This is a genomic window from Pseudomonas salomonii, from assembly GCF_900107155.1.
GTDB classification, from domain to species: domain Bacteria; phylum Pseudomonadota; class Gammaproteobacteria; order Pseudomonadales; family Pseudomonadaceae; genus Aquipseudomonas; species Aquipseudomonas salomonii.
In genome coordinates, this window is the sequence record NZ_FNOX01000008.1 from 152,389 (window position 1) to 208,237 (window position 55,849).

Here is a 55,849-nt window from a genome sequence, read left to right on the forward strand (position 1 = left end):
AAGTTTCGATTTTCCACTTGGCGGTGCATGTTCGCAGTGATTATCAGGGAATGCAGATCGCATTGCCTACGGAAAATTTCCCTATTGAAAAGACCTCGCAAGGGCTGGCAGAGCGGTTGTTGGCCCTGGCGAGGTTGATCAAACCCAAGGCCGTCGCAAAAAGTCCTCGCGGTCCTAAGGTCGCAAAACCTAAGGAGTGGCTGGAAGGTAAGGCTGCACGGGTCCATGTCTCAACAGCTCGGGTGCTCAAGGCTGCCAAGTCGGATAAACAGACTTAAACACTGCTTTAAATGAGTTCTTAAACGCAGACCTTGAAAGGCATGGCTGTAAGAGCGGAACCATAGGCCGCCGTTACCTAAATAACGGATATGTACTCCGACAAACCACCCAATAAAACTCTGCTGTGATCTAGAGATCCGCAGCTACCCCCTCATCACCCGCATACATCCACCGCAACAACGAATGCCGCCCGCTGATCCCCAGCTTGATCGCCGCCCGCTTGAGGTAGCTTTCAACAGTGTTGACCTTCAACGCCAACTGCTCCGCCAACTGCGGTGCGGTCCGCCCGGCCAGCAAGCCCACGCACACTTCCAGCTCACGGTTGGACAAGGTCAACCCCGATTGCACCAGACGCTCTTCAATACGCCGACGCAAGGTTTCAAGCCCCTGATTTTCCGCCACCACAGGCGACCCGTCCTGGCGACACGGCTGGATCGCAGTGATGTGCTTCTCGACCATGGGCAGAAGCAGCGTAGAAAAATCCTGCAGCATGCTGCGTTCCTGCGGCGAAAAACTTTCCGATTGATGCGAGCGATACACCGACAGCACATAACGCACATCGTCCTTGCGGCGCGTAAGGTGCAATTGGGCGGCGAGTTGTTCTTGGCCCAGCACCGCCGCCGAGTCGGTGTAGACCGGGCTGATCCGGCGCCGGGTGTGCCCTTCGGCGCTGACCTGCAGTTGGGTGATATGGGTGGCGTCCACTGCCAGTTGGGTCAGGATCAAGTCATGCAGCATGCGCGGGAAATGGCGGCTGCCGGTGCTGGCGATGACTTTGCCTATATGGGGAAACAGGTGTGAGTTCATCAGTTCGTCCATGAATGTCGAGTGCGGGTATTCATCCTTATAACGGCGGGGCTTAACAAGGTAATCGAAGTGAATAACCTGCAGTGATAATGCACCCGCCAAGCACCTATGCTAGTACAGCCTGGGAAAAGCAGGGGGATCCAATCGGCAAAAAAACCAGATTAAAACGCACAACGGCGGTCGGACCAGTCCGACCACCGTCTGTGGGAAAGGATTACCTCAAACCTAGGCCTTATTTCACGGCGTGTTCTTCCACCACGGCGCGGCCCGGTGCCGCACGCGTGCATTTGGCCAGGGCCTGGTGGATATCGGCCAACAGGTCGGCGATGTCTTCAAGCCCGACCGACAAGCGTACCAGGCCTTCGCTGATACCGTGCTGCGCGCGTTCTTCGGGGGTGTAGGTGGAGTGGGTCATGCTCGCCGGGTGCTGGGCGAGCGATTCGGCGTCACCCAGGCTGACGGCGCGAGTGAACAGGTTGAGGGCATTCATGAAGCGCCGGCCGGTGTCGATGCCGCCCTTGAGTTCAAACGCGATCATGCCGCCGGACTGCTTCATCTGCCGCGCCGCCAGGGCGTATTGAGGGAAAGAGCGCAGGCCCGGGTAAGTCACCCACTGCACCGCAGGGTGGGCCTGCAAGGCTTCGGCCACCGCCTGGGCGTTGCTGCAATGGCGGTCCATGCGCAGGGCCAGGGTCTTGAGGCCGCGCATCAGCAAGGATGCGTCCTGCGGCGACATCACCGCGCCGGTCAGATCCTTGAGGCCTTGCAGGCGAATACGTTGCGCCAGGGCCTGGTTGCTCACGGCAATACCGGCGGTGATATCGCCATGGCCGCTGAGGTACTTGGTGGCCGAGTGCACCACCACATCGGCTCCCAGTTCCAGCGGCCGTTGCAGGTAGGGCGTGCAGTAGGTGTTGTCGACCACCACGGTGATATTCGGTTGCTGGTGCGCCAGCTCGGCCACGGCGGCGATGTCCACCAGGCGCAGGTTGGGGTTGGCCGGGGTTTCGCAGTAGACCATGCGAGTAGCGGGGGACAATGCCGCGCGCAGGGCGGCCAGGTCGGTGAGGTCGACGTGTCGCACCCGGATGCCGAACTCGGCAAGGCCATGGTGCAGCAGGGCAAAGGTGCAGCCGTACAGGGTCTGGCTGACGATCACTTCGTCGCCCGGACGCAGCAAGGTCCAGAACGTCGCCGCAATTGCACCCATGCCGGAGCTGAAAGCCACGGCGGCTGCGCCGTTTTCCAGAGCGGCCATGCGTGATTCCAGCAGTGCCAGGGTCGGGTTGGAAATGCGTGTGTAGAAGTGGCCGCCGGCGTCCCCGGCAAAACAGGCAGCGCCATATTCGGCAGTCGGGAACGCGAAGGTGGCCGATAAATAGATCGGCGGTACGAGGGCGCCGTGATGGTCCTTGGGGTCGTAACCGTGGTGGATGGCGCGGGTCGAAAAACCGAATGTAGTGTGTTTATTGTTCATGTCGCACGCTCCTTATTTCCTACAATGCTATGCTCATAACCACAGTTGAACATTGCAAAAAGCCCAGGAAAATCGCGGATTACGGGGCGAATCATCGACAAAAACAACAAATAGAGGCACGTTATGCCCGTGAGTCTGGACCGCACCGACAAAGCCCTTTTAAACGCCTTGCAAGGCAATGCCCGCTTGACCGTGGCCGAGCTTGCCGACCGCGTGGCCCTGACCACTTCGCCGTGCTGGCGACGGGTGCGCAACCTGGAGGAGAGCGGGGTGATCAGCGGCTACCAGGCGATTCTGTCGCCCAAGGCGCTGGGCTATGGCGTCACGGCGTTTGTCAGCATCATGATGGAAAGCCACACCCAGGAAATCGCCCGGGCGTTCGAGCAACGGCTGCTGGAAATTCCCGAGGTCGTCGCGTGCCACAACGTGTCGGGGCGCTATGACTTTTTGCTCGAGGTGGTGGCCAAAGACCTGGAGTCGTTCGGCGAGTTTGCGCGCGAGGTGTTGCAGACGTTGCCCTGCGTTAAAGAAATCTACTCGAGTTTTTCCTATAAGTCGGTGCGGCCTTTGCGGGTGATTCCGTTACCGGGCTGAAGCGGTCTCAAGCACGCCCTCAGTCGACTTTCATATACCCACGTGGCGTGCTGCCGGTCATGCTTTTGAAAAAGGCGATCAACGCGCTGTCACTGGCAAAGCCCAACTCGAACGCGCAGTAGCCGAGGTTACGCCCGATGGCCAGCAGTTCAATTGCGCGCATCAAGCGCCATTGCTGACGCCATTGCTGATAACCAAGGCCGGTTTCCCGCAGGAATATCCGGCCGATGGTCTTGGTGCTGGCGCCTATCTGTTGCTCCAGGGCTTGCAGGGTCGGCGGTAACCTTTGCAGATCCGCGAGCAAGGGCGCCAGGCGTTTGTCATGGGGCAAGGGCAGGAGCATCGGTTGTGCGGTGGCCGCCTGGATTTCATCCAGGCACAGCGCGAGCAAATGCGCGTAGCGGCCCGTTTGCCAATCGGTATCGAAGGGCGCCATCGCTATGGGTTCCAGCACTGCACGCAGCAACGGGCTGACCTCGATCACCCCGACCTGCGGGGGCAATTGATCGGCCAGTGCCGGGCTCAGATACACCGAGCGATAGTCCACGGTTTTGTGCATCACCGCGCGATGCGGCACGCCGCACGGGATCCACGCGGCGCGCGAAGGCGGCAGCAGGCACAGTTGGTTGTCGAGGGTGATACGGGTGCACCCTCGGCGGGTGAACAGCAGCTGCCCGCGCTGGTGGCGGTGCAGGCCGGAGTCGTGATCACCGAGCAGGGCGGCGATGCCGATGACCGGCGCTGCCAGGTGGTCGGGATCGAAAGGGGCGTCGGCGGTGAGCCAGGCCATAGGTTGTCCGATTTGATGGGTAAATTGTCAAAGTCTGGATAATACCCCACTCCGTAGTTCTTACACTTCTTGCGCTGTTTCAAGCAAAGGAGTTGGGGAATGAAGATTAGAATTTTTTTGCCACTGACGGTGGCGTTACTGATGTTCCCGCAACTGGCCCAAACGCTTTACAGCCCAGCGCTGGGAGATATCGGCCGGGCCTTTGCGGTGGGGCCGGAGCGGGCTGGGCAGACCTTGTCGGTGTACTTCCTGGCGTTCGCTTTTGGTGTGGTGGTGTGGGGCCGACTGTGTGATCGTTGGGGACGGCGGCCGGTGATGCTGGCCGGATTGGCCCTGTATGTGGCGGCCACGGTACTGGCCCTGGGCATGACCAGCTTCAACGGTTTGCTGCTGGCCCAGGCGTTGGCGGCGTTTGGCGCGGCGGTCGGCTCGGTAGTGACGCAGACCGTGCTGCGTGACCGTTTCCAGGGCGTGCAATTGGCCCAGGTATTTTCGCTGATGGGCATTGCCCTGGCCGCCAGCCCGGCCGTGGGTTTGTTCACGGGCGCCAGCCTGGTGCAGTCCTTCGGTTATCGCGGGGTGCTCAGTGGCTTGTTGCTGCTCTCGCTGATCTTGTGGGCAGTGTGCTTATGGGCGTTGCCGGAGACACGTCCAGCCTCGCTGCCGACCGCCGCGCTTGGCGAGACGTTGCGGTTGCTGCTCAGGGATGCGGGGGTTTGGCGATCGGTGGGGTTGGTGGCGGCGTTCAATATTGCGCTGTTCAGCTATTACAGCGTGGGGCCATTCATCTTTTCGCGGCTGGGTTTGTCTGCCGCCGACTTCGGCTACAGCGGCGTGTGGCTGGCGCTGGGCTCGGGGTTTGGTGCGTGGCTGAACAAACGGCTGCTCAAGCGTGGAATAAATGGCGAGCAATTAGTACTGATCGCCGCCGGTGTCGCGGTGCTGGGCGGCTTGCTGGTCGTGCTGCTGCAACACAGCTGGCTGTTTGTCTGGCCGATGCTGCTGGTGGTGCTGGCGTTCGGCATGGCCATTCCCAATGTGCTGGGGGCCGCGCTGGTGGCTTATCAGGATCGCCTGGGCACGGCCGCCGCGCTGTTTGGCTTGTTGTACTACCTGGTGATCGGCGCCGGGTTGACCCTGGTCGCCTGGGCCCAGGACCTGGGTTGGAGCCTGTTGGTCTGTGGTTTGGCGGCGCTGTGGCTGGCAGCGCCGCGCGGGCTCAGAAGTTGACCGAAGCGCTCAGGCGCGCGGTCAAGGGCGCGCCCTGGAACAGGTAATCATCGCCCATGTATTCGCCTGCATCGCGCCAGTAGCGTTTGTCGAACAGGTTGTCGACGCTGAGGCGGAACACGGTTTCATAGCCGTCGATTTTGGTGGTGTAGCGACTGCCGACATTCACCACGGCGTAGTCGCCCACTTGCACATTGCCGGTGCGGTCGGCGTACTTCCTGGCGCTGTATTGCACGCCGCCCAGCACGGCCAGCCCATTCATCCACGGCAGGGCGTAATCGGCATACAGGCTGGCGCGCAGTTTGGGTACGTTGATGGCCTGGTGGCCTTCGTAGTCCGGCGTGCCGCTGTTGGTCACGCGGGCGCGAATCGCCGCCACGCTGGTGGCAATCTGCAGGCGGTCGGTGGCCCAGCCGTTGGCGGAGAGTTCCAGGCCGGTGTTTTTTTGTTCGCCTTGCTGGACGTAGGTGAAGTTACCGGCACCATCCGGCTTGGAATACTGGTAGGCCTGGCGGGTCTGGAACACGGCGGCGGCGAAGCTGATGCGGCGCCAGTCGTATTTCACGCCGGCTTCGATTTGCCGGGACACGGTTGGGGCCAGGGTTTCGCTTTCGTTCTGCGCAAACCACGGTGCCGTGCCGCCCAATGACAAACCCTTGCTGTAGCTGGTGTACAGCGAGATATTTTCCACGGGTTTATAGATCAACGAAGCTTGAGGCAGGAATACGTATTGCTGGGTGTGGCGCGCCTGGTTGCCTTGGTCATCGAACGCTTTTTCATCCAGACGCACTTCGCGCCCGCCAATGATGGTTTGCCATTGCTCGTTGAAGCGGATGCGGTCGGTGACGAACAGGCCGTACTGGCGGCTGTCGAGGTTGCGGTGGCTGGGGTTCAGCGGCTTGTCGGCAGGCTCGAAGGTCGGTGCGTCCTGGTTGATATTGCCGCTGCCGATGTATTCGTTGACGGCCTTGCGCTTGTCGATCACCCGGCGAAACGCGCTGGTGCCGACAGTCAGTTCATGGCCCAGCCCGGCAGTGTCGAACAGCCCGGTCATTGCAGCTTGCACTTCATCATCACGGCGCGTGTCGTCGGGGCTTCGGTAATCGTAAATGTCGTAGTTGCCGTCCGGCGTGAAGGAGTTGCCTACGCCGGTCGTGGCGCCTCCCCAGGCAAACGCGCTGTAATCATCAATCACCACTTTGCTGTGGGCGGCACTGAGGCTGGCTTTCCACTGATCACTGAAACGGTATTCAAACTTGCCATTGAGGTTCAGCGAATCGATGCCCACCTGATGGGAACCACTCTGGTGCCCCAGCAACTTCTTCGGTGACGCGTCATGGGGCACTTCAGTGCCGCCCAGCAGTTGATAACCCGGCACGGAGCGCTGTTGCTTGTTCTGGTATTCCGCGTCCAGTTGCAGCACCGCGTCGGGGCTGATGTTCCAGTCGAAGGCCAGGGACACAAAATCGCGCTGGCCATCGGCGTGCTCGACATACGAATTGAGGTCTTCGTGGGCAACGTTGGCGCGCATGCCGAACTGTTGCTCGCTGCCAAACCAGCCCCCCACATCGGTGGCGACATAACCACTGCCACGGTCGTCAGTGGACACGGTGACCGAACGCACATCCTCCGGGCGCTTGGTCACGTAATTGATCACGCCGCCGGGTTCGGAAATGCCGCTTTGCAAACCCGCCAGGCCCTTGAGCACCTCGACCTGCTGCTTGTTTTCGAGGGCGACGTTCTGCTCGCCGGTGATGGTGCGCCCGTTGATCTTGTAGCTGCTCGCTGCGTTCAGCGAGAAGCCGCGCACCACGAAGTTTTCGTAGTAACCGATGGGCGCATAACTGTCGCCAACCGAGGCGTCGTTGCGCAGCACTTCGCTGAGCAGGCGCGCTTGCTGGTCTTTGATCAGTTCGGCGTTGATCACGGTGATTGACGCCGGAGTGTCCAGCAACGGCGCTTCGTTGAAGCCGCCGACCGAGGCGCTGTTGGTGCGATAGCCGGATTCGTCCTGGCCCTGGACGTTTACCGCCGGTAGTTCGATTTCAGCGGCCATGCTGTTGCCCAGGCTGCCGCTGAGTAACAGGCCGAGGGCGAAACGTGAGGTAACGACGGGACGAAAACGCACAACCATGGGGGTAGGGCCTTAATGCGCGGGGCGGGGGGCGCATAAGCTAGGGGGATGTGCCGGGATTTACAAGCTATTGAGAAGGGTTGTGTTGGGTTGTTTTGTGTAAAGCCGACCTGAGTGGTTGAATCAAGAGCCAGATCAATTGCAAAGCAAAAGCCTATCTACCTGATGCAACACGCTCCCACAGTTGATCGCATGCAGCTTTGAAAATGAAGTCGCCTGTTGCTGTTGCTCTGGCCCTTACATCCTTTTCGCTGACGAAGTCGGCGGCCCCCCAGGTCAGTACCAAAAACACACGTCAACCCAAGCGCCTGAGCGTCTCACTGGGCAGCTCCCGAAACAACGCCCGATAACTCTGCGAAAACCGCCCCAAATGCCAGAACGACCAGTTCATCGCCACCTCAGCCACCGTGGCCCGAGTCGAGCTCAACAACTCACGGCGCGCCCCGTTCAACCGGCGCAAGCGCAACCACTGCGCCGGGCTCATCCCCGTGTAAGTCTTGAAGCCTTGCTGCAATTGACGCAACGGCACACCGGCAATCTGCGCCAGTTCCAGCAGGTTGACGGTTTCATCCGGCGCATCCGCCGCCCATTCGCCGATGCGCGCCATCAACAGGCGCTCGTCGCTGCGCCGCTGCAACGAGCTGCGGTCCAGGCACACACAGGCGTTGTCGAGAATAAACAGGCAGTCATCAAGCAGTTGCTGGGTGAGAGCATCACGGCCGATAGGGTCCGTCAGCGCGGACAGCCGCGTCAGCGTGCCACTGAGCCAACGGCTGAACAGCGCGTTCTGCCGGCAGGTCAGCGGCGCCATGAACAACCCCTCGAGTTTCGCCACATCCAAACCATGGCGCTGCACAAACTGCGGGCCGAATACCACCGCCACTTCGCGGTAGTTTTCCGGGGTGATCCAGGTGTTGCGGCTTTCGCCATTGAGCATGTACAGCGCGTTGTCGCTGCCATCGAAACAGAACGCCAGCGAGCCGGGAGGCGCGTTGAAATGCTGTTCGACGCGCGTGTTCATGCACTCTTCGTAGACCTCGACGCCGTGCAGGTCGAGGTAGCGGATCTGCCCGGCAAAATGCCCCGGGGACATCTGCTGGTACTGCTGCACCCAACCGGGTGTCGCACTGCATTGAGTGGCCACATCACCGGTGGTGAAGGCCTGTACGCGCAAAGCTGTTGCCTGTGTCATGGGTAACCTGGGCGCACTCTATTGGTGCGTTGTGGTTGGTGCAAAGTGGATAGATGCCATTTGAAGGCTGGCCCAAGATAGACCTCAATGCGCCGGGTGTACAAGTCGGCGCAGCATCCAACCCATGACGAGGTCCTTATGAACGCCCCCTTCGATCAGCTGTCCGCCTGGCTGAAAGAACACAAGATTACCGAAGTCGAATGCGTGATCAGTGATTTGACTGGCATCGCACGCGGCAAGATTGCGCCCACCAACAAGTTCCTGCATGAGCGAGGCATGCGCCTGCCGGAAAGTGTGCTGTTGCAAACGGTGACCGGGGACTTTGTCGACGACGATATCTACTACGACCTGCTCGACCCTGCCGACATCGATATGATCTGCCGCCCGGTGTCCAACGCCACTTATGTAATACCGTGGGCCATCGAGCCCACCGCGATTGTGATCCACGACACCTTCGACAAGCAGGGCAACCCTATCGAGTTGTCGCCGCGCAACGTGCTGAAAAAAGTCTTGCAGCTGTACACCGACAAAGGCTGGCAGCCGATTGTCGCGCCGGAAATGGAGTTCTACCTGACCCAGCGCTGCGAAGACCCGGACCTGCCGCTGAAAACCCCGGTGGGCCGTTCGGGCCGTGCAGAAACCGGGCGCCAGTCGTTTTCCATCGACGCCGCCAACGAATTCGACCCGCTGTTCGAAGACGTCTATGACTGGTGTGAACTGCAGGGTCTGGACCTCGACACACTGATCCACGAGGACGGCCCGGCGCAGATGGAAATCAACTTCCGCCATGGCGATGCCCTCGACCTGGCCGACCAGATCACCGTGTTCAAGCGCACCCTGCGTGAAGCCGCGCTCAAGCACAATGTGGCGGCGACCTTTATGGCCAAGCCAGTGGCGGACGAACCGGGCAGCGCCATGCACCTGCACCAGAGTGTGGTGGATATTGCCACGGGCAAGCCGGTGTTCGTCGACGCCGACGGCAAGATGAGCCAACTGTTTTTGCATCACATCGGTGGCCTGCAAACGTACATCCCCAAGCTGCTGCCGATGTTTGCGCCGAACGTGAACTCGTTCCGCCGCTTTTTGCCGGACACCTCGGCGCCGGTCAACGTGGAGTGGGGCGAAGAAAACCGCACCGTCGGCCTGCGTGTGCCGACCTCCAGCGCCGACGCGATGCGCGTGGAAAACCGCCTGCCGGGCGCGGATGCCAACCCCTACCTGGCGATTGCTGCGAGCTTGCTGTGCGGCTACCTGGGCATGATCGAGCAGATTGAACCGAGCGCGCCGGTGGAAGGCCGTGCCTATGAACGCCGCAACCTGCGCCTGCCGTTCACCCTCGAAGATGCCCTGGCGCGCATGGAGGACTGCGACACGGTCAAGCAGTACCTGGGCGACAAGTTCGTGCGTGGCTACGTGGCGGTCAAACGCGCCGAGCACGAAAATTTCAAGCGGGTGATCAGTTCCTGGGAGCGTGAGTTCCTGCTGTTGAGCGTCTAAAAAACCAATAAAGGGGTGTCGATATGCGTCTTGTGAAAAAGCTTCTCCCGCTGGCTCTTGTCGCGGCGTTCAGCAGCAGCGGCCAGGCCGCCCAGACCGTCAGCGTCTATAACTGGACCGACTATATCGGCGAGACCACCTTGGCCGATTTCCAGGCCAAGACCGGGATCAAGGTGATCTATGACGTGTTCGACTCCAACGAAACCCTGGAAGGCAAGTTGCTCGCCGGGCGCACCGGCTATGACGTGGTGGTGCCGTCCAACCACTTCCTGGCGCGCCAGGTAAAAGCCGGCGCGTTCTTGAAACTCGACCGCTCGCAGCTGCCCAACTTCAAGAATCTCGACCCCAAACTGCTCAAGCTGCTGGAGAAAAACGACCCCGGCAACGCGCATTCGGTGCCGTACCTGTGGGGCACCAATGGCATCGGCTACAACGTCGACAAGGTCAAGCAGGTGCTGGGCATCGACCACATCGACTCATGGGCGGTGCTGTTTGAGCCGGAGAACATCAAGAAGCTCAACCAGTGCGGCGTAGCCTTCCTGGATTCGGCGGATGAGCTGTTCCCGGCGATCCTCAACTACATGGGCAAAGACCCGCGCAGCGAAAACCCGGAGGACTACAAACAGGCCGAAGCCAAGCTGCTGACGCTGCGCCCGTACATCACCTATTTCCATTCTTCCAAGTACATCTCGGACCTGGCCAACGGCGATATCTGCGTGGCCTTCGGCTATTCAGGCGACGTATTTCAAGCCGCCAACCGCGCCAGGGAAGCCAGGAACGGCGTGAATATCGCCTACTCGATTCCCAAGGAAGGCTCCAACCTGTGGTTCGACCTGCTGGCGATTCCAGCCGATGCCGGCAACCCGAAAGAGGCCCACGCCTTTATCAATTATTTGCTCGATCCTGAGGTGATCGCCAAGGTCAGTGCCGCGGTCGGTTATGCCAACGCCAACCCGGCGGCCAAGCCCTTTATGGCGCCGGAGCTGGTGAACAACCCTGAGGTGTACCCGCCCCAGGAAGTGCTCGACAAACTCTATATTTCCACCACGCCGACCCCGGCGACCATGCGCCTGATGACCCGCGCCTGGAGCAAAGTGAAGACCAACAAATGATCCAGTCCAATGACCACGCCCGGTCCTACTACCGGGCTTCGGCCAACGCCATGCCGGAGCGCCCGTCGCTGAGCGCCGACCTGAGCGCTGATGTGTGCGTGATCGGCGGCGGGTTTACCGGCGTCAACACCGCGATCGAACTGGCCCAGCGTGGGCTCTCGGTGATCCTGCTGGAAGCCCGGCGCATCGGTTGGGGCGCCAGTGGGCGCAATGGCGGGCAATTGATTCGTGGTATCGGCCATGACGTGTCGGGCTTCGCCAAGTATGTGGGCGAGGAGGGCGTGCGTTACCTGGAGCGCGCCGGGATCGACTCGGTGGCGCTGGTGGGCGAGCGCATTGCCCGGCACAGCATTGACTGCGATTTGCGTTGGGGCTTTTGCGAACTGGCCAACACCCCGGCGCAGTTTGCCGCGTTCAAGGGCGAGCAGGCGGGCCTGGCAGCGCTGGGTTATGCCCCTGAAACCCGTCTGGTCGGCCCGCACGACATGGCGCAGGTGGTGGGCTCCAGCGTCTACGCTGGCGGCCTGGTGGACATGGGCTCCGGGCACTTGCACCCGTTGAACCTGGTGCTGGGCGAGGCGCAGGTGGCCGAGTCGCTGGGGGTGAAGATTTTCGAACAGACCCCAGTGCTGGAGCTTGTGCACGGCGATACGGTGCAGGTGCGTTGCGCTGGCGGCACGGTGCGCGCGGCTAATCTGGTACTGGCCTGTAACGCGCATTTGGAGGAACTGGAACCGCGCCTGAGCGGCAAGGTGCTGCCGGCGGGCAGCTACATCATCGCCACCGAGCCGCTGTCGGTCGAACGGGCCCAGCAATTGATCCCGCAAAACCTCGCCCTGTGCGACCAGAAAGTCGGGCTCGATTACTACCGGCTCTCGGCTGACCGGCGCCTGCTGTTCGGCGGCGCCTGCCATTACTCGGGGCGTGACCCTGCGGATATTGCCGCGTATATGCAGCCCAAGTTGCTCAAGGTATTCCCGCAGTTGGCATGCACCGCCATCGAGTTCCAATGGGGCGGCAAGATCGGCATCACCGCCAACCGCTTTCCCCAGGTCGGGCGCCTCAAGCAGTACCCGAATGTGTTCTACGCCCAGGGCTATTCCGGGCATGGCCTGAACGTGACCCATTGGTGCGCGCGCCTGCTCGCCGAAGGCATTCACGCCGGCGCAAGCCACGGCCTGGATATCTTCAGCCAAGTGCCGCACATGACCTTCCCCGGCGGCAAGGCCTTGCGCTCACCGCTGCTGGCGTTGGGGATGCTGTGGTATCGGTTGCGGGAAATGCGCTGACCGCCAGCCGCGTTTAACCGGATGAGCCTGAGGGGAAAAGATTGAGGCAAGGGCATGAGTGGCTGACATTGGATCGAGTATGGCCGGGGCGATGAGGCCACCCGTTGCGCTGGCCTTTACAGGGTTTGCGTCAGCACCTTCCTGAACGTTTCCACCAGCGGCCGCAAATTAACCCGGTGCCACGCCGCCCATAATGGTGTGGTGTAACTCAGCCAAGGCAACTCGCGCAACACCACCCCGGGCGGCGCATTGCGGCTCAACCCCTTTTGCACCATCGCCACACCCAACCCCGAGGCGACGAGGCCGAGGGCGGTAAACGGCTCACTGGCTTCCATGGGAATCTGCGGCGTGAACCCGGCACGTATGCACGCCGCCACAAAGTCGTCCGCCGGGTTGGCGCCAGGTTTGCGTTGCACGCCGATCCACTCCTGATCAGCCAGATGCTCGGGTAGCAATTCGCTGTGGTGCGCCAATGCATGCTGCTCCGGCAACGCCAGCAGCATCGGGTCGTCCAGCACCTGCAGCGCCGTCAGGTCCGGGTCATCGGTGGCCGGTGGCTCGCCGACCAGGGCAATGTCGAGGCTGCGTTGACGCAAGCCTTCGAGCTGTTCCAGCGACGGCAAGTTGTACAGCTTGATATGCACGGTGGGCCGGTCATCGCGCAATACGCGCAACGCATTGGGCAGCACGCCGGCATGCATGGCGTTTTCGATGTAGCCGATGCACAAACCACCTTCTTCGCCGCGTCCCAGGCGCTTGCCCAGGGATTCCAGGCGATTGGCGTGGGTCAACAGCGCCTTGGTTTCCGCCAGAAACGTCTGGCCATCGCGCGTCAGGCGGATGCGCTGCTGGCTGCGTTCGAACAGGGTCAGGCCCAGGCGCTCTTCCAGCTGGGCGATCTGCCGGCTCAGCGGCGACTGCGAGATATGCAGGCGCTCGGCGGCACGGCCGACGTGTTCTTCTTCAGCGACCACTTCGAAGTAGCGCAGTTGGCGAAGATCAATCATGTGTAAGACCTTGCAGGACTCAAGTTGGTCGCAGTATGTCTTGGACGGTCCGATCTCTGCAATCTAGGATCTGCTCAACGGTCACAGCGACCCACAACCGATTGAGGATCCACCATGAGCTTGAAAGACAAACTGCCCGGCCCGCTGGGCTTTGGCACTGCACCGCTGGGCAATATGTTCCGCGCAATTGCTGAAGACGAAGCCCAGGCCACCGTCGAGGCCGCCTGGAACCATGGCGTGCGTTACTTCGACACCGCTCCCTTCTACGGCTCGGGCCTGTCGGAAATCCGCCTGGGCCAGGCGCTGTCGCAGTACAACCGCGATGACTTCGTGCTCAGCACCAAAGTGGGCCGGGTGATTCTCGATGAAGTCGAAGAAAGCGCCCGCGACCTCGGCGAAAAAAGCGGCGTGTTCGAACACGGCCGTCCCAACAAGATGCTCAACGATTACAGCGCCGACGCCACCTTGCGGTCCATCGAAGACAGCCTGAAGCGCCTGCAAACCGATCGCCTGGACATCGTGTGGATTCACGATATCGCCCAGGATTTCTACGGCGACCAATGGCTGGACTACTTCAACCAGGCGCGCACCGGTGCCTTCAAAGTGCTGACCCGCTTGCGCGAAGAAGGCGTGATCAAGGCCTGGGGCCTGGGCGTCAATCGCGTTGAACCCTGCGAGCTGACCCTGGACCTCAGCGACGCCCAGCCCGATGGCTTCCTGCTGGCCGGCCGCTACACTTTGCTGGACCACGAACGTGCCTTGCAGCGTTTGATGGACGCAGCCTTGGCGCAGAATGTCGAGATTGTCGTCGGCGGGCCTTACAGCTCCGGCATTCTGGCCGGTGGCGCGCACTTCGAATACCAGCAGGCGAGCCCCGCGATCATCGATAAAGTCGAGCAGATCAAGGCGATTGCCCAGGCGTTCGGGGTCAGCGTAAAAGCCGCAGCCCTGCAATTTTCCCTGGCGCATCCGGCCGTGGCGGCGGTGATTCCGGGTGCCAGTCGTCCGGGGCGGATTGCCGAAGACGTTGCGGCGTTGTCAGAGAAGATCCCGGCAGCCTTCTGGCAGGCGCTGCGCGATGCCCGGTTGATTTCGGCCCGTGCGCCTCTGCCGCTCTAACTTCAGGAGTACCACCGATGAACATTGATGTAAGCGGCAAAGTAGCCATCGTCAGCGGCAGCACCGCCGGTATTGGCCTGGGCATCAGCCAGGCGCTGGCAGCCTGTGGCGCCACCGTGGTGGTGATCGGGCGCGAATCGGGCAAGGTCGACGACGCGCTGGCAAGCATTCGCCAGGCGGTGCCGGGCGCTGATCTGCGCGGGCTGGTGGCCGACCTCGGCACCGCCGCAGGCGCCCAGACACTGTTCGCCGCCGAACCGCGTGCCGACATCCTGGTCAACAACCTGGGCATCTTCAATGATGTGGATTTCTTCGACGCACCCGACAGCGAGTGGACGCGCTTCTACGAGGTCAATGTGATCTCCGGCGTACGCCTGGCACGGCATTACACGCCCGGCATGGTCGAGCAGGGCTGGGGGCGGGTGATCTTCCTGTCGTCGGAGTCCGGCGTGGCCACACCGGCCGACATGATCAACTACGGCGTGACCAAAAGCGCCAACCTCGCGGTTTCCCATGGCCTGGCCAAGCGCCTGGCGGGCACCGGCGTGACGGTTAACGCAGTGCTGCCGGGGCCGACCTTTACCGACGGCCTGGAGCAGATGCTCAAGGACGCCACACAAAAGTCCGGGCGCAGTGCGCGGGACGAGGCCGACGTATTTGTACGTAACGCGCGGCCGACCTCGATCATCCAGCGCGCGGCGAATGTGGATGAAGTGGCGAACCTGGTGGCGTACATTGCTTCACCGCTGTCTTCTGCAACCACAGGCGCTGCGCTGCGGGTCGACGGTGGTGTGGTCGACAGCATGGCGATCTGAAATCTTGTTTTTTCTGGAGTATTTAGTGTGGCGACAGCTTCTTCTGTGATTGAAATCCCGGTGTCGGCCGATCAGGTCTGGCAATTGGTCGGTGGCTTCAACGCGCTGCCGGATTGGCTGCCGTTTATCGTCAAGAGCGAGCCGAGCGAGGGCGGGCGCGTGCGCCACCTGCAAACCGCGGATGGCGGTGTGGTGGTCGAGCGTTTGCAGCGTTTTGATAACGTAGCGCGCAGCTACAGCTACACCATCGAGCAGTCGCCGTTTCCGGTGAGTGCCTACCTTGCGACCTTGCAGGTTGAGGCGCTCACCGACAGCTCGGCGAAAGTGACCTGGTCCGGCGTGTTCACCCCGGCAGCCGGAACCACGGATGCGGCGGTGGAAGCGTTGTTCACCGGTGTGTACGGCGACGGCCTCGAGGCGTTGCGCGCCAACTTCTAACCAGCACAGCCGTTGATCGTTCCCACGCTCCGCGTGGGAATGCCTCCTGTGACGCTCCGCGTCACGCTGTGGGACGCGGAGCGTCCTGGGCTGCATTCCCACGCAGAGCGTGGGAACGATCAGCGATCAGGCTTCGGGCATCAACTGCTGCCGACACTCCAGCACCAACCGCGCACCGCCGCTCTGGCTGCTGCCGACCTCCAGCTTGAACCCATGCAAGTTGATAATCGCCGCCACAATCGACAGGCCCAAACCGAAGCCGCCTTGCTGGTCGCTTTCATCCACACGGTAAAACCGCTGGAACACCGCATCACGTTCCGCTGCCGGAATACCCGGCCCGGAGTCGTGCACTTCGATGCGCGTGCTGCCGCCGTCATTCACACCCCGCAAGATCACTTCGCCACCGGCGGGGGAGAACTTGATCGAGTTGCTCAGCAGGTTGGCCAAGGCTTCGAACAACAGCGCACGATCGCCGGTGATCCACGGCAGCGCTTCGGGCACTTCAAGGCGCAGCTGCAATTCGCCTTCTTCGGCCAACGGCAGATAAAAGTCATGCAGTTCGCGCAGCAGCGGCAGCGGGTCCATCACCAGGAAACCCGAGCGGCGCTGGTGGTCTTCCAGCTCGGAGATGCGCAACAGCCCGCGAAAGCGTGCCATCAGCGTGTCGGTCTCGGCGATGGCGTCGTCGAGCTTCACCGCGTACACCGAGTTCTCCTCGGCTTCCTGCTTGATGCGGTACAGCTGCGCGCGCAAGCGTGTCAGCGGGGTGCGCAGGTCGTGGGCGATGTTGTCGCACACGCCCTTGACCTCGTTCATCAGCTTCTCGATGCGGTCGAGCATGGCGTTGACGATGGCCGCAAGCATATCCAGCTCATCACGCCGGTTCGACAGCGGCAGGCGGTGGGTCAGGTCACCGGCAACGATGGCCTCGGCACTCGCCTGGATCCCGCGAATACGCCGCAACGGGCGGCGGCGCAACAAATGCCAGCCGGCCGCGCCCGGAATAATGGTCAGCGACAGCGCCCACAGCAGGGCATGCCAGATGATCCGGGTGACGCCGAACAGCGAACCGTTGGCCCGCACCAGCACCAGCCAACGCCCGTCTTCGGTGTGGGTGGCGACGGCGTCGCAGCTGTCTTTGGGCAGTTTGGGGTCGTCGGACTCGACGCAATTGGCCAGCGCGTGGATCTTGCCGTCCAGCGGCAAATCCGGCGGCACGGCGCGGATCGGCCCGCTCAAGGGGCGAAATTGCTCATCGAACAGGCCATAGGCGTCCACGCCCTTCATGTCGAAGGTCATGCTGGTGGTCAGGGCTTCCACCAGTTCTTCGCCGTCGAAACGCTGAAACAAGTGCTGACGCTGCATCAACGAGTGGCGGGACAGGTCGCCCAGGTAACCCGACACTTCGAAATACAGCACCCCCATGAGGATGCAACTCCAGGCCACGAACAGCGAACTGTAGAGCGCCAGCAAGCGGCTGCTGGAGGAGCGCCAGCCCTTAGAGGGGTTCAGCAATGACATAACCGGAACCTCGTACCGTGCGGATCAGCGGCGTGAGGCCCGGTGGATCGATTTTCTTGCGCAGGCGACCGATGTGCACATCGATCAGGTTGGTGCCCGGGTCGAAGTGATAACCCCAGACTTCCTCGAAGATCATCATCCGCGACAGGATCTGCCCGGTGTTGCGCATCAGGAACTCAAGCAGTTTGTATTCGGTGGGCAACAGGCTCAGCGGCTGCTCGGCGCGGCTGGCTTCGCGGCTGATCAGGTTCAGTTCCAGGTCGGCCACGCGCAGGGCGGTTTCGAATTCCTTGACCGTGCTTTTGCGCCGCAGCAGGACTTCGACACGGGCGGCCATTTCGTCGGAGGCGAACGGCTTGGTCAAGTAGTCATCGCCCCCGGCCCGCAGGCCGCGCACGCGTTCGTCGACATCGGAGAGGGCGCTGATCATCAAGATCGGCGTCGACACCCCAATGGTGCGCAGGGTCGTGACGATGGCCAGGCCATCCAGCTCCGGCAGCATCCGGTCGAGGGTGATCAGATCGTAATCACCACTCACAGCGCGGACCAGGCCTTCGCGGCCGTTGTCCACCCAATCCACATCCAGTCCATGGCTACTCAGCTCGGCGACGATCTCGCGGGCTGTTACGGCGTCATCCTCGATGGTCAAAATACGGGTCATAGGATTACCTGGTGAGCGATTCACACTAGAAGTGGGGTCATTTTGCCAAGAAGTAGCTGAATGTTTCCTAAATTAAACTTCATCTTGGCAAAACCACCACAAATATCCGGGTTGCACACCTCCACTGTGGGAGCTGGTTTGCCTGTAATGGCGGTGTATCAGACACAAAATATCAACCTGGAAGACCGCTATCGCAGGCAAGCCAGCTCACACAGTGAGCGGGTTTGCCGTGAGATTGCATAAAGCACGCCTGCGACTGTTGTTTCTTGCAAGTTGCACGGTCATGGGAAGTTCAAATTACTTAACCTGTTGAAATAAAAGGACTTTAATTTTAGACCCGACTGGCACGCTGCCTGCACTGTCTGTTTTGAGACTTGTAACACTATTTTTCCTGCCGGGAGCAAAACAACAATGATCACATCGTCATCCACGCTGCAAGAGTCAAGCGCGCGCTCTGGGGTTTCCTGGGGCGCAATCTTTGCCGGAGCCGCTGCGGCGGCTGCACTGTCGCTTATCCTGGTGCTGCTGGGCTTCGGCCTTGGCTTTTCGGCCGTGTCGCCGTGGGCCGACAGTGGCATGAGCGCCAAGGGGCTGGGTATTTCCACGATTATCTGGCTGGCATTCACCCAAATCGTCGCTTCGGGCCTGGGCGGTTACATTGCCGGCCGGTTGCGTGTGAAGTGGGCGAACATGCATGGCGATGAAGTGTACTTTCGCGACACGGCCCATGGTTTCCTCGCCTGGGCCGTCGCAACCCTGGTCACCGCGGTCCTGGTGGTCGGTTCGGTCAGCAGCGTGGTCAGCGGCGGCGTGAAAGCCGGTGCCAGTGTGGCGGCAGGTGCCGCCAGCGGCATCAGTCAGGCCGCCGGCAGCGCAACCAAGGGTGCCAACAGCGGCGACTTCGACTACTACGTCGACAGCCTGTTCCGCGATGACCGTCCAGCGGCTGTGAGCGATGACGCGGTACACGGCGTGGTTGCACGCATCCTCACCCGCACCCTGAGCAACGACGGCCAACTGGCACCGGAAGACCGTACCTACCTGGCCCAGTTGATCAGCCAGCGCACCAACCTCAGCCAGGCCGATGCCGAAGCGCGTATCGACAAGGTCTACGGCGAAGCCCGTAAAGCTATCGAAGACGCCAAGCTCAAAGCCAAGCAAGCGGCCGACACAGCCGCCAAAGTCGCCGCCTACACCTCGCTGTGGACCTTTGTGGCCCTGTTGATCGGCGCGTTCTTTGCCAGCTTCGCGGCTACCTTCGGCGGTCGTCGTCGGGATGCTGTGGTGTACGTCGAAACCGAAAACTACGTTCGTTAATTCAAGGAGAACATCATGCGCTCATTACTACTGTGGTTCCTCGGCGTGCCGATTCCGGTGATCATCCTGATCGCGATCTTTATGCACTAAAACCTGAGCCAAGCTCGGTCCCCCCTGTGGGAGCGGGCTTGCTCGCGAAGGCGGTCTTTCAGCTATTCATGAGCTGACTGATACACCGCTTTCGCGAGCAAGCCCGCTCCCACATTGGGTTTTGCGCAGTGTCAGCCAGCTTGTGATCAGGAGGGCGCTCGCCACTGAAGTCATGATCACCAAGGGCAGTGAAGTGCCATTCGACATCAAGCCCGTCACCCAACTGCTCACCGCCGTCAGGATCATCTGGATAAAGAAGAACAACCCCGACGCCGTCCCCGCAATCGCGCCATAGGGCTGCAGCACCGACAGCTGGCAGGCCGGAATCACCATCCCCACCGACACCATGATCACCACCATCGGCAGCACAATCGCCAGCCATTCTCCCGGCAGCGCGAGGGTCGCCATCGCCAGCAAAACGCTGCCCAGCACATTCAGGCCGATCCCAGCGTTGATCAAGCGGTCGGGCGCCAAGCGCAATACCAAACGGCGAAACAGGTTCGCCCCGAGCATGTAGCCGCTGATCGTCGCGGCGAATACCAGCGCGTATTCCGTGGCCGTCAGTTGGTAGCCGCGCTGCAACAGCGAAGACGACTCGCTGATAAACGGAAAATACGTGCTGTACACACAGCCGATGGCCAGGGCGTACCGCAGGAAATAGCGGTCGCGCAGCAGTTGGCCATACACGCGCAGCAGGTTGCTCGGCGGCGCAGCGGCAACTTCGGTCGGGCGGGTTTCCGGCAGGCGGCGGTAAACCACCAGGCACAGCACGGCGCCGATCATGGCCAGCAGCACAAACAAGCCACGCCAGTTGATCAAGGGCAGCATCAGGCTGCCAAGCACCGGCGCGGCCATCGGCGAGATCGCCATAGCCATGGAGATCAAGCCCAGCAGGCGCGCCTGTTCGTGGCGATCGAAGTAATCGCGCACGATCACGCGGCCGATCACCGTGGTGCAGCAACCGCCGAGGGCCTGGAACAGCCGGGCGATCACCAGCACGCCGAGGCTGTCGGCCTGGGCGCAGGTCACGGTTGCCACCACGTACAGCAGCAGCCCGGCCAGCAAGACCGGGCGCCGACCGAAACGGTCGGTCAACGGGCCGCTGACCAGCAGGGAAATCGCCGAACCCAGGGTGTACAGCGTGAGGGTCAGTTGCAGTTGGCTGTCGCTGCTGTGGAAGTAGTCGGCCATGGCGGGCAGGGCCGGCAAGTGCAGGTCGAGGGTCAGGCGGGGCAGGGCGATCAGCACCGTCAACAGGACCAGCCAAAACCCGGTGGAGAGGGCGCGTTGAGTCATGGGAAGCTTCTTCACTAACGAGTAGAGCCTGAACTCTAACGACTTTGTGGTTTAATCCTTTGAGCCACTTATTGCTTAAAGCACTGGACCACTTATGCCCCGAGGCAAAACCGCCGCCACCCTCGACCTGCCGCGCCCGGACTCCCTGGACGCCGGTAAACAGCAGGGCGCTTACGACGCATTGCGCGCCGCGATCCTCAACCGGCAGTTGCCGGCGGGCAGCCGTTTGCCGTCGACCCGCAGCCTGGCCGAACGCTGGCTGGTATCGCGTGGCACCCTGGAAGCGGCGTTCGAGCGCCTGCACAGCGAGGGCTACGTAGAGCGCGTGGCGGGCTCCGGTACGCGGGTGAGTGCGGTGATCCCTGAGCAATTCATTGCGGCCCCAACGCCGAGCAGCCACCGACGCCGCCTGGCCGTGCCTGATCAGTCCGATGCAGGCGTGCAAAGCCACGTGCCCTTTGTGGCCCGGCGCCCGGATGCCGGCCTGTTCGACTTGAAAACCTGGGCACGCTGTATTTCCCGAGGTTTGCTGGCGGCGGGGCCGGGTGCCCTGGAGGCCGCCCACCCGGCCGGGTTGCCGGCGTTGCGCGAGCAAATCGCCGACTACCTGCGCAGTTACCGCGGCATGCATTGCGAGGCGGATGAAGTGATTGTGACCACGGGCATTCGTCACGCCCTTGACCTGATCGCGCGCACTTTGCTCAAGCTCGGCGACACGGCGTGCGTCGAAGACCCAGGTTACAAGCCCGCTCGGCGCCTGTTCAGCCTGGCCGGTGCGCGGGTTCAATCGATCCCGATCACAGCCGACGGCCTCGACACCGCCCAGCTCCCAGCCACGGCGCGGCTGGCTTACGTGTCGCCTGCGCACCAGGCGCCGTTGGGCATGACACTGTCGGTCTCGCGCCGCCTGGCATTGCTGGACTGGGCTGCCCGCGCTGACGCCTGGGTGGTCGAAGACGATTACGACAGCGAATACAACTACAACAGCGCGCCACTGGCCGCGCTCAAATCCCTCGATTCCGGCGACCGAGTGATCTACTGCGGCAGCTTCAACAAGAACCTGTTTCCCGGCTTGCGTGTGGGCTTCATGGTGGTGCCCAGGGCGCTGCGGCCCGGGTTGTTGCGCACCTCACAATTGACCGGGCATTCGGTGGGCGCTACGGATCAGTTGGGCCTGGTGGAGTTCCTGGGCAGCGGGGCATTCGTGCGGCATTTGCGCGCTTCACGCCAAGCCTATCAGGCACGCCGCGATGCGTTGCTCGCCTGCCTGCCGCAGGGCTGCACGGTCAGCGGCCAGCAGGCCGGGTTGCATTTTGTGCTGTGGTTGCCGACGGGCGTCGGCGAGGCGGACTTTTGCAGCCGCGCTGCCGCCGTCGGCCTGACCTTGCAGCCGTTGGGCAAGTTCTGTGATGAGGCCAGCCTGCCGCCGGCGGTGATCATCGGCTACACCGCGCTGACCCTGGCGCAGATCCGCTTTCACGGTCGGGTTCTGGCGACATTGTTAAAGGGGGCTTGATTGCCGCTTGGCAGGCAAGCCAGCTACCACAGGAGACCCGTGTTGCCGGCAGGTCAGTCGTCGAAGCCGACCTGCTCATGAATCTCATCCACCTTCAACTCCAACCGATACGCCACGGCAATAAACAACGCCTGGCACAGGCACAACGTGGCGCTCAAGGAGCGGAAGGCAAACGACGACCCCTCATTCACCAACAACACCGCGTTCGCCCGTTTAGCCAGGGGCGACAGGTTGCTGTCGGTGATGATCAGGGTCTTGGCCTGATGATGCTGGGCGATGCGCAGGCAATGCTGGGTCTCTTTACCGTAGGGCGTAAAGCTGATCGCGATCACCAGGTCATTGGCGCGCACGCTGCGCATCTGCTCGCGATAACTGCCGCCCAGGCCCGAGATCAGGTGGATGCGCTTGTTGGTGTGCTGCAGGTTGTAGACCAGGTAATCGGCCACGGCAAACGAGCGGCGCACACCCACCACGTAGATATTGTCGGCGTTGACCACCAGGTCCACCGCCTTCTCGAACGCCACATCATCGAGCTCCAGCCCCAGGCGCTCAATGCCGGAGAGGGTGGCATTCACGCACTCACGCGCCAGGTCGCCGCCACTGGCCTTCTGCGACTTGTTGGCGATCATGCTGCGGATGCGCTGCTGGTAGTTCTGCACCGGCGTGGTCTTGTGGGTGTAGGCCTCGCGAAACAGCGCCTGCATCTCGCTGAACCCACTGAAACCGAAGCGCTGGGAAAACCGCACGATGGCCGAAGGGTGCACTTCGCATTCGCGGGCGATGTCGCTGATGCGGTCGACCATGATGCGGTCGCTCTGCTGGCTCATGTAGCTGGCAATGCGTTTGAGCTGGCGCGGCAGGCTTTCGTATTCGTCCGTGATCAGCTGCAACAGGCGTTCGGCATTGATCGGAGGGCTGGCGATCGTATCTTCCAGGGTGGTCTCGGGATCTGTGCGGGACATGGGCAATCCTTCTGGCGTGTTCGTCTGATGCGCTGATGGGTGACGCAAGTCTACAGGGTAGGCGCAAAAAAATACCTCGGCATCACGGCGCCCGTGGGCTGCTGAAACGATGCACGGCGGCTGGCATGCCATTATGCTGGCTTATTGGAAAAAATATTCCACTAAAAATAATTATGGAATAAATATTGATTGCCGCCGCCGGACGTTCTAGTCTGCTTGCACCAAGAGCGTGTGCCGTCACCACGGCGGCACCACGCAGGCTGATAAAAATAACAGGAGCCAGCATGGGCCAGACTCGTTTTGCCAGTGGGCGTCAATTGGATCTGATTTGCCTCGGGCGCCTGGGCGTCGACCTCTATGCACAGCAAGTCGGTGCGCGGCTTGAGGACGTGTCCAGCTTTGCCAAGTACCTCGGCGGTTCCTCCGCCAATATCGCCTTCGGCACGGCGCGGCTGGGCCTCAAGTCGGCGATGTTGAGCCGCGTGGGCGATGACCATATGGGCCGTTTCCTGCTCGAATCCCTGGCCCGTGAAGGCTGTGATGTGAGCGGTATCAAGGTCGACCCGGAACGCCTCACCGCCCTGGTATTGCTGGGGCTTAAAGACCGCGAAACCTTCCCGCTGGTGTTCTACCGCGAAAACTGCGCCGACATGGCCCTGCGCGCCGAAGACATCAGCGAGGCCTTTATCGCCTCCAGCAAAGCCTTGCTGATCACCGGCACACATTTCTCCACCGACGGCGTGTACAAGGCCAGCATCCAGGCGCTGGATTACGCCGCCAAGCACAACGTCAAGCGCGTGCTGGATATCGACTACCGCCCGGTGCTGTGGGGCCTGGCGGGCAAGGCGGATGGCGAAACGCGGTTTGTTGCCGACCAGAACGTTAGCCAGCACGTGCAGAACATCCTGCCGCGTTTCGACCTGATCGTCGGCACTGAAGAAGAGTTCTTGATCGCCGGTGGCAGTGAAGACCTGCTGACGGCGTTGCGCACCGTGCGTGAACTGACCCCGGCGACCCTGGTGGTCAAGCTCGGCCCGCAAGGCTGCACGGTGATCCACGGCGCCATCCCGGCGCGCCTGGAAGACGGCGCGATTTACCCCGGCGTGCGGGTTGAAGTGCTGAATGTGCTGGGTGCCGGTGACGCCTTCATGTCCGGCTTCCTCAGTGGCTGGATCAATGATGCCAGCGATGAGCGTTGCAGCCAGTTGGCCAACGCCTGCGGCGGCCTGGTCGTGTCCCGCCACGCTTGCGCGCCGGCCATGCCGACGCCGGCCGAACTGGATTACCTGTTCAACAGCCCGGTGCCCATCACCCGGCCGGACCAGGACGTGACCCTGCAACGCCTGCACCGCGTCACGGTGCCGCGCAAAACCTGGAAACAGTTGTTTGTGTTTGCCTTCGACCACCGCTGGCAACTGGTGGACCTGGCGCAAAAAGGCGGCCAGGACCTGGCCCGCATCAGCGACATCAAGCAGCTGTTTATCCAGGCCATCGAACGTGTGGAAACCAAGCTGGCGCAGCAGGGCATCGAAGCCGATGTGGGCCTGCTGGCCGACCAGCGTTTCGGCCAGGACGCATTGAATGCCGCCAGCGGCCGTGGCTGGTGGATCGCCCGCCCGGTCGAGGTGCAGAACTCGCGGCCGCTGGCGTTTGAACATGGCCGCTCGGTGGGCAGCAACCTGATTGCCTGGCCCCAGGAGCAAATCATCAAGTGCCTGGTGCAGTTCCACCCCGACGACGAGCCGATGCTGCGTCTGGAGCAAGAGGCGCAACTCAAGGCGGTGTACGAGGCGTCCCTGGTCAGCGGCCATGAGCTGCTGCTGGAAGTCGTGCCGCCCAAGGATCACCCGTCGACCTATCCCGATGTGCTCTATCGCAGCCTCAAGCGCCTGTACAACCTGGGCATTTACCCGGCGTGGTGGAAGATAGAGGCGCAGTCGGCCGAAGACTGGAAAAAGCTCGACGAATTGATCCACGAGCGTGATCCGTATTGCCGTGGCGTGGTGCTGCTGGGTCTGAATGCTTCGGCGCAGTTTCTGGCCGATGGCTTTCAGCAAGCCAGCCAAAGCACCACCTGCCGTGGGTTCGCGGTGGGCCGTACGATCTTCCAGGAGCCAAGCCGTGCGTGGATGGCGGGGGAGATTGATGATGAAGGGTTGATTGAGCAGGTGCAGGCCACGTTCGAGCAGCTCATCAATGCCTGGCGCAGTTCCAGAAATTAAACACGGTCAAATGTGGGAGCTGGCTTTTTGTGGGAGCAGGCAAGCCATCTCCCACACAAGCCAGCTCCCACATTAAGCAGATCTAACCAGGCTTAAGTCAGATAAAAACAAAAGGTGCAGCCATGCCCGCAATCCGAATTGGCATCAACCCGATCTCCTGGAGCAACGACGACCTGCCGGCCCTGGGCGGTGAAACGCCGCTGAGCACTGCGCTCAGTGAAGGCAAGGAAATCGGCTACGAAGGGTTTGAACTCAACGGCAAGTTCCCCAAAGACGCCAAGGGCGTTGGTGATGTGCTGCGCCCCTATGACCTGGCGCTGGTCTCCGGCTGGTATTCCAGCCGCCTGGCGCGCCGTTCGGTGGCCGAAGAAATCGAAGCCATCGCCGGGCATGTCGAGCTGCTTAAACTCAATGGCGCCAACGTGCTGGTGTACGGCGAAGTCGCCGACTCGATCCAGGGCTCGAAGGTGCGCCTGATCGAACGCCCGCGTTTTCACAGCGAGCATGCCTGGCAGGACTACGCCGACAAGCTCACGGAGCTGGCGCGTTTCACCCTGTCCCAAGGCGTGCGCCTGGCGTATCACCATCATATGGGCGCCTACGTCGAATCCCCTGAAGACATTGACCAGTTGATGAAACGAACGGGCCCGGAAGTCGGCCTGCTGTTCGATTCCGGCCATTGCTACATGGGCGGCGGCGAACCCCTGGAGGTCCTGCGTAAACACATCGACCGCGTCTGCCACGTGCATTTCAAGGACGTGCGCAAGCCGGTGGTGCAACTGGCGCGCAACCAGATGTGGAGCTTCCCTGACTGCATCGTCAACGGCACGTTCACGGTGCCCGGCGATGGCGACATCGATTTTGCCGAGTTGCTCGATGTGCTGCTGGCTGCCCACTACAAGGGCTGGCTGGTGGTCGAAGCCGAGCAGGATCCGGCCGTGGCGCCCAGCTATATCTATGCCAAAAAAGGCTACGACACCCTGCGCGCGCTGCTCAACGAGAGGACTAAGTGATGAGCCTGTTGGTCAAAAGCAGCAAACGCGGGCAAACCATGGTGGCCCTGGAAGCAGGGCGCCTGGAGTACGTGGGTTTTTCCGCTTATCGACTGAGCCTGGGCGAAACCCTGCCGGTCACCGCCGGGGACCAAGAGCTGTGCCTGGTGCTGCTCAGCGGTCGCGTCAATATCGAAGGCGAAGGCTTTAACTGGCAGAACCTTGGCGACCGCCAGTCGGTGTTCGAAGACAAATCCCCGTTCGCCGCGTACCTGCCGCCCGGCACCGATGCGCAGATTACCGCCTTGAGCGACGTGCAGATTGCCGTCTGCGCCGCGCCCGGTGCGCCTGGCTTTGAACCGCGGCTGATTCGCCCCGAGCAGTGCAAACGCAGCGTGCGTGGCAAAGGCGCCAACACCCGCTACGTGTGCGACATCCTGCCTGACAGCGAGCCGGCCCATTCGCTGCTGGTGGTGGAAGTACGCACGCCGTCCGGGCACTCGTCGAGCTACCCGCCGCACAAACACGACACCGACGACCTGCCGCACCAGAGCTTTCTGGAAGAAACCTATTACCACCAGATCAACCCGCCGCAGGGCTTTGTGTTCCAGCGCGTGTACACCGACGATCGCAGCATCGACCAGGCCATGGCCGTGGAAAACAGCGACCTGGTGGTGGTGCCCAAGGGGTATCACCCGGTCAGCGTGCCGTATGGCTATGAATCGTATTACCTCAACGTGATGGCCGGGCCAAAACGCGCCTGGCATTTCCATAACGACCCGCAGCACAGCTGGCTGCTGGACCTCTAAACGGTTTTGGACGGAGAACAACAACAATGAAGTCGCCGCTACGTTTTGCCCTTAACCGCATGGTCGCCCCCAACCTGTCGTTGCCGGACTTTATCCAGTTGGCCGCGGCCCTCAAGTGCGATGCCATCGAGATTCGCAACGACCTTAAAGGCCATGAAATCGAATACGGCACCCCGGCCAGCCGCGTGCGTGAATTGTGCGCGGTGCAGGGCATCACGGTGCTGTCGATCAATGCGCTGTACCCGTTTGACGTGTGGAATGACGAGCGTCGCGCCCAGGCGATCAAACTCGCCACTTATGCCCGTGAATGCGGCGCGCAGGGCCTGGTGATGTGCCCGTTGAATGAACGCGGCGATACGCGCAACGAAGCCCAGCGTGCCGCCGGTTTGCGCACGGCGCTGAGCGAGCTGGCGCCGATCCTGCGCGAGTACGGCATCCTCGGGTTCATCGAGCCGCTGGGCTTTGAAGAATGTGCCCTGCGCCGCAAGCGCGTGGCGGTGGACGCCATTCAGTCGATTGGCGGCCTGGATGTGTTCCGGCTGGTGCATGACACCTTCCACCACCACCTGGCCAGCGAGCAGGAGTTCTTCCCGCAATTGACGGGCCTGGTGCATATCTCTGGCGTAGAAGACGCCGAAGCGCCGCTCAATTCGATTCGTGACGGCCACCGCGTGCTGGTGGGCGAGGGCGATATCCTCGGCAATGCCGCGCAGATCGACACGTTGCTCAGCAGCGGGTACGGCGGTTACCTGTCGTTTGAGCCGTTTGCCGAGAGTGTGCATGGGCTGGCGGATATCCAGCAGGCCATCGGGGCCAGTATCGCCCACCTGCAAAACCCCCGAACCTGACGCCGATTAACCTGTGGGAGCAAGCCAGCCAGCTCCCACATTGAAGCAGTGTTAATCAACCCAATTGCATTCACACAAGGTGCAAGTGATGACCACAACAAGACTGACCATGGCCCAGGCCCTGGTGAAGTTCCTGGATAACCAATACATCGAAGTCGACGGCGTGCAGAGCAAGTTTGTCGCCGGTGTGTTCACGATTTTCGGCCACGGCAATGTGCTCGGCCTGGGCCAGGCGCTGGAGCAGGACAGCGGCGACCTGGTGGTGCATCAGGGCCGTAACGAGCAGGGCATGGCCCATGCCGCCATCGGTTTCGCCAAGCAGCACCTGCGCCGCAAGATCTATGCGTGCACCGCCTCGGTAGGCCCCGGTGCGGCGAATATGCTCACCGCGGCGGCCACCGCCACGGCCAACCGGATCCCGCTGCTGCTGTTGCCCGGCGATGTGTACGCCAGCCGCCAGCCGGACCCGGTGTTGCAGCAGATCGAGCAATTCCACGACCTGAGCATCAGCACCAACGATGCGTTCCGCTCGGTGAGCAAATACTGGGACCGTATCAACCGCCCCGAGCAACTGATGACGGCGGCGATCCATGCCATGCGCGTGCTCACAGACCCGGCCGAAACCGGCGCCGTGACCCTGGCGCTGCCGCAGGACGTGCAGGCCGAAGCCTGGGACTACCCGGATTATTTCCTGCAAAAGCGTGTGCACCGTATCGAACGTCGGCCGGCGACGGCGGCGATGATCAGTGATGCGCTGGCGGCCTTCCGGGGCAAGCGCAAGCCGCTGATCATCTGTGGCGGCGGGGTGAAGTACTCCGGTGCGAATGCGGCCCTGCAAGCGTTTGCCGAGCGTTTTGAGATTCCCTTCGCCGAAACCCAGGCGGGCAAGAGTGCGGTGGTATCCAGCCATCCGCTGAACGTCGGTGGCATCGGTGAAACCGGGTGTCTGGCGGCGAACCTGCTGGCGCCCGAGGCGGACCTGATCATCGGCATCGGCACGCGTTATACCGACTTCACCACCTCGTCCAAGTCGCTGTTCAAGCATGCCGAGGTGAAGTTTCTCAACCTCAATATCAGCCCGTGCGACGCGTTGAAACTCGACGGCGTGCAAGTGCTGGCCGATGCACAGGTTGCCCTCGAAGCGTTGGCCGATGCCTTGGGCGACTACCGTGCCGGCTGGGGCGAGCAGGTCCGCGACGCCAAGGCGCAACTGGACGCGGAAGTGGATCGCGTGCACCAGGTGCAATACCACGGCGACGATTTTGTGCCCGAGGTGGATGACCATCTGGACCGCGCCGTATTGCGCGAATTTATCGAACTGACCGGTTCGTGCCTGACCCAGAGCCGTGTGCTTGGCGTGTTGAACGACACCCTGGCCGACGACGCGATCATCGTCGCCGCCGCCGGCAGCCTGCCCGGCGATTTGCAACGCGCCTGGCGCAGCAAGGGCGTCAACACTTATCACGTTGAATATGGCTATTCGTGCATGGGCTACGAGATCAACGCCGCCCTCGGTGTGAAGCTGGCCGAGCCGAGCAAGGAGGTGTATGCGCTGGTTGGCGACGGCTCCTACATGATGCTGCACTCGGAACTGGCCACCTCGATCCAGGAGCGACGCAAGATCAACGTGGTGCTGCTCGACAACATGGCGTTCGGCTGCATCAACAACCTGCAGATCGGCAACGGCATGGACAGCTTCGGCACCGAGTTCCGCTTTCGTAACCCCGAGAGCGGCAAGCTCGATGGCGGCCTGGTGCCGGTGGATTTCGCCATGAGCGCGGCAGCCTATGGTTGCAAGACCTACAAGGTCAGCAGCGTGGAGCAGCTTGAAGCGGCCCTGGCCGATGCGCGCACGCAAACGGTGTCCACGCTGATTGATATCAAGGTTCTGCCCAAAACCATGGTCCACGGCTACCTGTCGTGGTGGCGTGTGGGCGTGGCGCAAGTGTCCACCAGTGAACGCACGAATGCCGCCGCGAAAAAACTCAATGAACAGCTGGCCAAGGCCCGGCAGTACTAATAACAAGAGGAGTTGTGTATGTCGTTAAAGCTTGGAGTGATTGGCACTGGCGCTATCGGCCGTGACCATATCCGTCGTTGCAGCCAGACCTTGCTCAATAGCCAGGTGGTGGCGGTGACCGACATCAACCTTGAGCAAGCCGCCAAGGTCGTCGCTGATTTGAAGCTTGCCGCCGAGGTCTACGCCGATGGCCACGCGCTGATCAACTCGCCGCAGGTTGAAGCCATTCTCGTCACGTCCTGGGGGCCGAGCCACGAAGAGTTCGTACTGGCCGCCATCGCCGCCGGCAAGCCGGTGTTCTGCGAAAAACCGCTGGCGGTGACGGCGCAAGGTTGCCGCAAGATCGTCGACGCTGAACTGGCCTATGGCAAGCGCCTGGTGCAAGTGGGCTTTATGCGCCCGTATGACGAGGGTTATCGCGCCCTCAAGGCCGTGATCGACAGCGGCCAGATCGGCGAGCCACTGATGCTGCATTGCGCGCACCGCAACCCGACGGTGGGCGAGAACTACAAGACCGATATGGCGATCACCGACACCTTGATCCACGAGCTGGATGTGTTGCGTTGGTTGCTCAACGATGACTATGTGTCGGTGCAGGTGGTGTTCCCGCGCAAATCGAGCAAAGCCCTGGCCCACCTGCGCGACCCGCAGATCGTGCTGCTGGAAACCGCCAAGGGCACGCGCATCGATGTGGAAGTGTTCGTGAACTGCCAGTACGGCTACGACATCCAGTGTGAAGTGGTGGGGGAGACTGGCATTGCCAAACTGCCGGAGCCTTCGCAGGTGCAAATGCGCAGTGGCGCGAAGCTGTCGAATGCCATTTTGATGGACTGGAAGGACCGGTTTATCGGGGCTTACGACGTGGAATTGCAGGCGTTTATCGACAGCGTGCGTGCCGGCCAGGTCGGCGGGCCTTCGGCCTGGGACGGGTTTGCGGCGGCAGTGGCGGCGGATGCGTGCATCGAGGCGCAGAACAGTGAGCAGATCGTGAAGGTGAGCTTGCCGGAGCGTCCGCACTTTTACGGCTGAATCACAATCTGACGGGTGGAATGCAGTCAGTGTGGGAGCGGGCTTGCTCGCGAATGCGGTGTATCAGTTAAAGCATTTGTGTCTGACATACCGCATTCGCGAGCAAGCCCGCTCCCACATTTTTGATTGGGTTTGCACTTCATATTAAGGAGTGAACTATGCGAATCGGACTAGTCGGCTACGGCCACGGAGGGCGCTTCTTTCATGCGCCGCTGATTGCAACCTTGCCCGGTGCGACTTTTGTTGGCGTGGTGACCCGTTCAGCGGAGCGCCGCCAGCAATTGAGTGCCGACCTTCCGGGCGTAAGGGCCTTTGACAGTATTGGCCAGATCGTCGAAGCCGGCGTGGATGCGCTGGTGATTTCCACCACCCTCAAAGGCCGCCCGGCGCTGGTGCTGGAAGCCATCGAGCACGGCGTGGCGGTGGTCAGCGACAAACCCTTCGCCAGTAACGCCGAACAGGCCCAGGCGCTGATTACCGCCGCCGAGCGCCAGGGCTCGCTGCTCAGCGTCTACCAGAATCGCCGCTGGGATTCGGATTACCTGACCCTGCGCAAGTTGATCGACGCCGGTGCACTGGGTGAGATCACACGCTTTGAATCCCGCGTCGAACGCTACAGCCCGCAGGCCGTCGGCAACGCCAGCGGCGGCGGCTGGTTGCGTGACCTGGGCAGCCACTTGGTAGACCAGGCGCTGCAATTGTTCGGCCCGGTGGACCGGGTATTCGCGCAATTGCAGTTCAGCCCTGAACACCCGACCCTCGATCACGGCTTCTTTGTGTCCCTGACCCACGCCAATGGCGTGATTTCCCATTTGTGGGGTAACGCCCTGCAAAACAGCCAGGCCCCGCGTTTTCGCGTCAGCGGCACCCTGGGGTGTTACACCGTCGATGGGCTGGACGGCCAGGAAGACGCACTGATGGCCGGCAAGTCACCGAAAACCGAAGGCGAGCACTGGGGCGCCGAGGAGCATCGACGCTGGGGCTGGTTTGAGCAAGGTGAAGAACGCGAGCGGGTGCCGTCCGAGAAGGGCTGCTGGACGCAGTTCTATCGCCAGTTGCAACTGGCCGTACATGGGCAGGGGCCACTGCCGGTCAGCGCCTATGACGCGCTGGAAACCACCCGTATATTGGACGCCGCACGCCTCAGCGCCGAGCGCCAGCAGGTGGTTTCGACAAAAATAGAATAAAATTCTAAAACATGTTGATATGGAAATTATTTTCTAATACAGTCTTTTCCAGGTTGCATAAAGTACGTTCGAACTCGATTCGCACGGCTCAACAAAAACAAGATCAAAAACAACCAGGTACCGTCAGATGAAAATCTTCAACGCTGTACTGCGAGTTTTACGCCCTGCCTCAGCGCCACGCGGTCTGCCCCGCGCCCGGCCGTTCTACTTCTCCTTCCTTAATGTGCTGTGCGTCGAAAACCACGGCGCGCTGGTCTGCTGCATCCCGGGGGCACCGGTGGTTCGACTGCCCGCCGAACGCTGATAAACGCAACGTCCAAAAAACCAACAAGAAAGTGGAGACAGACCGTTCATGAAGACCCCGATCCGTTTTACCGCGCTGGCCCTGTCCATGTTGCTGGCCAGTGGTTTTGCCTCGGCCGCCGACCTCAAGATTGGCGTGACCATGTCCGCCTTTGATGACACCTTCCTGACCTACCTGCGTGAGGACATGGACAAGCAAGCCAAGTCCTATCCCAAGGGCGATGGTGTGCAATTGCAGTTTGAAGATGCGCGCGCCGATGTGGTCAAGCAGCTGAGCCAGGTCGAAAACTTCATCAGCCAGAAGGTCGACGCGATTATCGTCAACCCGGTGGACACCGCATCGACCGCCAACATCATCAAGGCCGCCACCGCGGCGAAAATCCCGCTGGTGTTCGTCAACCGCCGCCCGGACAGCCCGACTCTGGCCCCAGGCGTGGCAGCAGTGGTGTCCGATGACGTCGAGGCTGGCAAACTGCAGATGCAATACATCGCCGAAAAACTCGGCGGCAAGGGCAACATTGTGATTCTGTTGGGCGACCTGGCGAACAACTCCACTACCAACCGCACCAAGGGCGTGAAGGAAGTGTTGACCAAGTACCCGGGCATCAAGATCGAGCAGGAACAGACCGGCATCTGGTTGCGTGACAAGGGCATGACCCTGGTCAACGACTGGCTGACCCAGGGCCGCGATTTTGACGCGGTACTGGCCAACAATGACGAGATGGCCATTGGTGCATCCATGGCGCTGAAGTCGGCGGGCAAAAAAGGCGTGCTGATCGCCGGTGTCGACGGCACGCCGGACGGCCTCAATGCGATCACCAAGGGCGACATGACCGTGTCGGCCTTCCAGGACGCCAAAGGCCAGGCCGACAAGTCGGTGGAAACCGCGCGCAAGATGGCTAAAAACGAGCCCATCGAGCAGAACGTGGTGATCCCGTTCCAGCTGATCACGCCGGACAACGTAAAAGACTTCAAGTAGCCCGCACACAACAACAATAAGCCGGCAGGGCGGCCACGGTCGCCCTGCAGTCGAGGTACTTTTCTATGCTCGCTCAAGCCACTGTCTCGCAGCCCCCCGGTCTCCAGCCCGCGCTGCCGGAAGAACCCTACCTGCTGGAAATCGTCAACATCAGCAAAGGCTTTCCCGGCGTCGTGGCCCTGGCCGATGTGCAACTGCGCGTGCGCCCCGGTTCGGTACTGGCGCTGATGGGCGAGAACGGTGCGGGCAAGTCGACGTTGATGAAAATCATCGCCGGCATCTACCAGCCCGACGCCGGTGAAATCCGCCTGCGCGGCAAGCCGATTGTGTTTGAAACACCGCTGGCGGCGCAGAAGGCCGGGATCGCGATGATCCACCAGGAACTCAACCTGATGCCGCACATGAGCATCGCCGAGAACATCTGGATCGGCCGCGAGCAGCTCAATAGCCTGCACATGGTCAACCACCGCGAAATGCACCGCTGCACCGCCGAGTTACTGGCCCGTTTGCGCATCAACCTGGACCCGGAAGAACAGGTCGGCAACCTCAGCATCGCCGAGCGGCAGATGGTCGAGATTGCCAAGGCGGTGTCCTACGACTCCGACATCCTGATCATGGATGAACCGACTTCAGCCATTACCGAAAAGGAAGTGGCCCACCTGTTTTCGATCATTGCCGACCTCAAGTCGCAGGGCAAAGGCATCGTCTACATCACGCACAAAATGAACGAAGTGTTTGCCATCGCCGACGAAGTGGCGGTGTTCCGCGACGGCCAGTACATCGGCCTGCAGCGCGCCGACAGCATGAACAGCGACAGCCTGATCTCGATGATGGTCGGCCGCGAACTGAGCCAGTTGTTCCCGGTGCGCGAGACGCCCATCGGCGATTTGCTCTTGTCGGTGCGCGACTTGAGCCTGGACGGCGTGTTCAAGGACGTATCGTTCGACCTGCATGCCGGTGAAATTCTCGGCATCGCCGGGTTGATGGGCTCGGGGCGTACCAACGTGGCGGAGACCATTTTCGGCATCACGCCAAGTTCCAGCGGCCAGATCACCCTCGACGGCAAAGCGGTGCGCATCACCGACCCGCACATGGCCATCGAGAAGGGCTTTGCGCTGTTGACCGAGGACCGCAAGCTCAGTGGCCTGTTCCCGTGCCTGTCGGTGCTGGAGAACATGGAGATGGCCGTGTTGCCGCATTACTCGGGTAACGGTTTTATCCAGCAGAAAGCCCTGCGCGCGCTGTGCGAAGACATGTGCAAGAAGCTGCGGGTGAAAACCCCGTCACTGGAGCAGTGCATCGACACCCTGTCCGGCGGCAACCAGCAAAAAGCCTTGTTGGCGCGCTGGCTGATGACCAACCCGCGCCTGCTGATCCTCGACGAGCCGACCCGTGGCATCGACGTGGGCGCCAAGGCCGAGATCTATCGCTTGATTTCCTTCCTCGCCAGCGAAGGCATGGCGGTGATCATGATTTCCTCGGAGCTGCCGGAAGTGCTGGGCATGAGCGACCGGGTGATGGTGATGCACGAAGGCGAACTGATGGGCACCCTGGACCGCGCCGATGCGACCCAGGAAAAAGTCATGCAGCTGGCTTCCGGTATGACCGTAGTCCACTGACGAACCGCACAGAATAAGAAGGTGATTGGCTATGAACGCAATAACAGACAACAAGCCTGCCACGGCACCGGTCAAGCACCGTCGGCGTTTACCCACCGAGCTGAGTATCTTCCTGGTGTTGATCGGCATCGGCCTGGTGTTTGAACTGTTCGGCTGGATCGTGCACGACCAGAGCTTCCTGATGAACTCCCAGCGTCTGGTGCTGATGATCCTGCAAGTGTCGATCATCGGCCTGCTGGCGATTGGCGTGACCCAGGTGATCATCACCACCGGTATCGACTTGTCGTCCGGCTCGGTGTTGGCGTTATCGGCGATGATCGCCGCCAGCTTGGCGCAAACCTCGGACTTTTCCCGGGCGGTGTTTCCCAGCCTGACCGACTTGCCCGTGTGGATTCCGGTGGCCATGGGCCTGGGTGTCGGGCTGCTGGCGGGGGCAATCAACGGCAGTATCATTGCGGTGACCGGCATTCCGCCGTTTATTGCGACCCTGGGCATGATGGTCTCGGCCCGTGGCCTGGCGCGCTACTACACCGAAGGCCAGCCGGTGAGCATGCTCTCGGATTCGTACACGGCCATCGGCCATGGTGCGATGCCGGTGATTATCTTCCTGGTGGTGGCGGTGATCTTCCATATCGCCCTGCGCTACACCAAATATGGCAAGTACACCTACGCCATCGGCGGCAACATGCAGGCGGCGCGCACCTCGGGCATCAACGTCAAGCGTCACCTGATCATCGTCTACAGCATCGCCGGTCTGCTGGCGGGCCTGGCCGGTGTGGTGGCCTCGGCACGGGCTGCCACCGGCCAGGCCGGCATGGGCATGTCCTATGAGCTGGATGCGATTGCGGCGGCCGTGATCGGCGGCACCAGCCTGGCAGGCGGGGTAGGGCGCATCACCGGCACCGTGATCGGCGCGCTGATCCTCGGGGTGATGGCCAGCGGGTTTACCTTTGTGGGGGTGGATGCGTATATCCAGGACATCATCAAGGGCTTGATCATCGTGATTGCGGTGGTGATCGACCAGTACCGCAACAAGCGCAAGCTCAAGCGCTGAAGCGGATTTGCAGCTGGCAGAGAAGCAAAATGTGGGAGCGGGCTTGCTCGCGAAGGCGGTGTATCAGTGCCAGGTGTACTGCCTGACACTCAGCATTCGCGAGCAAGCCCGCTCCCACATTTGGATCTGTACGCATCAGTTCTAACCGTTTGTCTTCTATATAGCTCCACAGCACTGAATTTCTTGCTATAAACGCACTCCGATAACCGTTCGCCAAGCCCGTCCTGGTGCCTTTGGGGGTTAATTGGGAAAAATTGCCTGTCTTTTCAGTTGCTGAGCCCTCAAGTCGGCCTTAGACTGCCGCCCCTCGTAAATTGAGTGCCGGGTGGCGCTTGAAATGGACGGCGCCTTTCCGAGGCCTGCGAAGGTCTGCCGGAACGCTCCCTTATTCGCCTTAATGCACGTATTTTTTATAGAGAAATCAATGACAAAGGAAAAGTTGCTGGCCATGCCGGCGGATGACTACATGAATGCCGAACAGCACGCTTTTTTCGAGAAGTTGCTGCAAGACATGAAAGTGGAACACCACGAGCGCATTGAGCAGAACCGCATCGCCATCGAAAGCCTGGACACCCCGGCGGACCCGGCTGACGCTGCCTCTGTGGAAGAAGAGCGCACCTGGCTGGTAAACGCCATCGACCGCGACCAGCGCATGCTGCCGCAGCTTGAGCGTGCCCTGGAGCGCATCAAGGAAGATTCTTTTGGCTGGTGTGATGACAGCGGCGAGCCTATCGGCCTCAAGCGCCTGCTGATCAGCCCGACCACCAAATACTGCATCGAAGCGCAAGAGCGCCACGAGCAGATCGACAAGCACCAGCGCCAGGCCTGATCCGCTGAAGTCGGGCATCGCAGCTGTGATGCCCGAAGAAACACCCGTTACGCCCCTGTCTATTGATCTGCTGCAAGCCCCCCACGAAAGGCCCATGGATAATGGCTCTATAGTGGCGTTTAATGCAGCAACAATAACGACAAACAGTGGGGTGACGACGATGGCTGGAGACGGATCTCTGATGGGCGCAGCAGCGCCACCGCAATCGGTGGTGCGTGTGCTGCCCGGCTGGCTGACGCCGCTTATGCAGAGCACCGCGCTGGTGCTGGTTTTGCTGGGCCTCTCGTTTGCCGGTTTGCCGCTGTACCTGTGCCTGCCACTGGCTTTGCTGGTGATCTGGCTGCCTGCGCTCAAAGCCCGAGTGCCGGGTGTCGCGCCGCCCCTGGCGATTGATGCACTGGGTGAGCTGACTCGCGATCTTTCCTACACCACCAGTCATAACGCGCTTTCCGCTGCCGGCGTGGCCTATTCGGTCAAGCAACTGGCCGCGCGCGTGCAATCGCAATTAGGCGCCGCCAGGCAAATTGTCAGCAGCGCCGAAGTGATGATCGACACCGAGCAAGTCACCTCTGAACTCAGCCGGCAGGCCTTGGGCGCGGCCAGCCAGGCGCACCAGCGCAGCACGGAAGGGCGCGAAGTGTTGGCCCAATCGATCACCCGCATGCACCAACTGCGCCTGCGCGCCAATGCTAGCCGAGAGTTGATCGAAGCGCTGAGCCAGCGCAGTGAAGAGATCCAGCGTGTGACCCTGGTGATCCAGTCCATTGCCAGCCAGACTAACTTGCTCGCGCTGAACGCCGCCATTGAAGCGGCGCGCGCCGGTGAGCACGGGCGCGGCTTTGCCGTAGTGGCCGATGAGGTGCGTGGCCTGGCCGGGCGTACGGCCACGGCGACGGATGAGGTCGGCGTGATGGTCGCCGATATTCAACAACGCACCGCCCAGGTCGTGGAGCAGATTCGTCAACTGTCCGCCGACTTGCACATCGGCGTCGAGCAGGTGGAGCAGGCGGGTGAGCACCTGGAAAATATCGCCAGCCTGGCCGCTGGCGTAGAAGGGCAGGTCAACGAGATCGCCCAAGGCACCGACACCAACCGCGCGCAACTTGACAGCCTGTTTCACGCGGTCGAGCAGATGCGCAGCGATCTATCGGTGAGCGACCAGCAGACGCGGCAACTGGCCGAGGTCGCGGTGCAAATGGAAGGGCAGGCCGAAACCATCAGTGAGCGCCTGGCTGAAGTCGGGCTGGATGACTATCACCAGCGCATCTACGACCTGGCCCGTGAAGGGGCGAGCCGTATTGGTGCACAATTCGAGGCTGACATCCTGCAAAACCGCATCAGCCTGGAAGACCTGTTCGACCGCAGCTACACCCCCATCCCCAACACCCAACCGAGCAAATACCACACGCGCTTTGATGGCTATACCGACCAAGTGCTGCCGGCGATCCAGGAGGCATTGCTGCCGCGTCATGAGGGGCTGGTGTTCGCGATTGCCTGCACACCGCAGGGCTATGTGCCCACGCATAACAAGGCGTTCTCCCATGCCCTGACCGGCGATGCACAGGTTGACGCCGTGCAGAACCGTACCAAACGCAAGTTTGACGACCGTACCGGCATTCGTTGCGGCAGCCATCAGCAAGCGGTGCTGTTGCAGACCTACACCCGCGACACCGGGGAACTGATGCACGATTTGTCGGTGCCGATCATGGTCAAGGGGCGGCATTGGGGTGGCTTGCGCCTGGGCTATAAACCGGAAGGGGCCAAGGCTGGGCATTAGGATTGTTACTGTTTATGCAATGGAGCTATTCCGGGGATAGCTTTTTCCAACGTGAATAAAACCGTAGCATGGCCAACATTGTTAGGTAGCTAACTAATGTGGCGGAGAAGCTCCATGCAAAACAAGGTCGATGTCGCCGTAATGATCGGCAGCGGTGTTCCCGAAACCCTGCGTGCGCTGGGCCAGAAAGCCTGCTGGGTGGTGTTGCTCAACGGCGAGCAACGCGGCACGGCATTCGCCAGCCGCAGTGAAGCCGAGGAGTGCAGGGCTGCCTGGCAGGCGCTGATGCACCTGGAGCAGTCAGACAGCCTGCATTGAGGCGTGTTATTGGGGCTGGTGCAGGCGCTGGTTCAGCTCATCCACCGCAATTGCCCATTCGGCGTCGTCGCGCAGTTCTTCCTTGAGAAACGCCGCCTGTTGTGGCGACCAGAAGGGGGCGTCGATCAGCTTCACGTCTTCAGGCAGCGGATGCGCGACGATAAACGCGTCGATGGCTTCGGGTGTCGAGTCCAGGCCGAGTTGTTCAAACAGGGTTTCAAGCGTTGGGATTGGCGCGTCCATGGTGGGATCTCCATGCAAGGTGAGGGATGTTGTGCATGTGAGGCCTTGGACGCGACAGAGTTCAGGATTTACACAGGTCAGGAATTGAGTGCACCTGAATCCACGGCGGACTTCAGCGCCTTGGCGGCATCTTTGCCGGCAATGGCCGCAGCGTCGGCGGTTTTGAACCAACGATCTTTTTCGACCTGATGCGTGGTGACCGCGGTCAACGGTGGTTTGGCTCGCATAATGATCACCGCTTGAAACTCACCGTCTACTTCCCGCGCATCGCCATGGATGAAAAATTCGCCAATATCAAATTCCGTCACGTATTGCCTTCCCTTCAAGTTAACTGCATCAAGGTCACTGCACTGATGAATTGCGACCCGCAAGGGACACATTTCAATGGGCGGGTCAGTATGGCAGTAGTTGAAGGGCGGCGGCGCAGTAAAGTCACGCGGGTGACTAAACCATCGCGCCGTGAATTGCATTCAGGCTGGCTTCGAGCTGTTTGGCCAATTCACAGGCCTTCGAGTGCGTGCTGCGAAAGCCTTTGATCCTGCCGCTGGTCACTTCCAGGATATGAAAGAAATTGCGCCCGGCCGGTACTACTTGGTAAAGAACGCAATTGGAGTACCCGTTAGGGTTATGTAAGCAGTAGTATTGGCGCTCGTCGGGACATGATGAACGAGTGCGGGACGACATAACGGCGTGTTGACGTGGTTGCATGCTCAGCTCCTGTCGATCGATCTTGTGGACTTGCCAGCAGCGTTTCGAGTGGTTTTGAACCGGGTTGCTGTTTTAGTATTGTCGTTGGCAGCCGATGCCTGGTTCCATTCCGGGTGTTATGTAATGTGTAGGCTGTCGGAAATCGCGTTTTTAACCGGGTTATTCTCTGAAGTGGGTCGGTGCGAGTTCTCGGGCGGCTGAACCTGTGATTTGCTGTGTCGCCTGATGACCTTGCATAAGGTCCATCGTGCATCTCTGTACTAGTCTTATGGCGTGGCGGCAGGTTTTCTTCAGCTTTTTACGAATGTGTGATCGAGCCGTAACGGCCGTTTTTTTGTGCTGCCCGCTCCGGCGGTCAGTGCCTTTTTTGATGTGGGGGCGTTTCCTTGGCAGTCAGTAATCTGGATATGCACGCGTTATTCGTGCTGGGTGATTTGCGCGCAAAGTTGGTCAAGCAGTTTCAATCCCGTTTCGTTTACATCACTGAACAGACGCCGGAAGGCATTTACATCGCCGAGATCGATACCGAATCGGCGCTGGTCGTGGATGACAAGCCGCGCCTGGAACTCAAGGTCGGTGACCATTTTCGTGCCGCCGTGTTGCCTAGCCGTGAAGGCGGCAAGTTCGAATTGAAGTTTCGCGACATCAAGTTGACGGTGTATGGCTTGGGCGATTACGCCTTTGTTTCGTCGACCGAAGGCCAGGGCATCGTGTTCAAGGAAGGCCACAGCGTGATGCTGGTGTTCGCCGCCAATGAACAGTTGCAGGAAGGCTTGACCAAAACCCTCAAGGCCGTGACCGGCAAGGCCGCCAAATGGCGCAAGGGTGAACTGGTGACGTTCAAGGCCAGTGAGTAACTGCTAAACACTCTGTGTATTTTTGCTCCTCCGGAACCTCTACTACAGTTGAGTTGACTTAACTATTCAGAGGCTTCGCGCATCCGCAGCAAAGCCGCCCGCTATGGCTGTGAAAATGCGAGGTGCAAAGGCATGAAAGGATTGAGAACCCGGGTGGTTGCGGCTGCGGCTGCGGCGCTGACGACCATGAGTCTGTCGTTGCCGGTATCGGCTGCGCAAACGCCGGTGCACTTTGCCGACCTGAACTGGGAAAGCGGCAGCCTGATCACCGAGGTGCTGCGCTTTATCGTCGAAAAGGGCTATGACCTGCCCACCGATACGTTGCCCGGTACCACCATCACCCTGGAAACCGCGCTGGCGAAAAATGACATCCAGGTGATCGGCGAAGAATGGGCCGGCCGCAGCCCGGTGTGGATCAAGGCCGAAGCCGAAGGCAAAGTCATCGGCCTGGGCGATACGGTCAAAGGCGCCACCGAGGGTTGGTGGGTGCCGGAATACGTGGTCAAGGGCGACCCGGCCAAAGGCCTCAAGCCGCTGGCGCCGGACCTCAAGACCGTGCAGGACCTGGCGCGTTACAAGGAGGTGTTCAAAGACCCGGAGTCGCCCGGCAAAGGGCGCTTTCTCAACAGCCCGATCGGCTGGACCTCGGAAGTGGTCAATGCGCAGAAGCTCAAGGCTTATGGCTTGAACGACAGCTATGTGAACTTCCGCAGCGGCTCGGGTGCGGCGCTGGATGCGGAGATTGCGTCGTCGATTCGCCGGGGCAAGCCGGTGCTGTTCTACTACTGGTCGCCAACACCCTTGATGGGCCGCTACAAGTTGATCCAGCTGGAAGAACCGCCATTTGACGCCGATGCCTGGAAGACCCTGACCGATGCAGACAACCCCAACCCACGGCCGACCCGCTCGTTGGCGTCCAAGCTGAGCATCGGTGTGTCGACACCGTTCCAGCAGGCGCAGCCGCAGATTGCCGAGTTCTTTACCAAGGTGCAGTTCCCGATCGAGCCGTTGAATAAAGCCCTGGCGGCGATGAGTGAAAATCACACGGCGCCGCGTGAAGTGGCGCAGGTGTTCCTCAAGGAACATCCTGAAGTGTGGAAAGCGTGGTTGACGCCGGAGGTGGCGCAGAAGGTTGAGGCGAGCCTGAAGTAACCGCAGCTCTTTCTATCGTATAAAGATCCAAATGTGGGAGCGGGCTTGCTCGCGAATGCGGTGGTTCAGTCAATCTATCCAGTGACAGACACACCGCATTCGCGAGCAAGCCCGCTCCCACATTTTTTATTGCATTGCAGGTTTAGAATCGGGTTTGTACGGCCAACTCAAACGTCCTCGGCGAGCCCAAATAGTAAGCCGGCGACACATGCGCAAACTCGGCATACACCTCATTGGTCAGGTTACGCACCCGCCCGGTCACAGAGGTATGTGAATCCACCTTGTAACGCAGGAACGTGCCGAACAGCGTATAGGCCGGCACCGTCTGGGTGTTGGCATTATCGGCATACACCTGGGCCACATACCGCGCATCCACACCGCCTTGCCAATCCTCGGCAAAATCATACGTCAGCCACAGGTTACCCACACGATTGGGCACGTTGGTGGGCGTATTGCCCTTGCGCGACACCACCGCGCCGCTGGCGATTTTCTCGTTGAAGTCATCGTACTCGGCGTCCACCCAGGCAACGTTGCCTTCGGCCAGCAGCCGTGGCGTGATGCGTAACGAGCTGGCCAGCTCGATGCCCTTGGAGGTCTGTGCACCCACCGGGATGCTGTTGTTCGGGTCCAGCGGGTCGGTGACGGCAAAGTCCTTGCGCTCGATCCTGTAGGCGGCGACGGTGGCCGAACCGCGACCGTCGAGGTAGTCGAACTTGCTGCCGACTTCCCACTGTTTGCCGGTCGACACGTCGAACACTTGCGTTGTAGTGGAGGGCTGCTCCGCTGCGGTGCTGTATTGCACGTACACATTGGCCGATGGGATGAACTGATACGTCAGGCCCACGCGGCCGGTCACCGGTTCCCAGCTGCGCTTGAAGTGCCGTGGGTTGGTGGCGGTGATCACGCGATGGTTGGTCACGTCCAGGTCGATGGCGTCGTAACGCAGGCCCGTGAGCAGCGAGAGTTTATCGGTGAGGCCCAGGCGGTTTTCCACAAACAGGGCTTTGGTGGTGACCTCGTTGGTCTTGTCTTTGATAAAACCTGGCTTGGTGCCCGGAATGTCGTAGAAGTGCCCTGGGTTGTAGGCGTTCGGGTCCACCGTGCTGTTGCCCGGCACATTCAACGGGTTATTGGTGGTGCTGTTGACCTTGTACTCGAAGCCACCGGACCAGGTGGTGGACAGGCCGAACACGTTGTCGTCATGGCGCAGCTCGAACTGGTTGCCGTGCTGCTCGCCCTGGTGGCGCACCTGGTAGGCGGTCGAGCGGTTCACCGCGCTGTTGTCGGCGTTGTATTGGTAGGTTTCCAGGTTGCGGTAGTCGCGCTGGCTGTCCAGGTGATACAGGGTGTTTTTCAGTGTGGTGCTGTCGTTGATCCGGTAGTCGATGATCGAACGCATCCAGATCGTGCGTTGCTCGTAACGACCGTCGGCGACGTTGTAGTTGTTGAAGCGGTTGTGCTTGTCGATTTTCAACTCACCCGCCTTGGGGTTGAGCGCCGGCGTGCCCCAATACGGGCTGTCTTCATGTTCATCCTGGTATTCCAGGGCCAGGGTGTGGGACAGGTTGGGGGTGAGGTCGCTGAGCAAGGAAAACGCCAGGCTCCAGGCATCTCGCTGGTCGCGGTCGATGTAACTGTGGTTGGTGTTGCGGCTTACATCCAGGCGGGCGTAGTGCTGCACCTCGGCGCCGGGTTCGGTCAGGGCGTGGTTGAGGCCAAAGGCCATGCCGGCAGTGTGGTAGCTGCCATAGCTGAGCTGGCCTTCGGCGGCGTGTTCCTCACGGGTGGCCAGCTTGGTCACGTAGTTGAGCGAGCCGCCCACGGAGCCGGCGCCGTTGATCAGGGAGGACGGGCCCCCGACCAGCTCCACTCGGTCATAGATCCACGCATCCACCGGTCGCGCCAGGCCGGTGGCGACGTTGATACCGTTGAACATCTGGGTGATCTGGCTGCTGGTAAAACCACGATAGGACACAAACCCGCCAAACCCCGGCGGCGCACTGGCGTTGACGCCGGGCAAGGTGTTGGCCGCATCGCGGAAGGTCTTGGCGCCATGGCGCTCAATGTCGTTGCGGTTGGCAATGGCCACCGACGCCGGGGTTTCGCGCAGGCTTAAACCCAGGCGTGAGGCCGTGCCGCTGGATTGGTCCAGGGCCAGGCCCGGTTCGCCGGTTTGTTCGCCATCAATGGTGGTGGGGGCCAGCTCAAGCGCCCAGGCACAGACCGGCAGGCAGCCGAACAGGCCCGCCAACAAGGGTAAATGTTTCATGGTTGAATCCTGAAAATCTTGGCTTGAAAACAACGCACAGCCGCACGTATTCCCGTTGGGAACGTTGGCCAGTGCAGATCAGAAAGCGCAGGAATCAGGCGAAAGCGGGAGGCGCGCGCGGGTTGGCCGTGGGCCAGGTGAAGCGGGCAGGAATATCAGCGGCAAGCACCACCGCCGGCGGTGGCGCGTGGGGTTGCGGCAACACCGCTATATTGAGGCTGGAACTGAGTGCCGGGCCCATGCCGCCGGTCGAGCACAGTGGGCAGCCGAACGCCTTGGACAGCGTTGGCAGGTTCTCGTCGGTGGAGGTGTTCTGCGCAGGCGCCTGGGTGCGCGGGTCGACCGTGCAAAACTGGCCGCCGATGCCGTTGAGCTGCATGCCCAGCATCTGCCCATGACCAATACTGCACGCGAACACATTGAACAGGACGCAGCAATACAGCATCCAGGCAATGAGTGAGCGGTCGGCACGGGCGATTTTCATGGGGCGGCACTTTACCATCAGCCGCCGACGAAATGCCTACAAAAAATCTCAGGCCGACTATCCTCATTCGCACCTTTGAGGGAGCGCCTGCCATGAGCTTTTTCGTCGCACGCTGGATCGTCGCGATTTTTACCTGCATCAGCATGGTGCATCTGTACTGGGCCGCCGGCGGCAAGCTCGGCAGCCTGGCCGCCATCCCCGAATTGCCCGGCGAGTTTGCCCAGGGGCCGCGACCGGCGTTCAAACCATCGGCGTTGGGCACGTTTCTGGTGGCGCTGGGCTTGGTGGCGATTGCCTTGCTGGTGTGCCTGCGGGCCGGGTTGTATTTTTCGCCGGTGTCCCACGGCGCTCTGCAATGGGGCATCAGTGCGATTGCCTTGGTAATGTTCGCGAGGGCGATTGGCGATTCGGAACTGGTGGGCTTTTTCAAGAAGGTGAGCGGGTCCAGATTTGCCCGTTTGGATACCTACTTCTACTCACCCCTGTGCCTGGTATTGGGGGCGGGTTTGTTGATCGTGGCGTGGAATTGATAACAAAACACACAAAAACCACATACTCAACAAAACCCACTTGACACGCCACCAGGCGTGGGCGTTTATTGACGTACCCACCGGACTCATGTGCAGACGGCCCAGGATACTCAATGAACACCGACCTCTTGATGCCCACTGTGATCGACGCTGCCGAGGCCATTCGTTCGGGCACGCTGTCTGCGGTACACCTGGTCGAGCAAAGCCTGCACGCAATCGAAATCCACAATCCCACACTCAATGCGTTTGGCGACGTGTACGCCGACGCGGCATTGGCGCAAGCACAGGCGCTGACCGAAGAGGCCAGGGCAGGGCAGTTGCGTGGCCCGCTGCATGGCGTGCCCTTTGGAATCAAAGACCTGTTTTCCACCGCCGGCCTGCGCACCACCCGAGGCTCGTTGACCGGGCTTGAGCATGTGCCCAGCCAGGATGCGCCGATCATTCGCCGCCTCAAGGACGCCGGTGCAATCATCCTCGGCAAAACCGCCACCACCGAATTTGGCTGGACCGGCGCCAGTACCTCGCGTGTGTTCGGCAACGGCCGCAATCCCTGGAACCCACAGCTCACCAGCGGTGGTTCCAGCTCCGGCTCGGCGATTGCCGTGGCGGCACGCATGGTGCCGGGCACGCTGGGCTCCGACGGTGGTGGGTCGGTGCGCATTCCGGCCGCGTTCTGCGGAGCGTTCGCGATGAAGGGCTCCTTGGGCCGCATTCCGACCTGGCCATGGTCGGCCACCGAAATGCTCAGCCATGCCGGGCCGATCACGCGCACAGTGCGCGACAGCGCTTTATTATTCGACATTCTTTCCGGGCCGGATCCGTTGGATCATCAGGCCTTGCCGGCCCTGACTGAATCCTGCCTGGCACGTTGCGACCAGCCACTGGGGCCGCTGCGGGTGGCGTATTGCCCGACATTGTTCAACACCCCGGTCGACCCGGTCATCGCCGCTAGCGTCGAGGCCGCCGTGTACAACCTGTCGGAACGTTTGCCGGTCACCGTGACCACCCTGGAAGTGGACTGGCAGGACCCTCTCGCCACGTTCGAAACCCTATGGGTCGGCGGGCGCGGTATTGCCTACGGCAAAGCCCTGGCCGATCGCCTCGACCAACTGGACCCAGGCTTTGCCGCGTTGATCCAGCGCGCGGGCGAGTACGACCTCGGTGCCTACCTCAAGGCCGTGCAGCAGCGGGCGCAGTTCGCCAACCAGGTGCACGCGCTGTTTAACGATTACGACGTGTTGCTGCTGCCGACGCTGCCAACCCTGCCGTTCGCCGCCGACCAGGTGGCGCCCGACGGCTGGCCAGGCGCAGACGGCGCGGTGCCCTGGGCACGTTGGACACCCTTTACCTACCCGTTCAATATCACCGGCAACCCCGCCGCCAGCTTGCCTTGCGGCTTCAGCCCGAGCGGCTTGCCGATTGGGTTGCAAGTGGTCGGCCCGCGCTTTGCCGACGCCCAGGTGTTGCAGTTCTGCGCTGCAGTGGAGGCCATTGCGCCTTGGGATCAGCACCTGCCTCCTTTGTTGTCCTGACCTGATTACCCGTGGAGCCGGCTCGTTAGAAGCCTGCCCTGGACAGATCCTTTTGTAGTGTTTCTGCCCTTTCACACCGTTATGAGTGAGAGGTACCCGTGACCCGATCAACCGCCGTCAATCGTGCTTTTCTCCCTGCCGGAGCGGTGCATGCCGCGTACCGTGGCGGGCGCAAAGCGCGCGATACTGATGGCTCGAATTTGCCTTGGAATGCACCTTTTATGCTTAACCAGCCACGTCTCGACGAAATCATGCTCATGCTCACCCAACATCAGCGCGTCAAGGCGTCGGACCTGGCGCAAGCGCTGTTTGTCAGCGAAGAAACCATTCGGCGCGACTTCAAATACCTGGAGGAGGCCGGCAAGTTGCGTCGCATCCATGGCGGCGCGATCCTGCCCAGGCTTAACGAAGAACAACCGCTGCAAGTGCGCACCCGCATCAAGGCCCAGGCCAAGACGCGCATGGCTGTCTGTGCTGCCAAACTGGTCAGCGAGGGCATGGTGCTGTTTCTCGATACCGGCACCTCGACCTTGGCCCTGGCCCAGCAATTGATCGGTTTCAGCCAACTGCGCATCATCACCAACTCGCTGGACATCGCGCAGTTGATCACCCAGCAAAGCAGTAACCAGGTGCTGGTGGTGCCCGGCGATGTGCGCCGTAATGACAACGCGCTGATCGGCGCCCACACCCTGGAATTCGTCCGCCAGTTCCACTACGACATCGCCTTCATGGGCATCGGCGCCGTGGACCTGCAGTTGGGCTTCATGGACTACCAGGAGCCCGAGGCGCTGCTGCGCCGCACCCTGACCCAGCACTGCCTGCGCAGCGTCATCCTCGCGGACGACGCCAAGTTCGGCCATCGCACGTTCATCAACACACTGCCGTTCAGCGCCATCACCACTTTGGTCACCAATCGCCCTCCGTCCGCGGAGTTTGCGACCTGCCTGGAGCACGCCCATGTCGACATCCTTTACCCCTGAGTGGCTGTCTCCCAGTGAGGCGGACATCGAGGCGTTCGAGACGCTGTTTCGCGACAGCTCGGCCATCGGCGCGACACCGGCAGGTGGCTTGCACCGCCTGGCCGCGTCGGCCGAAGACGGCGCAGTGCGTGACCTGTTCAGTGCGTGGCTGCGCGAACGCGGTTTCGAAGTGCGGGTAGACGCCATCGGCAATCTGTTCGGGCTGATCACCTTCAACCCGGACGCTCCCTATGTGCTGTGCGGCTCACACTTGGACAGCCAGCCCAGCGCAGGGCGTTTCGACGGTATCTATGGGGTCTTGGCCGGCGCAGTGGCCGTCGCCAGCCTGGCGCGCCAACTGCACGCGCGCGGCGAAACCCCGGCGTGCAACCTGGCGGTGGTCAACTGGACCAACGAAGAAGGCGCGCGCTTTCAACCCAGCCTGATCGGCAGCAGTGTGTTTACCGGCGACCTGGCGCTGCACGACGCCTGGGAATGCCGCGACGGCGACGGCATTCGCCTCAAGGATGCGCTGCAAGCGATCGGTTATCTGGGCGACGGCCTGGTTGAATTGAAGGTGGCCGGTTACGTGGAAATCCACGTTGAACAAAGCGATGGCCTCGAAAGCCAAGGCCTGGACATCGGCGTAGTGCGTGAAACCTGGGCGGCGCTCAAACAGCGTATCCGTTTCGACGGCGAACAGAACCACACCGGCCCAACCCCGATGGCCGCCCGCAAAGATGCCTTGCTCGCGGCGGCCCATGCGATAACCACCGTGCGCGCCGAAGCGGACGTGCACGGGCTGCAGTTTCACAGCTCGGTAGGGCGCCTGGAAATTTACCCCAACTCGCCCAACGTAGTGCCGTCGCGCGTCACCCTGCATGTGGAATACCGCTCGCCGGACACGGCATTGCTGGCGGTTGCCGGTTATCGGCTGGATGCCAGCCTCAAGGCCGTCGCCGCCTCGACCGCAACCACTTACGAAGTCGAAAGCCGAGCCCTGCGTGCGCCGATCACGTTGCACCCTGGGTTTGCCGAATTGGCCTACGGTGTCGGTCAACAGCTGGGGCTGGCCGTCGGCAACAGTGTTACGGTCTCCGGCCACGACGCCATCAGCCTCGGCCGGCATTACCCGGCGTGCCTGTTGTTCATTCCGAGCAGCAACGGCGTGTCCCATAACGAGGCGGAGTTCACCCACGACCGCGACATGCGCACCGGCCTGCAGATGCTGACGGCGCTGCTGCATTGCGCCTGTACTTCCCCAAACGCTTACCGGTGAGGGACGCCATGTCCAACCGTACTGATGCACTGTCGCGCCTGATGGGCGCCCTGGAGTCCGCCGGCCTGTCCGCCCATGTCGAGGTCATGGACGGCACGGCCGGTATCGCCTCGCCGATACGCCTGGCCACCGAGTGGACCGGCTTTCATCTCACGGCGCCCTGGGGCCGGTGCTACGCCAAAGTGCTGCACGACGACATGCGCGCGCTGATCGACATCGAGCGCACCGGCCGCGCCACCCAACTGGCGGCTGACTGTGACGTAACCCCCGGCGTGCGCCTGGTGGATGCGGCCGCCGGTGTGCTGCTGCTGGATGCGTTGCCGGCCCACGAGTGGCGTTGGGCACGGCTCGATGAGTTGCTGCAACCCCAGCGCCTGCAAGCGCTGTGGGCCTTGAAGCGGCAGTTGCACGTCGGCACTTCACCGGGCTTCAACCGCTCGCCGCTGCAGGATATCCAGCGCCTGCGTGAGCTGTGCAGCCGCGATGGCGTGGGCTTGCCCGCTGATCATGGGTGGATTGAAACCTGCATCGATCTGGCCTGCACCGCGCTGCAATTGAACCCCGGCACCTGCGTGCCCTTGCACGGCGATGGGCTGGCGAGCAATGTGATGATCGGCCCCGGCGGCGCGCTGCAATTGATCGACTTCGACTACGCGGGCTGCTTTGACCCCTGGTACGACGTGGCCCTCAGCCTCAACGAGTTGTATGCCTTCGAAAGCCAGTGGCGTGACGGCATCAAGGCGTGGGCCGGTGAGTGTCGCGAGTGCGATTACGCCCGCTGCCGCCTCTACGCGCTGATCAATGATTGGTACTGGTCGCTGTGGGGCTTGTGGGTCGGCGCGACTTCGACGCGGCCTTTGGAGTTTTCCAAGGTGGGGCAGTGGACCTTGCTGCGTTGCCGGCAAAGCTTGCAAGACCCGCGGTTTGAAAGTTGGTTACGGCAGGTACAGGAGAGGCAGGCATGAAAGCAATGGGTGAGGCCTGTACGCCTCAGGAATGCCAATTGGAGGCCGCCGTGCGCGGCGTGCGCGATTGGGGCGGTTCGGGCATTCGTTACGAGCCGGTCAGCGGCGGGATCTCCAACAGCAACTGGCGGGTCGAGGTCAGCGGGCTCGACACCGCCTACTTCTTCAAAGTACCCGGTGCCGGCACCGAGATGTTTATCGACCGGCGCACCGCCCATGACGCCAGCGTCAAGGCCGCGCAAACCGGCTATGGCGCGCCGGTGTTTGCCTTCCTCGAAGAGTTCGGCGTTGAGGTCTTCGAGTTCATGGAAGGCTGGCGAGCCTCTTCGAATCAGGACTTTCTCGACCGCGATGTGCGCCATAACGCCCTGCATGCGCTGAAAGCGTTCAACGACCAGTCGCCGCTGTGCCAGACCAAAACCGTGTTCGACATGATTGCCGAGCATCAGCGCCAGGTCGAAGAACTGCACGGCTGCACGCCCAGTGATGACGCCTGGCTGCGCCGCCAGTGCGACCGCGCGCGTGGCGCGTTGCAAGCGTCGGGCATCGACCTGGCGCCGTGCATGAACGACACGCTGGCGGGCAATTTCATGCTCAATGACCGACGCCAGATTCGCCTGGTGGACTTTGAATACGCTTCCAACAACGACCGTCATTACGAACTGGCGCTGTGGTTTGGCGAGATGTTCTTCACCGACGAGATGGAACTGGCGCTGATCGAAGACTATTTCGGCCAGGTCACCCCGCAACGCCTGGCGCGGATCAAATTGCACAAGGCCCTGGCCGACATCAAATGGTCGACCTGGGCGATGGTCCAGCACGCGGTGTCGCAGCTGGATTTCGACTTCTACAAATACGGTGCCTGGAAGCACATGCGCGCCCGTAGCGTGATCAATGATTCGCAATGGGAAACCTGGCTAAGACAGGCCTGAGCCTGCGCCAGCACAATAACGACGCGTCACCCTGTAGCTCTTTTGGCGCTGGTTTGCGCTGACGTTTCACTGCTTGATTTTTTGATTGATCACACAACAAACCGATCCAGAAATTCAAGGAGCACCCTTCATCATGAAACCTGCAAGCGCGTCACCCGCACGCCTGAGAAACCAGATCTTTGGTGGCTACTTTTTCCTGTTATTGATGCTGGCGTTATTCCCGCCGTTTTACTTGAGCGTGAGTGGCAGCCGCGCCCTGGTGGTGGGCATCCCGCTGCCGATCTTCTATTGGATCGCCATTGCCGTACTCGCCGCCCTGGGTGTGTGGGCGTTGTATCTGGTCGAACTCAAGGCCGGCGAGATTCCTGACGAGGAGGGCGTGTGATGATCAGCACCAGCAGCGATGCCCACTTGTTGATTACCTTCGGTGTGATTGGCCTGTTCCTGGCCGGGATGATCGCCGTGCTCTATGCCACCAACCGCGAAAGCACCAGTTTTTCCGATTACGCCGTTGGCGGGCGCTCCTATGGGCCGTGGTATATCGCCATGTGCTACACCAACTCCTGGTGGCCGGGCTCGACCTTCACCGCGTTTTTTGCGCTGAGCGTCGGCGGCGCCCTGGGTTTCTACGGCATGGTCTATGCGACCCTGGGCGTGACCGCGATGTACCTGATGGCCAGCCGCGCCTGGACCTGGGGCAAACGCTTCAACCTGCGCACCCAGCTGGACCTGCTGGGCATGCGCTTCGGCAGCCCGGCGGTAAAGCGGGTGGCCTCGATCATCGGCATCATCTCGGTGTTTCCGTGGGTGGTGATGGGCATCCAGGCCCTGGCGATGCTGTTCCAGTTCGCCAGCTTCGGCCGCTGGGGCGTCACCACCTGCCTGTTTGCAGGCGTGGCGGTGGTACTGATCCGTCAGTACTGGACCGTGAGCATGGGCATGCGCGGGTTGATCATGACCGACATGTTCCAGGGCCTGATCGCCTACGTGGTATGCGCCGGGGTCTGCGTGTTCCTGCTGTTCGGCGATCAGGCCGCGTTTTCCAACCTCGCGCAATTGCCGGAAAAAATGCTGCAAATCCCCGGCGCCACCGGCAGCGGTTATGGCCCGATGTACATGTTCAGCCTGATCTTCACCGGCGTGATCGGCTCGATGTGCTGGCCGATGAGCTTCCAGCGCATCTACACCGCCAGCGGCGTGCGCGCGGTGAAAAAGGGCACGCTGTACACCATGCTGCTGGTGGGCGGCTTCTATGGCATCCTCATGCTGTTCGCCGCCGCCATCAGCCAGGACCCCAACGTGCTGGCCCACCCGCAACAAGGCTGGTTCCTCTCGCTGTTCGACATTGGCGGGCCCTGGCTGCTGGCGCTGGCCATCGTCATCGTACTGGCCGCCAGCATCGGCCACGTCGACGGCTGCGTGCAGGTCTGCGGCACCCAGTTCGCCAACGACCTGGCCACCTGGAACACCCCACGCACCGACCGCCAACTCACCGTACTGGCCAAGGCCGGCATGGTGGTGTTTATCGTCGCCGCCTCGGTGCTGGCCTACCTGACCTTCGATTATTCGCGCCTGCAATTACTCGCGCAGATCTCCTACCAGGGCATCATTCAACTGGCCGTGCCGCTGTTCTTCGGCATCTTCAGCCGCCGGGGCAACAAACAAGGCGCGATTGCCGGCATGTTGGTGGGGATTATGGTGGCGATTGTGCTGACCACACTGTACCCGGATGACATCCCCACGCTGGGGTCGTTGACCAGCGGGATTGTGGGGCTGGTGGTGAATGCTGCGATTTTTGTGGTGTGTGCGCTGGTGATCAAGCCGAGCGCAGTGGAGAAAGCGCGGGTGGAGGGGTTGTTTGAGATGGCGGCGAGTGGGCGTGGGGTGCAGGTGGAGGGTGCGCCGGTTATGAGTTGAGAATGGATAGGGGCTGCGGTGAGTGGCCCCGTTCTTTCCTATGACGGGTTTTCATACAGTCACTTGCGCAAAAAGTATAAGTCAGACGCAGAGTCATTGATTTTTATGGCCTTTCCTTCTTTCAAATACTCATCGAACTCACGCTCGAGCCTGTTTTGGTTGGTGTATTTCTTATATTTTTGCGGTACTTCGCAGGCGTATGTATATAACCGCCAGGGATCGAAGCCGTCTACCCGATCATTCGGACCGTAATCAAAGTCGACACATATCTCGGACAGGTAAACTCTACAGCCAATGCCATGCAGCTCGTAAGTCACATCATTGGTGACGTTCCCTCTTTGCGGGATCTTCTTGGATCGCCAAAGGCTTAGCAGATTTTTAGTTCCGAATGAGCGTTCGAGCAAATCTGTTGCTTTTTTTACCTGTATTAAATATTCGGTGATCAAATTTTCCAGGGTCTGGGTTTTCATCGTCTGGGTTTCTCCAATCGATCAAGTCCAACTGCATTTGAGGCATCTATCACATCTTTAGCGCTGCTAAACGAGCTTTCGTGACTATTTATGTTTTCGATCCGCCTAATGGTTACCGGTGTATGGGTTTGTCTTGCGGCTGAAGCTCGATGGTGACCATCAACAATATACCTCCGCTCGTTATGTTCAACTACGTCAATGGGCTTTTTTACGTCATAGCCGTTACTTCGCATACTACGGGCGATATCTTCAACTCGTTTGGTTGAGCGTTTTCCTTCAATGCTGTGTGTGCGATTTAACGTAGTCGCGTTAACTCCATGAATAAGCGGAGTCGACGGAAGCCCTTCATCCACTGCGGCTACGTGGATTGGGTCGTCTGCACTGATCTGTGGTTTGCAACCGTCCTCACCAGGGCAAGTACTTAGGCCCAGCGGATCGACCCACCCCGTTGGATTGGGCACATACCGGTAAGTATTAATCCCACCCGCCAGCTTCACCGGATCCGGCGTCAGGTAGCGACCAATATCTGGATTGTAGTAGCGATGGCGGTTTTAGTGCAGCCCGCTTTCCGCATCAAAATATTGGCCCTGAAAACGCAGCGGATTGTCGATTTTTCTGACGTCGAGGCGGGCGATTTCGCCGTAGGCGCGGTAATGCGCGGACCAGACGATTTCGCCTTCGGGGTTGGTCAGTTCCTGCGGTGTGCCGAGGTGGTCGAGTTGGTAGTGAAAGGGCTTTGTTTCTTGTGGGCCAAAGCCTTCCAGCAGTGCCAACGGGCGAAAACTGTCTGGCTCGTAGATATAGCTGCGATGCCGATCCGCGTGGTGTTCAGCTACCAGCTTGTCGCCTTGCCAGAAAAACTCCGTGGTTATCCCATCCACAGTCTTGCTGATCCGCCGCCCAAACGGGTCATAGCGATAGCTGGCGGTTTGCCCGTTTGGTTGAGTAATACCCACCAACCGATGCTGGCAGTCGTAGCGGTATTCCGTAACGAGCTGATGCCCCTTGCCACGCCGCTGTCGGATCAAATTGCCGAAGGCGTCGTAGTCGTAATGATGATCGCCTTGGATCATCAACCGATTCCCCGCCACGATGTCCGGGCCGGGACGGTCTTGCATGAGCAGGTTGCCGGCGGGGTCGTGGCCGAAGCGTTCCTGCGCGTCTTGCGAGTGATCTGCGCGGGTCAGGCGGGCGAGGGGGTCGTAGTGGTAGTGGTGTTCGCCTTTGCGGGTGTCGAGCAGGCGGGTGAGGTTGCCGGTTTTGTCGTAGTCGTATTGGCGTTGGTAAAGCGTGTGTTGCTGTTGGCTGACGGCGTGGGCGTGCAGGCGGTTCTGGTCGTCGTAGTGGTAGTGGCTGAGGAGCTGGCCTTGTTGGCGTTGGTGTTCGCGGCCGGTTTTGAACAGGTGGGAGGTGAGGGTTTCACCGTTCAGTTCGACGGTGGAAAGGTGACCGCCTTTGTCGTGGTTGAACACCAACCGGTTGTTGTCCGGCAGGCGGAGGTTCTTAAGTTGGCCGCAGGCATCGTAGCCATAGCGCAAGGTGCCCCAGCCTTGGTGTTCGGCGGTGAGGCGGTTTTGTGGGTCGTATTCGTAGGCCAGCGCCCAGTGGCCGTCGTCGGCGCTGAGGAGATTGCCCTGGCGGTCGTAGGCATAGTCGACAACATTGCCGTCCGGCAGGGTTTTTCTTACGAGGCGCCCGGCGTGGTCTCGCTTGTAGCGGGTAACGAGCTGACTGCCGTCGTCGCCGTGTTCGGTTTTTTCCGCAAGGTTGCCGTTGAGGTCATACACATAGGCCGTGCGCTGGCCATCAAAGCCGATTTCCTGCTGGATCAGGCCATTGGGGTGGTAATCGAGCCGGTAGGTTTCGCCTGCCTCGTTTTCGATGGAGGTCAGCAGCAGGCGCGCATTGTCGTAGCGGTACTTAACATGGGTGCCGTCGGCGTTGATTCGGCGGCTGATCAGGTGCAGGCCGTCGGCGTATTCGTAGCGGGTGACGTGGCCGAGTTCGTCGTGTTCGGCGGTGATTTTTCCGTAGGCGTTGTAGCTGTATTCGCGCGTTGCGCCGCCTGGCTGGGTCAGTTTTCGCAGGCGTCCGGCAGCGTCCCATTGGTACTGTGTGAGCTTGCCGAGTTCATCTTCACGAGTAACCTGCCGACCAAGGTCGTCATAGCGATAACGCTTGATACCCCCATTAGGCAGCAGCTCCTCAAGCAACTGCCCGCGCTCATTCCAGACCAGCCGATGGCAACTGTTGTCGGGAAACCAAACCCCCGTCAGCTGCCCATATTTGTTGTAGCTGTAGTCCGTGACATTGCCATCAGGATCGGTCTTGCGAATGACGTCGCCCTGATCATTGCGCTCATACTTCCAAACAGCCTCACCACGGCGCACAACGCGCACGAACCCGTTGTCATGCTCGTAGGA

Annotated in this window: 51 protein-coding genes and 2 pseudogenes (1 of these 53 cut by a window edge); 35 read left to right on the plus strand and 18 right to left on the minus strand. The window is 61.0% G+C overall.

Annotated elements, in window-relative coordinates; genetic code table 11:
- Positions 1-278: pseudogene (locus BLV67_RS19090) on the plus strand (IS4 family transposase); the annotation flags it as partial.
- A 130-nt stretch (positions 279-408) separates the two neighbouring features.
- On the opposite strand, the gene BLV67_RS19095 reads toward BLV67_RS19090, so the two are convergent.
- Together BLV67_RS19095 and BLV67_RS19100 are read right to left on the minus strand one after the other, a co-directional pair.
- Positions 409-1,086, minus strand: coding sequence for a helix-turn-helix transcriptional regulator (locus BLV67_RS19095; protein WP_176727903.1), 678 nt, complete (start codon positions 1,084-1,086; stop codon positions 409-411).
- A 232-nt stretch (positions 1,087-1,318) separates the two neighbouring features.
- A complete protein-coding gene (locus BLV67_RS19100) occupies positions 1,319-2,563 on the minus strand; it encodes a methionine gamma-lyase (protein WP_065931796.1) in 1,245 nt (414 codons plus the stop codon).
- Between the two features lie 123 nt (positions 2,564-2,686).
- Here BLV67_RS19100 and BLV67_RS19105 point away from each other — a divergent pair, with 123 nt between their 5' ends.
- Positions 2,687-3,157, plus strand: a complete 471-nt coding sequence (locus BLV67_RS19105) for an Lrp/AsnC family transcriptional regulator (RefSeq protein ID WP_017136655.1) — start codon at positions 2,687-2,689, stop codon at positions 3,155-3,157.
- Between the two features lie 19 nt (positions 3,158-3,176).
- Here the strand turns inward: BLV67_RS19105 and BLV67_RS19110 are convergent, their stop codons facing one another.
- The gene (locus tag BLV67_RS19110; RefSeq protein WP_065931794.1) at positions 3,177-3,947 is read right to left on the minus strand and encodes an AraC family transcriptional regulator; all 771 of its coding nucleotides are present in this window, start codon (positions 3,945-3,947) and stop codon (positions 3,177-3,179) included.
- A gap of 99 nt (positions 3,948-4,046) precedes the next feature.
- On the opposite strand from BLV67_RS19110, the gene BLV67_RS19115 reads away from it, so the two are divergent.
- Positions 4,047-5,177 carry an MFS transporter gene (locus tag BLV67_RS19115; protein ID WP_069785703.1) on the plus strand — a complete coding sequence of 377 codons (1,131 nt, stop codon included), beginning with the start codon at positions 4,047-4,049 and terminating at the stop codon, positions 5,175-5,177.
- Here the strand turns inward: BLV67_RS19115 and BLV67_RS19120 are convergent.
- On the minus strand, positions 5,167-7,311 hold the full coding sequence (locus BLV67_RS19120) for a TonB-dependent siderophore receptor (RefSeq protein WP_069785704.1): 2,145 nt from the start codon (positions 7,309-7,311) through the stop codon (positions 5,167-5,169). The genes BLV67_RS19115 and BLV67_RS19120 overlap by 11 nt on opposite strands.
- A gap of 295 nt (positions 7,312-7,606) precedes the next feature.
- On the minus strand, positions 7,607-8,503 hold the full coding sequence (locus BLV67_RS19125; RefSeq protein ID WP_069785705.1) for a helix-turn-helix domain-containing protein: 897 nt from the start codon (positions 8,501-8,503) through the stop codon (positions 7,607-7,609).
- Positions 8,504-8,641: 138 nt separating this feature from the next.
- Here BLV67_RS19125 and BLV67_RS19130 point away from each other — a divergent pair, with 138 nt between their 5' ends.
- From BLV67_RS19130 to BLV67_RS19140, 3 genes are read left to right on the plus strand one after another with little or no spacing between them, the layout of a single operon-like run.
- Complete coding sequence (locus BLV67_RS19130; protein ID WP_069785706.1) at positions 8,642-10,000, plus strand: glutamine synthetase family protein; 1,359 nt, start codon at positions 8,642-8,644, stop codon at positions 9,998-10,000.
- 23 nt (positions 10,001-10,023) lie between these two features.
- Positions 10,024-11,112, plus strand: coding sequence for a polyamine ABC transporter substrate-binding protein (locus tag BLV67_RS19135; RefSeq protein WP_069785707.1), 1,089 nt, complete (start codon positions 10,024-10,026; stop codon positions 11,110-11,112).
- Positions 11,109-12,401: an NAD(P)/FAD-dependent oxidoreductase gene (locus tag BLV67_RS19140; RefSeq protein ID WP_069785708.1), complete on the plus strand. Its 1,293-nt coding sequence runs from the start codon at positions 11,109-11,111 to the stop codon at positions 12,399-12,401. Before BLV67_RS19135 ends, BLV67_RS19140 begins: the two co-directional genes overlap by 4 nt.
- Before the next feature lie 116 nt (positions 12,402-12,517).
- On the opposite strand, the gene BLV67_RS19145 is transcribed toward BLV67_RS19140, so the two are convergent.
- Positions 12,518-13,408, minus strand: a complete 891-nt coding sequence (locus tag BLV67_RS19145; protein WP_065931787.1) for a LysR substrate-binding domain-containing protein — start codon at positions 13,406-13,408, stop codon at positions 12,518-12,520.
- Positions 13,409-13,522: 114 nt separating this feature from the next.
- On the opposite strand from BLV67_RS19145, the gene BLV67_RS19150 reads away from it, so the two are divergent.
- The 3 genes from BLV67_RS19150 to BLV67_RS19160 are packed head-to-tail and all read left to right on the plus strand — an operon-like array spanning position 13,523 to position 15,780.
- A complete protein-coding gene (locus tag BLV67_RS19150; protein ID WP_065931786.1) occupies positions 13,523-14,527 on the plus strand; it encodes an aldo/keto reductase in 1,005 nt (334 codons plus the stop codon).
- 17 nt (positions 14,528-14,544) lie between these two features.
- Positions 14,545-15,342 carry an SDR family NAD(P)-dependent oxidoreductase gene (locus BLV67_RS19155; RefSeq protein WP_065931785.1) on the plus strand — a complete coding sequence of 266 codons (798 nt, stop codon included), beginning with the start codon at positions 14,545-14,547 and terminating at the stop codon, positions 15,340-15,342.
- A gap of 27 nt (positions 15,343-15,369) precedes the next feature.
- The gene (locus tag BLV67_RS19160) at positions 15,370-15,780 is read left to right on the plus strand and encodes an SRPBCC family protein (protein WP_065931784.1); all 411 of its coding nucleotides are present in this window, start codon (positions 15,370-15,372) and stop codon (positions 15,778-15,780) included.
- 126 nt (positions 15,781-15,906) lie between these two features.
- Here the strand turns inward: BLV67_RS19160 and BLV67_RS19165 are convergent, their stop codons facing one another.
- Together BLV67_RS19165 and BLV67_RS19170 are read right to left on the minus strand one after the other, a co-directional pair.
- Positions 15,907-17,301: a sensor histidine kinase gene (locus BLV67_RS19165; RefSeq protein WP_058421805.1), complete on the minus strand. Its 1,395-nt coding sequence runs from the start codon at positions 17,299-17,301 to the stop codon at positions 15,907-15,909.
- Entirely contained in the window at positions 17,279-17,962 is a 684-nt protein-coding gene (locus BLV67_RS19170; RefSeq protein ID WP_003219726.1) for a response regulator transcription factor, read from the minus strand. Before BLV67_RS19170 ends, BLV67_RS19165 begins: the two co-directional genes overlap by 23 nt.
- A gap of 411 nt (positions 17,963-18,373) precedes the next feature.
- On the opposite strand from BLV67_RS19170, the gene BLV67_RS19175 reads away from it, so the two are divergent.
- Positions 18,374-19,279, plus strand: coding sequence for a hypothetical protein (locus BLV67_RS19175; protein WP_065931782.1), 906 nt, complete (start codon positions 18,374-18,376; stop codon positions 19,277-19,279).
- Between the two features lie 156 nt (positions 19,280-19,435).
- Here the strand turns inward: BLV67_RS19175 and BLV67_RS19180 are convergent, their stop codons facing one another.
- Positions 19,436-20,665, minus strand: coding sequence for a multidrug effflux MFS transporter (locus BLV67_RS19180; protein ID WP_065931781.1), 1,230 nt, complete (start codon positions 20,663-20,665; stop codon positions 19,436-19,438).
- 94 nt (positions 20,666-20,759) lie between these two features.
- Between BLV67_RS19180 and pdxR the strand changes: the two genes are divergently transcribed.
- Positions 20,760-22,181: a MocR-like pyridoxine biosynthesis transcription factor PdxR gene (gene pdxR, locus BLV67_RS19185; protein WP_069785710.1), complete on the plus strand. Its 1,422-nt coding sequence runs from the start codon at positions 20,760-20,762 to the stop codon at positions 22,179-22,181.
- A 53-nt stretch (positions 22,182-22,234) separates the two neighbouring features.
- On the opposite strand, the gene BLV67_RS19190 is transcribed toward pdxR, so the two are convergent.
- Complete coding sequence (locus BLV67_RS19190; protein WP_017136418.1) at positions 22,235-23,143, minus strand: MurR/RpiR family transcriptional regulator; 909 nt, start codon at positions 23,141-23,143, stop codon at positions 22,235-22,237.
- An 82-nt stretch (positions 23,144-23,225) separates the two neighbouring features.
- Positions 23,226-23,429, minus strand: coding sequence for a hypothetical protein (locus tag BLV67_RS32610; protein ID WP_141722670.1), 204 nt, complete (start codon positions 23,427-23,429; stop codon positions 23,226-23,228).
- Between BLV67_RS32610 and BLV67_RS19195 the strand changes: the two genes are divergently transcribed.
- The 14 genes from BLV67_RS19195 (at position 23,428) to BLV67_RS19255 (ending at position 39,129) form a co-directional block, all read left to right on the plus strand.
- Positions 23,428-25,365, plus strand: coding sequence for a bifunctional 5-dehydro-2-deoxygluconokinase/5-dehydro-2-deoxyphosphogluconate aldolase (locus tag BLV67_RS19195; RefSeq protein WP_069785711.1), 1,938 nt, complete (start codon positions 23,428-23,430; stop codon positions 25,363-25,365). The genes BLV67_RS32610 and BLV67_RS19195 overlap by 2 nt on opposite strands.
- A gap of 122 nt (positions 25,366-25,487) precedes the next feature.
- Positions 25,488-26,378 (plus strand): myo-inosose-2 dehydratase, encoded by an 891-nt coding sequence (iolE, locus tag BLV67_RS19200; protein WP_069785712.1) that lies wholly within the window; start codon positions 25,488-25,490, stop codon positions 26,376-26,378.
- On the plus strand, positions 26,378-27,166 hold the full coding sequence (gene iolB / locus BLV67_RS19205; RefSeq protein WP_017136421.1) for a 5-deoxy-glucuronate isomerase: 789 nt from the start codon (positions 26,378-26,380) through the stop codon (positions 27,164-27,166). Before iolE ends, iolB begins: the two co-directional genes overlap by 1 nt.
- Before the next feature lie 26 nt (positions 27,167-27,192).
- Complete coding sequence (locus tag BLV67_RS19210) at positions 27,193-28,014, plus strand: TIM barrel protein (protein ID WP_058421811.1); 822 nt, start codon at positions 27,193-27,195, stop codon at positions 28,012-28,014.
- An 88-nt stretch (positions 28,015-28,102) separates the two neighbouring features.
- Complete coding sequence (gene iolD / locus BLV67_RS19215) at positions 28,103-30,034, plus strand: 3D-(3,5/4)-trihydroxycyclohexane-1,2-dione acylhydrolase (decyclizing) (protein ID WP_069785713.1); 1,932 nt, start codon at positions 28,103-28,105, stop codon at positions 30,032-30,034.
- A gap of 18 nt (positions 30,035-30,052) precedes the next feature.
- Positions 30,053-31,063: a bifunctional inositol 2-dehydrogenase/D-chiro-inositol 1-dehydrogenase gene (iolG, locus tag BLV67_RS19220; protein WP_056859439.1), complete on the plus strand. Its 1,011-nt coding sequence runs from the start codon at positions 30,053-30,055 to the stop codon at positions 31,061-31,063.
- A 158-nt stretch (positions 31,064-31,221) separates the two neighbouring features.
- The gene (locus tag BLV67_RS19225; protein ID WP_065931776.1) at positions 31,222-32,250 is read left to right on the plus strand and encodes a Gfo/Idh/MocA family protein; all 1,029 of its coding nucleotides are present in this window, start codon (positions 31,222-31,224) and stop codon (positions 32,248-32,250) included.
- A 127-nt stretch (positions 32,251-32,377) separates the two neighbouring features.
- Positions 32,378-32,554: a hypothetical protein gene (locus BLV67_RS32980; RefSeq protein WP_163005443.1), complete on the plus strand. Its 177-nt coding sequence runs from the start codon at positions 32,378-32,380 to the stop codon at positions 32,552-32,554.
- 48 nt (positions 32,555-32,602) lie between these two features.
- Positions 32,603-33,532 carry a sugar ABC transporter substrate-binding protein gene (locus BLV67_RS19230; RefSeq protein WP_065931775.1) on the plus strand — a complete coding sequence of 310 codons (930 nt, stop codon included), beginning with the start codon at positions 32,603-32,605 and terminating at the stop codon, positions 33,530-33,532.
- 65 nt (positions 33,533-33,597) lie between these two features.
- Positions 33,598-35,151, plus strand: a complete 1,554-nt coding sequence (locus BLV67_RS19235; RefSeq protein ID WP_065931774.1) for a sugar ABC transporter ATP-binding protein — start codon at positions 33,598-33,600, stop codon at positions 35,149-35,151.
- A 31-nt stretch (positions 35,152-35,182) separates the two neighbouring features.
- Positions 35,183-36,205 carry an ABC transporter permease gene (locus BLV67_RS19240; RefSeq protein WP_069785714.1) on the plus strand — a complete coding sequence of 341 codons (1,023 nt, stop codon included), beginning with the start codon at positions 35,183-35,185 and terminating at the stop codon, positions 36,203-36,205.
- A gap of 424 nt (positions 36,206-36,629) precedes the next feature.
- Positions 36,630-37,034: a TraR/DksA family transcriptional regulator gene (locus tag BLV67_RS19245; protein ID WP_003191666.1), complete on the plus strand. Its 405-nt coding sequence runs from the start codon at positions 36,630-36,632 to the stop codon at positions 37,032-37,034.
- Between the two features lie 544 nt (positions 37,035-37,578).
- On the plus strand, positions 37,579-38,811 hold the full coding sequence (locus BLV67_RS19250) for a methyl-accepting chemotaxis protein (RefSeq protein WP_425272312.1): 1,233 nt from the start codon (positions 37,579-37,581) through the stop codon (positions 38,809-38,811).
- 114 nt (positions 38,812-38,925) lie between these two features.
- A complete protein-coding gene (locus BLV67_RS19255; protein WP_017136429.1) occupies positions 38,926-39,129 on the plus strand; it encodes a hypothetical protein in 204 nt (67 codons plus the stop codon).
- A gap of 6 nt (positions 39,130-39,135) precedes the next feature.
- On the opposite strand, the gene BLV67_RS19260 is transcribed toward BLV67_RS19255, so the two are convergent.
- The 3 genes from BLV67_RS19260 to BLV67_RS19270 form a co-directional block, all read right to left on the minus strand.
- On the minus strand, positions 39,136-39,372 hold the full coding sequence (locus BLV67_RS19260; protein ID WP_065931772.1) for a DUF2789 domain-containing protein: 237 nt from the start codon (positions 39,370-39,372) through the stop codon (positions 39,136-39,138).
- A gap of 77 nt (positions 39,373-39,449) precedes the next feature.
- Complete coding sequence (locus tag BLV67_RS19265) at positions 39,450-39,680, minus strand: hypothetical protein (RefSeq protein ID WP_065931771.1); 231 nt, start codon at positions 39,678-39,680, stop codon at positions 39,450-39,452.
- Positions 39,681-39,816: 136 nt separating this feature from the next.
- On the minus strand, positions 39,817-40,080 hold the full coding sequence (locus BLV67_RS19270) for a hypothetical protein (RefSeq protein ID WP_065931770.1): 264 nt from the start codon (positions 40,078-40,080) through the stop codon (positions 39,817-39,819).
- A 407-nt stretch (positions 40,081-40,487) separates the two neighbouring features.
- Between BLV67_RS19270 and BLV67_RS19275 the strand changes: the two genes are divergently transcribed.
- Together BLV67_RS19275 and BLV67_RS19280 are read left to right on the plus strand one after the other, a co-directional pair.
- Complete coding sequence (locus BLV67_RS19275) at positions 40,488-40,937, plus strand: hypothetical protein (RefSeq protein ID WP_050547738.1); 450 nt, start codon at positions 40,488-40,490, stop codon at positions 40,935-40,937.
- A gap of 132 nt (positions 40,938-41,069) precedes the next feature.
- Entirely contained in the window at positions 41,070-42,089 is a 1,020-nt protein-coding gene (locus BLV67_RS19280; protein WP_069785716.1) for an ABC transporter substrate-binding protein, read from the plus strand.
- Positions 42,090-42,231: 142 nt separating this feature from the next.
- Here BLV67_RS19280 and BLV67_RS19285 read toward each other — a convergent pair whose 3' ends face one another.
- Together BLV67_RS19285 and BLV67_RS19290 are read right to left on the minus strand one after the other, a co-directional pair.
- Complete coding sequence (locus BLV67_RS19285) at positions 42,232-44,358, minus strand: TonB-dependent receptor (RefSeq protein WP_069785717.1); 2,127 nt, start codon at positions 44,356-44,358, stop codon at positions 42,232-42,234.
- 94 nt (positions 44,359-44,452) lie between these two features.
- Positions 44,453-44,842, minus strand: coding sequence for a DUF2946 domain-containing protein (locus BLV67_RS19290; RefSeq protein WP_069785718.1), 390 nt, complete (start codon positions 44,840-44,842; stop codon positions 44,453-44,455).
- 92 nt (positions 44,843-44,934) lie between these two features.
- On the opposite strand from BLV67_RS19290, the gene BLV67_RS19295 reads away from it, so the two are divergent.
- The 8 genes from BLV67_RS19295 (at position 44,935) to BLV67_RS19330 (ending at position 52,956) form a co-directional block, all read left to right on the plus strand.
- The gene (locus BLV67_RS19295) at positions 44,935-45,372 is read left to right on the plus strand and encodes a DUF3995 domain-containing protein (RefSeq protein WP_058421820.1); all 438 of its coding nucleotides are present in this window, start codon (positions 44,935-44,937) and stop codon (positions 45,370-45,372) included.
- A gap of 131 nt (positions 45,373-45,503) precedes the next feature.
- A complete protein-coding gene (locus BLV67_RS19300; protein WP_069785722.1) occupies positions 45,504-46,904 on the plus strand; it encodes an amidase in 1,401 nt (466 codons plus the stop codon).
- Positions 46,905-47,125: 221 nt separating this feature from the next.
- A complete protein-coding gene (locus BLV67_RS19305; protein ID WP_017134612.1) occupies positions 47,126-47,884 on the plus strand; it encodes a DeoR/GlpR family DNA-binding transcription regulator in 759 nt (252 codons plus the stop codon).
- On the plus strand, positions 47,862-49,142 hold the full coding sequence (locus BLV67_RS19310) for a Zn-dependent hydrolase (protein ID WP_065931766.1): 1,281 nt from the start codon (positions 47,862-47,864) through the stop codon (positions 49,140-49,142). Before BLV67_RS19305 ends, BLV67_RS19310 begins: the two co-directional genes overlap by 23 nt.
- Positions 49,143-49,150: 8 nt before the next feature.
- Positions 49,151-50,107, plus strand: a complete 957-nt coding sequence (locus tag BLV67_RS19315) for an aminoglycoside phosphotransferase family protein (RefSeq protein WP_069785719.1) — start codon at positions 49,151-49,153, stop codon at positions 50,105-50,107.
- Positions 50,104-51,039: a choline kinase family protein gene (locus tag BLV67_RS19320; RefSeq protein WP_065931764.1), complete on the plus strand. Its 936-nt coding sequence runs from the start codon at positions 50,104-50,106 to the stop codon at positions 51,037-51,039. Before BLV67_RS19315 ends, BLV67_RS19320 begins: the two co-directional genes overlap by 4 nt.
- Positions 51,040-51,172: 133 nt before the next feature.
- Positions 51,173-51,424 (plus strand): hypothetical protein, encoded by a 252-nt coding sequence (locus BLV67_RS19325; protein WP_069785720.1) that lies wholly within the window; start codon positions 51,173-51,175, stop codon positions 51,422-51,424.
- Positions 51,424-52,956, plus strand: coding sequence for a sodium:solute symporter family protein (locus BLV67_RS19330; protein WP_069785721.1), 1,533 nt, complete (start codon positions 51,424-51,426; stop codon positions 52,954-52,956). Before BLV67_RS19325 ends, BLV67_RS19330 begins: the two co-directional genes overlap by 1 nt.
- Before the next feature lie 59 nt (positions 52,957-53,015).
- Here BLV67_RS19330 and BLV67_RS19335 read toward each other — a convergent pair whose 3' ends face one another.
- Positions 53,016-53,426 (minus strand): DUF6896 domain-containing protein, encoded by a 411-nt coding sequence (locus BLV67_RS19335; protein WP_065931761.1) that lies wholly within the window; start codon positions 53,424-53,426, stop codon positions 53,016-53,018.
- Positions 53,423-55,849, minus strand: a pseudogene (locus BLV67_RS19340) (RHS repeat-associated core domain-containing protein); it runs 2,193 nt beyond the window's last position. Before BLV67_RS19340 ends, BLV67_RS19335 begins: the two are co-directional and overlap by 4 nt.

Excerpts from the sequence above, each read along its gene's own strand:
- BLV67_RS19095 (WP_176727903.1), bottom strand. The coding sequence starts at position 1,086 with ATGAACTCACACCTGTTTCCCCATATAGGCAAAGTCATCGCCAGCACC.
- BLV67_RS19100 (WP_065931796.1), bottom strand. The coding sequence starts at position 2,563 with ATGAACAATAAACACACTACATTCGGTTTTTCGACCCGCGCCATCCAC.
- BLV67_RS19105 (WP_017136655.1), top strand. The coding sequence starts at position 2,687 with ATGCCCGTGAGTCTGGACCGCACCGACAAAGCCCTTTTAAACGCCTTG.
- BLV67_RS19110 (WP_065931794.1), bottom strand. The coding sequence starts at position 3,947 with ATGGCCTGGCTCACCGCCGACGCCCCTTTCGATCCCGACCACCTGGCA.
- BLV67_RS19115 (WP_069785703.1), top strand. The coding sequence starts at position 4,047 with ATGAAGATTAGAATTTTTTTGCCACTGACGGTGGCGTTACTGATGTTC.
- BLV67_RS19120 (WP_069785704.1), bottom strand. The coding sequence starts at position 7,311 with ATGGTTGTGCGTTTTCGTCCCGTCGTTACCTCACGTTTCGCCCTCGGC.
- BLV67_RS19125 (WP_069785705.1), bottom strand. The coding sequence starts at position 8,503 with ATGACACAGGCAACAGCTTTGCGCGTACAGGCCTTCACCACCGGTGAT.
- BLV67_RS19130 (WP_069785706.1), top strand. The coding sequence starts at position 8,642 with ATGAACGCCCCCTTCGATCAGCTGTCCGCCTGGCTGAAAGAACACAAG.
- BLV67_RS19135 (WP_069785707.1), top strand. The coding sequence starts at position 10,024 with ATGCGTCTTGTGAAAAAGCTTCTCCCGCTGGCTCTTGTCGCGGCGTTC.
- BLV67_RS19140 (WP_069785708.1), top strand. The coding sequence starts at position 11,109 with ATGATCCAGTCCAATGACCACGCCCGGTCCTACTACCGGGCTTCGGCC.
- BLV67_RS19145 (WP_065931787.1), bottom strand. The coding sequence starts at position 13,408 with ATGATTGATCTTCGCCAACTGCGCTACTTCGAAGTGGTCGCTGAAGAA.
- BLV67_RS19150 (WP_065931786.1), top strand. The coding sequence starts at position 13,523 with ATGAGCTTGAAAGACAAACTGCCCGGCCCGCTGGGCTTTGGCACTGCA.
- BLV67_RS19155 (WP_065931785.1), top strand. The coding sequence starts at position 14,545 with ATGAACATTGATGTAAGCGGCAAAGTAGCCATCGTCAGCGGCAGCACC.
- BLV67_RS19165 (WP_058421805.1), bottom strand. The coding sequence starts at position 17,301 with ATGTCATTGCTGAACCCCTCTAAGGGCTGGCGCTCCTCCAGCAGCCGC.
- BLV67_RS19170 (WP_003219726.1), bottom strand. The coding sequence starts at position 17,962 with ATGACCCGTATTTTGACCATCGAGGATGACGCCGTAACAGCCCGCGAG.
- BLV67_RS19175 (WP_065931782.1), top strand. The coding sequence starts at position 18,374 with ATGATCACATCGTCATCCACGCTGCAAGAGTCAAGCGCGCGCTCTGGG.
- BLV67_RS19180 (WP_065931781.1), bottom strand. The coding sequence starts at position 20,665 with ATGACTCAACGCGCCCTCTCCACCGGGTTTTGGCTGGTCCTGTTGACG.
- pdxR (WP_069785710.1), top strand. The coding sequence starts at position 20,760 with ATGCCCCGAGGCAAAACCGCCGCCACCCTCGACCTGCCGCGCCCGGAC.
- BLV67_RS19190 (WP_017136418.1), bottom strand. The coding sequence starts at position 23,143 with ATGTCCCGCACAGATCCCGAGACCACCCTGGAAGATACGATCGCCAGC.
- BLV67_RS19195 (WP_069785711.1), top strand. The coding sequence starts at position 23,428 with ATGGGCCAGACTCGTTTTGCCAGTGGGCGTCAATTGGATCTGATTTGC.
- BLV67_RS32610 (WP_141722670.1), bottom strand. The coding sequence starts at position 23,429 with ATGCTGGCTCCTGTTATTTTTATCAGCCTGCGTGGTGCCGCCGTGGTG.
- iolE (WP_069785712.1), top strand. The coding sequence starts at position 25,488 with ATGCCCGCAATCCGAATTGGCATCAACCCGATCTCCTGGAGCAACGAC.
- iolB (WP_017136421.1), top strand. The coding sequence starts at position 26,378 with ATGAGCCTGTTGGTCAAAAGCAGCAAACGCGGGCAAACCATGGTGGCC.
- BLV67_RS19210 (WP_058421811.1), top strand. The coding sequence starts at position 27,193 with ATGAAGTCGCCGCTACGTTTTGCCCTTAACCGCATGGTCGCCCCCAAC.
- iolD (WP_069785713.1), top strand. The coding sequence starts at position 28,103 with ATGACCACAACAAGACTGACCATGGCCCAGGCCCTGGTGAAGTTCCTG.
- iolG (WP_056859439.1), top strand. The coding sequence starts at position 30,053 with ATGTCGTTAAAGCTTGGAGTGATTGGCACTGGCGCTATCGGCCGTGAC.
- BLV67_RS19225 (WP_065931776.1), top strand. The coding sequence starts at position 31,222 with ATGCGAATCGGACTAGTCGGCTACGGCCACGGAGGGCGCTTCTTTCAT.
- BLV67_RS32980 (WP_163005443.1), top strand. The coding sequence starts at position 32,378 with ATGAAAATCTTCAACGCTGTACTGCGAGTTTTACGCCCTGCCTCAGCG.
- BLV67_RS19230 (WP_065931775.1), top strand. The coding sequence starts at position 32,603 with ATGAAGACCCCGATCCGTTTTACCGCGCTGGCCCTGTCCATGTTGCTG.
- BLV67_RS19235 (WP_065931774.1), top strand. The coding sequence starts at position 33,598 with ATGCTCGCTCAAGCCACTGTCTCGCAGCCCCCCGGTCTCCAGCCCGCG.
- BLV67_RS19240 (WP_069785714.1), top strand. The coding sequence starts at position 35,183 with ATGAACGCAATAACAGACAACAAGCCTGCCACGGCACCGGTCAAGCAC.
- BLV67_RS19245 (WP_003191666.1), top strand. The coding sequence starts at position 36,630 with ATGACAAAGGAAAAGTTGCTGGCCATGCCGGCGGATGACTACATGAAT.
- BLV67_RS19250 (WP_425272312.1), top strand. The coding sequence starts at position 37,579 with ATGATCGACACCGAGCAAGTCACCTCTGAACTCAGCCGGCAGGCCTTG.
- BLV67_RS19255 (WP_017136429.1), top strand. The coding sequence starts at position 38,926 with ATGCAAAACAAGGTCGATGTCGCCGTAATGATCGGCAGCGGTGTTCCC.
- BLV67_RS19260 (WP_065931772.1), bottom strand. The coding sequence starts at position 39,372 with ATGGACGCGCCAATCCCAACGCTTGAAACCCTGTTTGAACAACTCGGC.
- BLV67_RS19270 (WP_065931770.1), bottom strand. The coding sequence starts at position 40,080 with ATGCAACCACGTCAACACGCCGTTATGTCGTCCCGCACTCGTTCATCA.
- BLV67_RS19275 (WP_050547738.1), top strand. The coding sequence starts at position 40,488 with ATGCACGCGTTATTCGTGCTGGGTGATTTGCGCGCAAAGTTGGTCAAG.
- BLV67_RS19280 (WP_069785716.1), top strand. The coding sequence starts at position 41,070 with ATGAAAGGATTGAGAACCCGGGTGGTTGCGGCTGCGGCTGCGGCGCTG.
- BLV67_RS19285 (WP_069785717.1), bottom strand. The coding sequence starts at position 44,358 with ATGAAACATTTACCCTTGTTGGCGGGCCTGTTCGGCTGCCTGCCGGTC.
- BLV67_RS19290 (WP_069785718.1), bottom strand. The coding sequence starts at position 44,842 with ATGAAAATCGCCCGTGCCGACCGCTCACTCATTGCCTGGATGCTGTAT.
- BLV67_RS19295 (WP_058421820.1), top strand. The coding sequence starts at position 44,935 with ATGAGCTTTTTCGTCGCACGCTGGATCGTCGCGATTTTTACCTGCATC.
- BLV67_RS19300 (WP_069785722.1), top strand. The coding sequence starts at position 45,504 with ATGCCCACTGTGATCGACGCTGCCGAGGCCATTCGTTCGGGCACGCTG.
- BLV67_RS19305 (WP_017134612.1), top strand. The coding sequence starts at position 47,126 with ATGCTTAACCAGCCACGTCTCGACGAAATCATGCTCATGCTCACCCAA.
- BLV67_RS19310 (WP_065931766.1), top strand. The coding sequence starts at position 47,862 with ATGTCGACATCCTTTACCCCTGAGTGGCTGTCTCCCAGTGAGGCGGAC.
- BLV67_RS19315 (WP_069785719.1), top strand. The coding sequence starts at position 49,151 with ATGTCCAACCGTACTGATGCACTGTCGCGCCTGATGGGCGCCCTGGAG.
- BLV67_RS19320 (WP_065931764.1), top strand. The coding sequence starts at position 50,104 with ATGAAAGCAATGGGTGAGGCCTGTACGCCTCAGGAATGCCAATTGGAG.
- BLV67_RS19325 (WP_069785720.1), top strand. The coding sequence starts at position 51,173 with ATGAAACCTGCAAGCGCGTCACCCGCACGCCTGAGAAACCAGATCTTT.
- BLV67_RS19330 (WP_069785721.1), top strand. The coding sequence starts at position 51,424 with ATGATCAGCACCAGCAGCGATGCCCACTTGTTGATTACCTTCGGTGTG.
- BLV67_RS19335 (WP_065931761.1), bottom strand. The coding sequence starts at position 53,426 with ATGAAAACCCAGACCCTGGAAAATTTGATCACCGAATATTTAATACAG.